General features: G+C 52.8%; 50 protein-coding genes and 1 riboswitch (1 of these 51 running past the window's edge). Of the genes, 22 read left to right on the top strand and 28 right to left on the bottom strand.

The window, feature by feature from the left end; all coding sequences use genetic code 11:
- Positions 1 to 235, bottom strand: the 5' portion of a protein-coding gene (gene hda / locus HAP95_RS06345) for a DnaA regulatory inactivator Hda (protein ID WP_215883447.1). Its footprint begins 485 nt before the window's first position; only the first 235 of its 720 coding nucleotides appear in the window; the start codon lies at positions 233 to 235; its stop codon lies off the left edge, out of view.
- A 256-nt stretch (positions 236 to 491) separates the two neighbouring features.
- Between hda and HAP95_RS06340 the strand changes: the two genes are divergently transcribed.
- From HAP95_RS06340 to purN, 3 genes are all read left to right on the top strand, one after another.
- Positions 492 to 1,109, top strand: coding sequence for a superoxide dismutase (locus tag HAP95_RS06340; protein ID WP_075322685.1), 618 nt, complete (start codon positions 492 to 494; stop codon positions 1,107 to 1,109).
- A 131-nt stretch (positions 1,110 to 1,240) separates the two neighbouring features.
- Positions 1,241 to 2,278: a phosphoribosylformylglycinamidine cyclo-ligase gene (gene purM / locus HAP95_RS06335; RefSeq protein ID WP_215883446.1), complete on the top strand. Its 1,038-nt coding sequence runs from the start codon at positions 1,241 to 1,243 to the stop codon at positions 2,276 to 2,278.
- Complete coding sequence (gene purN, locus HAP95_RS06330) at positions 2,271 to 2,942, top strand: phosphoribosylglycinamide formyltransferase (RefSeq protein ID WP_215883445.1); 672 nt, start codon at positions 2,271 to 2,273, stop codon at positions 2,940 to 2,942. Before purM ends, purN begins: the two co-directional genes overlap by 8 nt.
- 7 nt (positions 2,943 to 2,949) lie before the next feature.
- Here purN and HAP95_RS06325 read toward each other — a convergent pair whose 3' ends face one another.
- The gene (locus HAP95_RS06325; RefSeq protein ID WP_215883444.1) at positions 2,950 to 3,618 is read right to left on the bottom strand and encodes an SIMPL domain-containing protein; all 669 of its coding nucleotides are present in this window, start codon (positions 3,616 to 3,618) and stop codon (positions 2,950 to 2,952) included.
- A 166-nt stretch (positions 3,619 to 3,784) separates the two neighbouring features.
- Here HAP95_RS06325 and ppsA point away from each other — a divergent pair, with 166 nt between their 5' ends.
- From ppsA to HAP95_RS06310, 3 genes are all read left to right on the top strand, one after another.
- Positions 3,785 to 6,190 carry a phosphoenolpyruvate synthase gene (ppsA, locus tag HAP95_RS06320; RefSeq protein WP_215883443.1) on the top strand — a complete coding sequence of 802 codons (2,406 nt, stop codon included), beginning with the start codon at positions 3,785 to 3,787 and terminating at the stop codon, positions 6,188 to 6,190.
- The gene (gene gpmI / locus HAP95_RS06315; RefSeq protein WP_215883442.1) at positions 6,187 to 7,710 is read left to right on the top strand and encodes a 2,3-bisphosphoglycerate-independent phosphoglycerate mutase; all 1,524 of its coding nucleotides are present in this window, start codon (positions 6,187 to 6,189) and stop codon (positions 7,708 to 7,710) included. The genes ppsA and gpmI overlap by 4 nt, the downstream gene beginning before the upstream one ends.
- A 74-nt stretch (positions 7,711 to 7,784) precedes the next feature.
- Positions 7,785 to 9,248, top strand: a complete 1,464-nt coding sequence (locus tag HAP95_RS06310) for an MFS transporter (RefSeq protein ID WP_368356561.1) — start codon at positions 7,785 to 7,787, stop codon at positions 9,246 to 9,248.
- A 76-nt stretch (positions 9,249 to 9,324) separates the two neighbouring features.
- Here the strand turns inward: HAP95_RS06310 and HAP95_RS06305 are convergent, their stop codons facing one another.
- Together HAP95_RS06305 and HAP95_RS06300 are read right to left on the bottom strand one after the other, a co-directional pair.
- Positions 9,325 to 9,714, bottom strand: a complete 390-nt coding sequence (locus tag HAP95_RS06305; RefSeq protein ID WP_215883440.1) for a hypothetical protein — start codon at positions 9,712 to 9,714, stop codon at positions 9,325 to 9,327.
- 4 nt (positions 9,715 to 9,718) lie between these two features.
- Positions 9,719 to 10,141: a DUF423 domain-containing protein gene (locus HAP95_RS06300; RefSeq protein ID WP_215883439.1), complete on the bottom strand. Its 423-nt coding sequence runs from the start codon at positions 10,139 to 10,141 to the stop codon at positions 9,719 to 9,721.
- 179 nt (positions 10,142 to 10,320) lie between these two features.
- Here HAP95_RS06300 and HAP95_RS06295 point away from each other — a divergent pair, with 179 nt between their 5' ends.
- Complete coding sequence (locus HAP95_RS06295; protein ID WP_215883438.1) at positions 10,321 to 11,364, top strand: complex I NDUFA9 subunit family protein; 1,044 nt, start codon at positions 10,321 to 10,323, stop codon at positions 11,362 to 11,364.
- A 127-nt stretch (positions 11,365 to 11,491) separates the two neighbouring features.
- Here the strand turns inward: HAP95_RS06295 and HAP95_RS06290 are convergent, their stop codons facing one another.
- The 4 genes from HAP95_RS06290 to HAP95_RS06275 are packed head-to-tail and all read right to left on the bottom strand — an operon-like array spanning position 11,492 to position 16,016.
- A complete protein-coding gene (locus HAP95_RS06290) occupies positions 11,492 to 11,911 on the bottom strand; it encodes a tetratricopeptide repeat protein (protein ID WP_215883437.1) in 420 nt (139 codons plus the stop codon).
- A gap of 4 nt (positions 11,912 to 11,915) precedes the next feature.
- On the bottom strand, positions 11,916 to 14,000 hold the full coding sequence (gene mdoH, locus HAP95_RS06285) for a glucans biosynthesis glucosyltransferase MdoH (RefSeq protein ID WP_226832608.1): 2,085 nt from the start codon (positions 13,998 to 14,000) through the stop codon (positions 11,916 to 11,918).
- Position 14,001: 1 nt separating this feature from the next.
- Positions 14,002 to 14,505, bottom strand: coding sequence for a hypothetical protein (locus tag HAP95_RS06280; RefSeq protein ID WP_215883436.1), 504 nt, complete (start codon positions 14,503 to 14,505; stop codon positions 14,002 to 14,004).
- Positions 14,506 to 14,510: 5 nt separating this feature from the next.
- Complete coding sequence (locus HAP95_RS06275; protein WP_226832607.1) at positions 14,511 to 16,016, bottom strand: OpgD/OpgG family glucan biosynthesis protein; 1,506 nt, start codon at positions 16,014 to 16,016, stop codon at positions 14,511 to 14,513.
- Between the two features lie 386 nt (positions 16,017 to 16,402).
- On the opposite strand from HAP95_RS06275, the gene HAP95_RS06270 reads away from it, so the two are divergent.
- Complete coding sequence (locus HAP95_RS06270; protein ID WP_215883434.1) at positions 16,403 to 17,830, top strand: dihydrolipoyl dehydrogenase family protein; 1,428 nt, start codon at positions 16,403 to 16,405, stop codon at positions 17,828 to 17,830.
- A 20-nt stretch (positions 17,831 to 17,850) separates the two neighbouring features.
- Here HAP95_RS06270 and HAP95_RS06265 read toward each other — a convergent pair whose 3' ends face one another.
- From HAP95_RS06265 to HAP95_RS06255, 3 genes are read right to left on the bottom strand one after another with little or no spacing between them, the layout of a single operon-like run.
- On the bottom strand, positions 17,851 to 18,327 hold the full coding sequence (locus tag HAP95_RS06265; protein WP_215883433.1) for a DUF4149 domain-containing protein: 477 nt from the start codon (positions 18,325 to 18,327) through the stop codon (positions 17,851 to 17,853).
- A complete protein-coding gene (locus HAP95_RS06260; protein ID WP_215883432.1) occupies positions 18,324 to 19,007 on the bottom strand; it encodes an alpha/beta hydrolase in 684 nt (227 codons plus the stop codon). The genes HAP95_RS06265 and HAP95_RS06260 overlap by 4 nt, the downstream gene beginning before the upstream one ends.
- Entirely contained in the window at positions 18,994 to 20,325 is a 1,332-nt protein-coding gene (locus HAP95_RS06255) for a sigma-54 interaction domain-containing protein (protein WP_215883431.1), read from the bottom strand. Before HAP95_RS06255 ends, HAP95_RS06260 begins: the two co-directional genes overlap by 14 nt.
- Positions 20,326 to 20,580: 255 nt before the next feature.
- Between HAP95_RS06255 and HAP95_RS06250 the strand changes: the two genes are divergently transcribed.
- From HAP95_RS06250 to HAP95_RS06235, 4 genes are read left to right on the top strand one after another with little or no spacing between them, the layout of a single operon-like run.
- The gene (locus HAP95_RS06250) at positions 20,581 to 21,306 is read left to right on the top strand and encodes an MBL fold metallo-hydrolase (protein ID WP_215883430.1); all 726 of its coding nucleotides are present in this window, start codon (positions 20,581 to 20,583) and stop codon (positions 21,304 to 21,306) included.
- Between the two features lie 10 nt (positions 21,307 to 21,316).
- A complete protein-coding gene (locus tag HAP95_RS06245; protein WP_215883429.1) occupies positions 21,317 to 22,951 on the top strand; it encodes a cytochrome ubiquinol oxidase subunit I in 1,635 nt (544 codons plus the stop codon).
- A 12-nt stretch (positions 22,952 to 22,963) separates the two neighbouring features.
- The gene (cydB, locus tag HAP95_RS06240) at positions 22,964 to 24,097 is read left to right on the top strand and encodes a cytochrome d ubiquinol oxidase subunit II (RefSeq protein WP_215883428.1); all 1,134 of its coding nucleotides are present in this window, start codon (positions 22,964 to 22,966) and stop codon (positions 24,095 to 24,097) included.
- A 15-nt stretch (positions 24,098 to 24,112) separates the two neighbouring features.
- On the top strand, positions 24,113 to 24,316 hold the full coding sequence (locus HAP95_RS06235) for a cytochrome bd oxidase small subunit, CydX/CbdX family (protein ID WP_215883427.1): 204 nt from the start codon (positions 24,113 to 24,115) through the stop codon (positions 24,314 to 24,316).
- Between the two features lie 352 nt (positions 24,317 to 24,668).
- Here the strand turns inward: HAP95_RS06235 and thiC are convergent, their stop codons facing one another.
- A complete protein-coding gene (gene thiC / locus HAP95_RS06230; protein WP_215883426.1) occupies positions 24,669 to 26,555 on the bottom strand; it encodes a phosphomethylpyrimidine synthase ThiC in 1,887 nt (628 codons plus the stop codon).
- A gap of 67 nt (positions 26,556 to 26,622) precedes the next feature.
- Positions 26,623 to 26,719, bottom strand: a riboswitch (TPP riboswitch).
- Positions 26,720 to 26,852: 133 nt separating this feature from the next.
- Between thiC and HAP95_RS06225 the strand changes: the two genes are divergently transcribed.
- Positions 26,853 to 28,478, top strand: coding sequence for an ABC-F family ATPase (locus HAP95_RS06225; protein ID WP_215883425.1), 1,626 nt, complete (start codon positions 26,853 to 26,855; stop codon positions 28,476 to 28,478).
- Here HAP95_RS06225 and HAP95_RS06220 read toward each other — a convergent pair.
- On the bottom strand, positions 28,441 to 28,740 hold the full coding sequence (locus HAP95_RS06220; protein ID WP_215883424.1) for a hypothetical protein: 300 nt from the start codon (positions 28,738 to 28,740) through the stop codon (positions 28,441 to 28,443). The genes HAP95_RS06225 and HAP95_RS06220 overlap by 38 nt on opposite strands.
- Entirely contained in the window at positions 28,724 to 30,175 is a 1,452-nt protein-coding gene (locus tag HAP95_RS06215) for a phosphomannomutase (RefSeq protein ID WP_215883423.1), read from the bottom strand. Before HAP95_RS06215 ends, HAP95_RS06220 begins: the two co-directional genes overlap by 17 nt.
- A 156-nt stretch (positions 30,176 to 30,331) precedes the next feature.
- Between HAP95_RS06215 and HAP95_RS06210 the strand changes: the two genes are divergently transcribed.
- The 3 genes from HAP95_RS06210 to HAP95_RS06200 all read left to right on the top strand — a co-directional run bounded on the left by HAP95_RS06210 (position 30,332) and on the right by HAP95_RS06200 (position 36,066).
- Positions 30,332 to 33,667, top strand: a complete 3,336-nt coding sequence (locus HAP95_RS06210) for a DEAD/DEAH box helicase (protein WP_215883422.1) — start codon at positions 30,332 to 30,334, stop codon at positions 33,665 to 33,667.
- 78 nt (positions 33,668 to 33,745) lie between these two features.
- A complete protein-coding gene (locus tag HAP95_RS06205) occupies positions 33,746 to 34,117 on the top strand; it encodes a hypothetical protein (RefSeq protein ID WP_024894265.1) in 372 nt (123 codons plus the stop codon).
- Positions 34,114 to 36,066 (top strand): lytic transglycosylase domain-containing protein, encoded by a 1,953-nt coding sequence (locus HAP95_RS06200; RefSeq protein WP_215883421.1) that lies wholly within the window; start codon positions 34,114 to 34,116, stop codon positions 36,064 to 36,066. The genes HAP95_RS06205 and HAP95_RS06200 overlap by 4 nt, the downstream gene beginning before the upstream one ends.
- Before the next feature lie 9 nt (positions 36,067 to 36,075).
- On the opposite strand, the gene HAP95_RS06195 is transcribed toward HAP95_RS06200, so the two are convergent.
- From HAP95_RS06195 to HAP95_RS06180, 4 genes are all read right to left on the bottom strand, one after another.
- Positions 36,076 to 38,679, bottom strand: a complete 2,604-nt coding sequence (locus HAP95_RS06195) for a bifunctional diguanylate cyclase/phosphodiesterase (RefSeq protein WP_226832611.1) — start codon at positions 38,677 to 38,679, stop codon at positions 36,076 to 36,078.
- Between the two features lie 214 nt (positions 38,680 to 38,893).
- Positions 38,894 to 39,508 (bottom strand): ferritin-like domain-containing protein, encoded by a 615-nt coding sequence (locus HAP95_RS06190; RefSeq protein ID WP_215883420.1) that lies wholly within the window; start codon positions 39,506 to 39,508, stop codon positions 38,894 to 38,896.
- Positions 39,509 to 39,603: 95 nt separating this feature from the next.
- On the bottom strand, positions 39,604 to 40,305 hold the full coding sequence (locus HAP95_RS06185) for an anti-sigma factor (RefSeq protein ID WP_215883419.1): 702 nt from the start codon (positions 40,303 to 40,305) through the stop codon (positions 39,604 to 39,606).
- A complete protein-coding gene (locus HAP95_RS06180; RefSeq protein WP_215883418.1) occupies positions 40,292 to 40,843 on the bottom strand; it encodes a sigma-70 family RNA polymerase sigma factor in 552 nt (183 codons plus the stop codon). The genes HAP95_RS06185 and HAP95_RS06180 overlap by 14 nt, the downstream gene beginning before the upstream one ends.
- Before the next feature lie 161 nt (positions 40,844 to 41,004).
- Here HAP95_RS06180 and HAP95_RS06175 point away from each other — a divergent pair, with 161 nt between their 5' ends.
- Positions 41,005 to 41,565, top strand: coding sequence for a hypothetical protein (locus tag HAP95_RS06175; protein ID WP_215883417.1), 561 nt, complete (start codon positions 41,005 to 41,007; stop codon positions 41,563 to 41,565).
- Here the strand turns inward: HAP95_RS06175 and alaS are convergent.
- From alaS to HAP95_RS06135, 8 genes are all read right to left on the bottom strand, one after another.
- Complete coding sequence (alaS, locus tag HAP95_RS06170) at positions 41,562 to 44,195, bottom strand: alanine--tRNA ligase (protein WP_215883416.1); 2,634 nt, start codon at positions 44,193 to 44,195, stop codon at positions 41,562 to 41,564. The genes HAP95_RS06175 and alaS overlap by 4 nt on opposite strands.
- Before the next feature lie 26 nt (positions 44,196 to 44,221).
- The gene (locus HAP95_RS06165; protein WP_215883467.1) at positions 44,222 to 44,668 is read right to left on the bottom strand and encodes a regulatory protein RecX; all 447 of its coding nucleotides are present in this window, start codon (positions 44,666 to 44,668) and stop codon (positions 44,222 to 44,224) included.
- A gap of 27 nt (positions 44,669 to 44,695) precedes the next feature.
- The gene (gene recA, locus HAP95_RS06160) at positions 44,696 to 45,733 is read right to left on the bottom strand and encodes a recombinase RecA (RefSeq protein WP_215883466.1); all 1,038 of its coding nucleotides are present in this window, start codon (positions 45,731 to 45,733) and stop codon (positions 44,696 to 44,698) included.
- 168 nt (positions 45,734 to 45,901) lie between these two features.
- Entirely contained in the window at positions 45,902 to 46,747 is an 846-nt protein-coding gene (locus HAP95_RS06155) for a CinA family protein (RefSeq protein WP_215883415.1), read from the bottom strand.
- Entirely contained in the window at positions 46,744 to 47,232 is a 489-nt protein-coding gene (locus tag HAP95_RS06150) for a phosphatidylglycerophosphatase A family protein (RefSeq protein ID WP_215883414.1), read from the bottom strand. The genes HAP95_RS06155 and HAP95_RS06150 overlap by 4 nt, the downstream gene beginning before the upstream one ends.
- Positions 47,222 to 48,244, bottom strand: coding sequence for a thiamine-phosphate kinase (gene thiL, locus HAP95_RS06145; RefSeq protein ID WP_215883413.1), 1,023 nt, complete (start codon positions 48,242 to 48,244; stop codon positions 47,222 to 47,224). The genes HAP95_RS06150 and thiL overlap by 11 nt, the downstream gene beginning before the upstream one ends.
- A gap of 29 nt (positions 48,245 to 48,273) precedes the next feature.
- A complete protein-coding gene (locus HAP95_RS06140) occupies positions 48,274 to 48,528 on the bottom strand; it encodes a DUF2442 domain-containing protein (protein WP_215883412.1) in 255 nt (84 codons plus the stop codon).
- Entirely contained in the window at positions 48,512 to 48,754 is a 243-nt protein-coding gene (locus HAP95_RS06135; RefSeq protein ID WP_215883411.1) for a DUF4160 domain-containing protein, read from the bottom strand. Before HAP95_RS06135 ends, HAP95_RS06140 begins: the two co-directional genes overlap by 17 nt.
- 138 nt (positions 48,755 to 48,892) lie before the next feature.
- On the opposite strand from HAP95_RS06135, the gene gluQRS reads away from it, so the two are divergent.
- From gluQRS to hflD, 5 genes are all read left to right on the top strand, one after another.
- Complete coding sequence (gene gluQRS, locus HAP95_RS06130) at positions 48,893 to 49,792, top strand: tRNA glutamyl-Q(34) synthetase GluQRS (RefSeq protein ID WP_215883410.1); 900 nt, start codon at positions 48,893 to 48,895, stop codon at positions 49,790 to 49,792.
- Positions 49,793 to 49,868: 76 nt separating this feature from the next.
- Complete coding sequence (sfsA, locus tag HAP95_RS06125; RefSeq protein WP_215883409.1) at positions 49,869 to 50,567, top strand: DNA/RNA nuclease SfsA; 699 nt, start codon at positions 49,869 to 49,871, stop codon at positions 50,565 to 50,567.
- Between the two features lie 28 nt (positions 50,568 to 50,595).
- Positions 50,596 to 51,405, top strand: coding sequence for a type I methionyl aminopeptidase (gene map, locus HAP95_RS06120; protein ID WP_215883408.1), 810 nt, complete (start codon positions 50,596 to 50,598; stop codon positions 51,403 to 51,405).
- A gap of 2 nt (positions 51,406 to 51,407) precedes the next feature.
- Positions 51,408 to 54,005 (top strand): [protein-PII] uridylyltransferase, encoded by a 2,598-nt coding sequence (gene glnD / locus HAP95_RS06115; protein WP_215883407.1) that lies wholly within the window; start codon positions 51,408 to 51,410, stop codon positions 54,003 to 54,005.
- Between the two features lie 32 nt (positions 54,006 to 54,037).
- On the top strand, positions 54,038 to 54,697 hold the full coding sequence (gene hflD, locus HAP95_RS06110; RefSeq protein WP_215883406.1) for a high frequency lysogenization protein HflD: 660 nt from the start codon (positions 54,038 to 54,040) through the stop codon (positions 54,695 to 54,697).
- Positions 54,698 to 54,850: 153 nt separating this feature from the next.
- Here hflD and HAP95_RS06105 read toward each other — a convergent pair whose 3' ends face one another.
- Positions 54,851 to 56,989 (bottom strand): acyltransferase family protein, encoded by a 2,139-nt coding sequence (locus tag HAP95_RS06105; RefSeq protein ID WP_215883405.1) that lies wholly within the window; start codon positions 56,987 to 56,989, stop codon positions 54,851 to 54,853.
- A gap of 26 nt (positions 56,990 to 57,015) precedes the next feature.
- Positions 57,016 to 57,671 (bottom strand): SGNH/GDSL hydrolase family protein (locus HAP95_RS06100; RefSeq protein ID WP_226832606.1); only part of this gene is annotated, 656 nt, incomplete at its 5' end.

The following is a 57,671-nucleotide window of genomic DNA, read 5'->3' as shown; positions in this document are numbered from 1 at the left end:
CGGCGCATTCAATGTAAGGTACCCAACCTACACTGCTTTGGGCAGCACCCTGTAATAAATGGCTTTTACCAACGCCCCCCGGCCCGTGCAAATAAAGTCCAAACACCTGTACTGGCGGTACCAGCAGACTACGCACGGCATTCAATGCCGCAGTGTTGGGCTCTGGACAAAAATCATCCAGCGTTGCGCCGCTTCGCAACCCCAAAGGCAAGCGCATCTGGCCATTGGCGAGCATCAGCAGCGCCTGAACGACAAAAAACGTAAGCCTTCAGGGCTTACCCGGGGGAAACTATCATGGCTTGGCATGACTCCAGAAGCTAGGCAAGGGACCCTTGGCTGTCAAGCAGATTCTTATCTATCATTCTACCCTCTGAAACCGCGCGAATAGGCTGCAGCACTGTCAGACGACCAGCAGGTCGTTTGCAGCCATCCCTGCCACTGACTACAATCACAGGGATTCATTCCCAACCGACCAGCAGGAGAGTAGAGCAATGTCTGAATATAAAGTACGTGAAGAATTGAAGCCCAGCGGTCTTGACGGCATTTCCGACGCCCAGATCAACGATCACTGGGGCTTGTACACCGGCTATGTCAACCAGAGTAATGCCCTGCACAAAGAACTTGAGGAAATGCGTGCGGCTGGCAAAACTGCTTCCCTGACCTATGCCGACCGTCGTCGTCGTTTTGGTTTTGAATACAACGGCATGGTTTTGCATGAATACTACTTCGCCCAGATGAAACCCGGCGTCAGCATGGATCAGGCTCCCGGCTTCAAGGCTGCAGTCACCGAACAGTTCGGCAGCGCCGAAGCCTGGCACGAAGACCTCATGGCTGCAGCCAAAAGCCGCAGCATTGGTTGGGCGATTGCCTATTACGATGGTACTACCGGCCAGATCAACAACCATTTCGTCCAGTTGCACGAAGATGGCAACATTGGCGGCTTTGTCCCCCTGGTCATTGTGGACGTGTTTGAACATGCTTACATGGTTGACTGGAAAGCCCTGGGGCGCGGCGATTACCTGGCAGCACTGCACAAAAACATGAACTGGAGTGTCATTGAAGCACGCTTCCAGGCAGCCAAAAGCGGACAGATTTTCAAGCGCTTCTGATCGGTTACCGGGGTAACCCTGACGCCCAGTGACTTGGGACGTCGGAATGAAGAGCGGCCTGGCCGCTCTTTTTTTTTGACAGCAGCCAGCCCCCCTCATAACATGACCCGAAATTGACGGAGGAACTTGCTGTGGACAGCCCCAAACCGCTTAGTTATCGCAGTGCAGGAGTCAACATTGACGCAGGAAATGCGCTGGTTGACCGGATCAAACCCCTCGCCCGCAGTACCCACCGCCCCGGTGTGCTTGGCGGCATTGGCGGCTTTGGTGGACTTTTTGAATTGCCCACCGGTTATCGCGAACCGGTAATGGTATCCGGAACCGATGGCGTCGGCACCAAATTGTTGCTGGCCCTCGAAGCCCAACAGCATGATGGGATCGGCATCGATCTGGTGGCCATGTGTGTCAACGACATTCTGGTTTCCGGTGCTGAACCGCTCTGGTTTTTGGATTACTACGCCTGCGGACAACTGGATACTACTGTTGCCGAAGCCGTCATCACCGGTATTGCCGAAGGGTGCCGTCAGGCGGGCTGTGCCCTGCTCGGTGGCGAAACCGCCGAAATGCCCGGCATGTACCCCGGCGGTCATTATGACCTGGCGGGCTTCGCTGTCGGTATCGTCGAAAAAAGCGAAATATTGACCAGTGATGCCTGTCTGGAAGGCGACGCTCTCATTGGCATTGCCTCATCCGGCGCCCACAGTAATGGCTACTCCCTCATCCGTGAAATTCTGGTCCGCAGCGGAGCCCATGCGCATATTCAGTTGAATGGCGAAGCTCTGGTCGAACTCCTGCTGCGTCCCACCCGGATTTACGTGCAGGCTATTCAGAATCTGCGTAAAGTCGTCAGCGTCCACGCCCTCGCCCACATTACCGGCGGGGGACTCACCGAAAACCTGCCCCGCTCCCTACCCGCCCAGCTGAGCGCCCACATCAATCCCCAAAGCTGGCAAACCCCTGCGCTTTTTCAGTGGTTGCAGGAGCAAGGTCAAGTCAGCACCGAAGAAATGCGGCGGGTATTTAATCTCGGCATTGGCATGGTCGCTATCGTCCCCTGGGAATCCCGGCAAAACGCCCTTGAATCCCTGCAGGCCAGCGGTGAAGAAGCTTACGTTATTGGCCAGTTGGCCCTTCGTCAGGCTGATGAGGGGGTCGTTTTTCTTGACTAAAAAACTGGTGCTGCTGATTTCCGGGCGCGGCAGCAATTTACAAAGCATCCTGCGGGCCTGTCAGACCGGAGGAATACCCGATACGGAAATCGCCGCAGTCATCAGTAATCGGGTCGAAGCCCCCGGATTGATTGTGGCTCAGGCAGCAAGTATCCCCACCGAAGTCACAGACCATCGTGCCTTTCCCAGTCGCGCCGGATTTGATACTGCGCTGCAGCAGCAGATTGACCGATACGCTCCAGACCTGGTAGTGCTTGCCGGTTTTATGCGGCAACTGACAGATACTTTTGTGGAGCATTATCCGGGACGACTGGTGAATATTCACCCTTCCCTGCTGCCCGCCTTTCCCGGTCTGCACACCCATGCCCGCGCCATCGCTCAGGGTGTCTGCTGGCACGGTGCCAGCGTCCATTTTGTTATCCCGGAGCTGGATGCCGGCCCGGTCATCATTCAGGCTGCCGTACCAGTCCATAAGGATGACGATCCGGCCCGACTGGCCGCAAGAGTTCTCGCTGCCGAACACGAAATTTATCCCCAGGCTTTGAGCGCCGTTCTGAGCGGCTGGTGCAGCCTGGAGGAAGGCCGGGTTCGTTGGTCAAAACCTGCTCCTTCCTGCGCGGATACAGCCATCAATCCGGTTTTTACAGGACCGTCATCACCCTAAAAAACTGTCACTGTCCATTCAGACAATGCACTGAACCGGAAACCTCCACAGACATCGCCGATTCACCGGGAGCACTTGCCACTGGAGCACGAACCGCCATCATCACCACTGGCCCGGGAGAACTGCGTAACGCATTAATCTGTACAGAATTCAGCACGCTTTGCGAATAACCAAAATCCTTACAATAGTTATTCGCACGCAGCTTAAAGCGCTGAATAGCCTGATGGGCTGCTGCCGTTGCAGCGCTTTCACGGGCACTTTCGGTAGGGGCGGCCTGCATGGAAACCAGCTCCAGACGGGATTGTAAATCTCCCAGGAGCTGATCCAGCCGGGAGGATTGTGGAGTGCTGACCTGCAAAGTCTGCTGTACGGTCCAGCCATCAGGTTTACCATCCACATAATCACGTTGAGTGTGATAATTCATCGTCTGCGCCTGCACATGATCGACTTTCCCCGTCTGCTGCAAGGCCCAACGCATTTTTGCGTTCACTTTTTGCGCCAGCTCTGCAGCATTTACCCCGTTGGCACTGGCCTGCAACTGCGCAACCATGAGCGTATTAGGCACATGATAAGCTTGTTGCACGCTGAGATTTATTTCCTGAGCAGCAGTCCTCGCTGAAGCCAACAGCGAAACGGGTAATAAACCCCATAGCATCATTTTCATTGAATTTTTCATTTAGCCTCGCGCTCCATTCAGTAACTTACCCATTTTAAGAACCTTCGCTATTTCGCCGGTAATCATACCAGAGTGCCCCCGATAATAGGGAATAGCTTGTCTACAGCCATTTCCTTGACTATCTTTTATTCAGAGTCTTTACTCTGATTTATCTGGAGAGAATCCTATGACTGCGAAATACACACGTTTTTTTAATGAGATTCGCATAGAAGATGTGCCCTTGGTCGGTGGTAAAAATGCTTCTCTGGGAGAGATGTATCGCCAACTCACGCCGCAGGGAGTGAAAGTACCCAACGGCTTTGCCATTACCGGCGACGCCTATCACTATTTACTGGATCAGGCCGGTGCCTGGCCAAAGCTGCATGAAGCACTGGACGGCCTGGACCCCGATGACGTTCGGGATCTGGCCAAACGGGGTGCCAAGGCTCGTGAAATTGTCTACAGCGCGCCCCTTCCCGAAGATTTGCAAAACGAAATTTTGGCCGCTTACGCCCAATTACGTCAGGAATACGGAGATACACTGTCTCTAGCCGTGCGTTCTTCCGCTACCGCAGAAGATCTGCCTACGGCGAGTTTCGCTGGACAGCAGGACACTTATCTGAACATTTCCGGAGCGGTCGCTTTGCTGGATGCCTGTCGACGTTGCTTTGCCAGCCTGTTTACCGACCGGGCCATTCATTATCGCGTTGATCAGGGTTTTGATCATTTCAAGGTGGCTCTATCGATTGTCATCATGAAAATGGTGCGCTCCGATCTCGCCACCAGTGGCGTCATGTTTTCGCTGGACACTGAAACCGGTTTTAGAGATGCCGTATTTATTACGGCATCCTGGGGTTTGGGTGAAAATGTCGTCCAGGGAACCGTCAATCCCGATGAATATTATGTTTTCAAGCCCTCGTTCCAGAAAGGGAAAAAGGCCGTTTTGCGCAGAGTGCTCGGCAGCAAAAAAATCAAAATGATTTATACCGAGGGAGACACCCGCCATGGTACCCGCAACGTACCTACGCATCTCGATGAGCAAGAACGCTTTTGTCTGAATGATGCGGATATATTTATCCTGGCTGACTATGCCATCAAAATTGAAAATCACTACAGCCAGAAAATGGGCGAAAGCCGACCCATGGACATGGAGTGGGCAAAAGACGGTCTGGATGGTGAAATTTACATGGTTCAGGCCAGACCGGAAACCGTTGCTTCGCAAAAAAAGGGACAAATTCTGGAGGAGTATATTCTGGGTGAACGCGGGAAAATTCTGGGCAGAGGCCGCGCCGTGGGCAGCAAAATTGCTTCCGGACCCGTCCGGATTATTCGTAGCCTTGAACATCTCGCCGAGTTTCGCCCCGGTGAAATACTGGTAGCAGACACCACCACGCCAGATTGGGAACCGGTCATGAAAAATGCGGCGGCGGTCATCACCAATCGCGGCGGACGCACCTGCCACGCCGCCATCATCGCCCGTGAACTGGGTATTCCGGCGGTAGTAGGCGCAGAAACGGCTACCGAAATACTGCATGACGGTGAACCTGTCACGGTTTCCTGTGCGGAAGGCGATATGGGAAACATTTATGCGGGTCAATTGCCGTTTACCGTTCAGCATACCGATCTGGCCGCACTCCCCAGACCCAAAACCAAAATCATGATCAATCTGGGCAACCCGGAAATAGCTTTCCAGACGGCCAATCTACCCAGCGATGGTATTGGTCTGGCGCGGATGGAATTCATCATCAGCAATACCATCAAAGCGCATCCCATGGCCTTGCTGTACCCGGAAAAGGTAAAAGACCCACAGGAGCGTCTGGCCTTGGCGAAGCTCACCCAAGGCTACACGCAGCCCCAGGATTTTTTTGTGGAACGGCTATCAGAGGGAGTCGGCACCCTGGCTGCCGCTTTTTATCCCAAACCGGTAGTGGTACGCATGTCTGATTTCAAAAGCAACGAATATGCCTCATTGCTTGGGGGGCGCGGCTTCGAACCCGATGAAGACAATCCCATGCTGGGCTTTCGGGGCGCCTCCCGCTATGCACATCCAGCGTACAGAGAAGGTTTTCATCTGGAATGCCTGGCCATGAAAAGAGTGCGCGAAACCATGGGCCTGGATAATGTCATTTTGATGCTGCCTTTTGTACGCCGCGTGCAGGAAGCTGATGACGTTCTTGCGCAAATGGCAGAATTTGGCCTGAAGCGCGGCGAAAATGGCCTGAAAATTTATGCCATGTGCGAAGTTCCCAATAACGTAATTTTAATTGATGAGTTTGCCCAACGCTTTGACGGATTTTCCATTGGCAGTAATGATCTCACCCAGCTCACACTCGGGGTTGATCGGGATTCGGAGATCGTCGCGTTTGACTACGACGAGCGGGACGAAGGGGTAAAAATCATGATCCGCCTCGCTGTGGATGGCTGTAAACGGCATGGTATCCATTCTGGAATTTGTGGTCAGGCTCCTTCAGACTATCCGGAAATGGCTGAGTTTCTGGTCAATATCGGCATTGAATCTATGAGCCTCAACCCGGATTCCGTACTGAAAACCACCCTGCATATTCTGGAACTGGAAAAGCGAGAAACCTCTTGAACATTCAACCCGTGCTGTTAGTCATTTTTGATGGTTTCGGCCTGAATCCCAATCGGGCTTACAACGGCTGGGCACAGGCCCACACGCCGCATCTGGATCATTACTTTGCCAGTTTCCCCCATACCGCCCTGCAGGCATCCGGGCGGGCAGTGGGCCTGCCCGATGGACAATTTGGAAACTCGGAAGTCGGTCATTTGACACTGGGCTCAGGGCGCATACTACTTCAGGACATGGTCCGCATATCAGACAGTCTGGCTGATGGCAGCTTTGCCAACATTCAGAATTGGCAAAATATTTTACAAAATACCCGGCGCCTGCACCTGGTTGGGATGGTCTCTGATGGCGGCGTGCATTCCCATATTGACCATTTGCTGGAGATTCTACCCCTGGTGGTTCAGGCGGGTGTGGAACCGATCATCCACATGATTACGGATGGGCGGGATACAGCCCCGCAATGTGCGAATGTTTTCGTCCAGATACTGGAAAAGCGCCTGCACGAGCTGGGCAGTGGTAAAATCGCCAGCGTATGTGGTCGCTATACCGCCATGGATCGGGCCAGCCATTGGGATCGCACCCAAAAAGCCTGGGCTGCCTTACTGAAAGGTGAAGGGCTGCATTCAGCGACAGCTCAATCGGCTGTTCAGGAAGCCTGGCAACGCGGGGAAGGAGACGAATTTATTCAACCCACCGTCATTGGCAATCCGCAGGAAAACCGTATTGCCCCCAATGAATCTGTATTCTTTTTCAACTTTCGCTCTGATCGTATGCGGCAATTGAGTGCCGCCATGGCCATGCCCGAATTTGAACATTTTGATCGCGGTTCAGAAAACGCCAGAGCCGCCTTATGCATGACTTCTTATAATGACGCCTATCCCTTTCCAGTCCTGTTCCCGCCGGAAATCCCGGTAAAAGTTTTGGCGGAAATCATCAGTGACGCCGGTCTGCAACAATTCCATTGTGCAGAAACGGAAAAATATGCGCATGTCACCTATTTTTTCAACGGTGGCCGCGAAGCAGCCTTCAAGGGAGAAGATCGAGAAATCATTCCTTCTCCACAGGTAGCCACCTATGATCTCCAGCCGGAAATGAGTGCGGCCAAAGTCGCAGATCGTATTATTGCAGCGCTGGAAAGCGACCAATATCACTTTGTCATTGTCAATTTTGCCAATGGTGACATGGTCGGTCATACCGCTAAAATCCCGGCCATTCTCCGCGCGGTAGAAACCCTCGATCTACAATTTCATCGGGTCACACAGGCAGCTCGTCAGCACGGTTTCAAAATCATCCTGACGGCTGATCACGGAAATTGCGATGAAATGGTCGATCCAGTGAGCGGTGAACCCCATACCCAGCACACTGTCTATCCCGTACCCATGCTCCTGATTGGTCATGGAGGCGCAAAGTTGGGAATTGGCCGGGGTACCGCTGATATTGCGCCAACCATTCTCGATCTTATGGGACTTTCCCAGCCCTCTGAAATGACGGGGAGAAGTCTGATTCTCCGGGACAAGCTGCGTTGAATCCAGATCCAACAGCCGACATCCACGCAAGCACGGCCAATACGGTTAGATTAAAAAAACCCGCTGTACCACTTGTGGACACTGCGCACGCTATTCATCTTGATCATGCCGCAATGACCGACATACTCGACAAAAGCCCGATGTTACCCATCCACTATCGGATTTGGGCCTTGTCTACGGGAGGCACCCTTTTAAGTGGGGTTTCCATGTTTTTGCTGGGTGTCACCCTGCCGCTGGTAATTCCCCGCTTTCACATGCCGGCTACCAGTGTCGGCATGGTAGCTGCCATGCTCATGGGAGGAACCGTCATTGGTGCCCTGTTGGGAGGACATATCGCCGATCGTTGGGGCCGCAAACCGGTCATGATCAGTGATATGATTCTGCTGATTATTGCCGCCTCATTAGCGGCATTTGCACCCAATGCCACCATTCTGACCCAGGCAGAACTGTTGCTGGGCATCGGCATAGGCATGGATTTTCCGGTCGCCAGCAGCTATCTGGCAGAGTTTATGCCCCAGGGACGCCGGGGCAGAATGATGGCCGCGTCCATCGCTATCCAGTCCGTCGGCATGTTGGCGGGCGTCGCCTTGGCTATTCTCCTGCTTCAGAATGCTAAAACTGGCGATGATACCTGGCGTTGGTTACTGGCCGCAGAAATTCTGGTGGTGCTTCCCTATCTGATCGGACGTCTGGGTCTGCCGGAAAGTGTACGCTGGTGTATGGGCCATGGCCGCAATGCTCAGGCCGCAAAAATTCTTGCCCGCTTTGCCCCGGATAAAAAAAGCCAATTACTGCAGATTGCCCAACGCCTGGGTAGAAAACATCATCATGTTGCCAAAATTTTGCCTGGTCATCATTTGGGTGTCGCCACGTTATTTGCGCCGGAATATCGTCGGCGGACCCTGCTGGTCACCCTCCCCTGGTTTTTTATGGACATTGCCACCTATGGAATAGGTTTGTTCACCACCATTCTGCTTGGCAGCCTGCGTACCAATCTGCCCGAATTAAGCTCCACATTGGGGAAAGATCTCAGCAACGCGCTGGATAGTGGCAAGGTAGACCTGTTCCTGTTGCTGGGTTCATTGCTGTCGCTCTGGGCAGTGCCCAAACTGGGGCGCATTCATATGCAACTTATCGGTTTTGTGGGCATGATTACCGGAATGGGACTACTGCTCAGTGCTGCACAGCAGCATACGGGGAATGAAATCAGCCAATATTACCTGATCCTCGCTGGCTTCATGCTTTTCAATTTGTTCATGACCATGGGTCCTAATGCCACCACCTTTATTTTACCCACAGAAATGTATCCTACTCAGATACGCGCGTTCGGGTCCGGATTTGCCGCTGCAGTCGCCAAAATAGGTGCCACCATCAGCGTATTTTTACTACCACTCATTCAGGCAAACTGGGGGCTTTCAGCCGTGTTGATGCTCATGATTCTGGTGAGTTTGCTTGGTCTGGGAATGACCTGGACCTTCCGGGTCCAGGGCCATGGTAAAACCCTCGAAGAACATCATGGCCCGGAAGTGCCACAGTAGCTTCATGCACCCAAACCTGAATACGGCAGTTGGTCTGGGAGCTTTGCAGCGACTTTGGCCGGCGCCCTGCTGATTCCTATTCCCGTCGCATTTCCACCCGGCGTTGCCAGGCCAGAATGGCGTCAACGACTTCCTGATCAAAGTCACGGCTTTCATGTTCCTTGATCAATTTGCGGACCCATTCGACCTGGCTACTGATTTCAAAGGTTTTCCATATGTCTGCAAAATACGGATCATTTTCGAGGTAACAGTTTTCCTGCAGGGTACTCCGTTTTATTTTCAGCGGCTTAGCCAATTCCGATTGACAAATAACCAGTTTGGAGCGAATTTCAGTGACTGTATATTTTTGAACCCCTTGAATGGTGCCGCTATAAGGCACATGTTCGACGACCCAGAACACGTCACCGATTTCAGCGTCCGCAAAATCCAGTTGTTTATGATAAGCGTCATTTTTGGCAATAAGCATTACGTTACTCCTTCACTTGCCTGGATGCCTGCCAGAGACCAATGGCAAGAAGCAACCAGGCGACAATCCATGCTGTGCCCCCCAAAGGAGCAAAAATGGCCCAGAATGACTGACCAGTCATTACCAGCAAATAAAGCGCTCCGCAGAAAAAAAGCACACCCAGGGCCATCAACAGCGCCGCAGCACAAAGCAGCCGTCTTTTACCCCATAATCGAATCAAAATACCCAGCAGAACCAAACCTAGCGCATTATAAATCTGAAAACGCACGGCAATATCGTACACATGCAAACTCTGCTTGCTCACCTGCCCAGCGACCAGATGGTCACCCGCCGCTCCGGCAATAATAGCCAAACCCACCAACAAAGCACCTAACGCGGAAATTTGTCCTCCCCGGCGCGCAGCGTTTTTATTACTACATTCCGCCATTCCTTTCTCCTCGATTTTGTACGTCGCAGTTTCCGGGTATTTCCGGCTCAACGGTCACATTCAGCCAGATCTGTTTCTCTTATAGCCTACCTTCATGCCCTGATTCAAACTTTCTGCAGCATCTGGGCAGGCTGGCTGTGCTATGCTCTGGCTAATAATTTGCGGAGGACTATAAGCTCATGGCAACACATAAAATCTGTATTCTTGGTGGCACGGGTTTTGTCGGCCGACATCTGGCGGAGCGCCTCAGTCAGGATGGGCACCAGATTCGGATTCTGACCCGCAATCGGGAGCGTAACCGCGAAAACCTGCTGGTTCTGCCACAGGTAGAGGTTGTTGAATGTAATGTGCATGAACCCATTGCGCTGGAGCAGCAACTAAAAGGTCGGGATGTAGTCATCAATCTGGTGGGCATCCTCAACGAAAACCGTCCGGGGCGCAGCGATTATCCGCCCGAACGCCATGGTGATTTTGAAAAAAACCATATTGAGCTTCCCCGTCTGGTCGCCAATCTTTGTGGACATCTGGGCATTCCCCGGCTCCTGCATATGAGCGCCCTTGGTGCCAACCCCATTGCCCCCAGTGCCTACCTGCGATCCAAAGGTATCGGTGAAGAAATCATCCGTCAGTCTGGCGAAAATAGCGCCAAAAACGGCTATTTCAATTATCTGAATGGTCCAAAATTACTCTGGGGTCGTGGCCTTAAAGTGACTTCATTTCGCCCTTCGATCATATTTGGTGAAGGGGACAGCTTCTTTAATCGCTTTGCTCAACTGCTGCGCAATATTCCATTCTTTTTACCCATGGCCGGCACTGAGGCGAAAATGCAGCCGGTGTGGATTGAAGATGTAGTGAGTGCATTTGTGCAGTCCATAGACGACGAAAAAACGTATGGCAAGGCTTATGATCTCTGCGGTCCCAAGGTCTATACCCTGGGCGAGTTAATTGCTTATACCCAAAGCCTGATTGGCACACATCGCAAGGTGATTGCGCTCTGTCCTTTATTGGGCAACCTGCAAGCGGGACTGATGGAAAAACTGCCAGGCAAGGTGCTGACACGCGACAATTTGAAATCATTGTCCGTAGATAATATTTCCAGCAAAAAGGATTTGCAGGAAGTATTTAATATTCAGCCAACAGCCATTGAAAGTATTGTGCCGACTTATCTGGGCGGCAAAGGTCAGCATACCGAACGCTTATCAGCAATCCGTAACCGCCGCTAAAACTGCAGCAAATAACCCTTCCCTGGCGGGTTCGTATGCTTCCTGACGGGTAATAGACCTTGTCAGGGGCAACTAGGCGATCAGCTTAAGCCACTAAAAGGCTTTAGGTAGATTTGCCGTTTTCAGCTTAGTGGGTAGCGGCGCCCTGGTCGCCCTGCCCAAAGTTTTCAATGAGCTCCTCAGCGAGTTCAGTGGGGACTTCGCCGAGAATCGCCGTCATCCCGGCCTGGGCACGCGTATCTCCCTGAGCTGCGGCGAGGCTGAATAACTCGTAAGCGCAGGATAAATCCTTACGCAAGCCCTGCCCCTGGTAAAACAGCAAGCCCAGATTGAATTGTGCCGGTGCATCATTCTGATCTGCCGCCGCACTGTACCAGCGCGCGGCTTCCTGGTAATCCTGAGGGACCTCAGACCCTTCGGCGTATTTCACGCCCATATTGAACTGGGCTACGGGATCTCCTGCCTGGGCACGGGCGCGGAGATCATCCAGATCATTGCGGATTCCAGCCAGAGCCATGAGATCAAGGGTTTCACCATTTTTTGCCATGGGGTTATTGTCCTGCCTGATTGATCAAGTCTTGATCGTCACTCTCCACACCCCAGGCCGTCAAGCGTTCCCGGTCATTCATGGACCAGACGGCCCGGTGTAGAGACAGCATGGAGTTGCGATCACTCAAGAGGATATTGCGCTCGCGATTGCTGAGTTGCTGCGGGCCTTCTTCCAGAGCCTTATGGCAAAGATTGGCGGCACGAGGCCATAATCCGGTGCGATTGCGCTGCAAGGCGCTGTGAATGGCATTAAAACGAGGATCTACCACAACCTGCACAAAAGCATCACCCTCAATGTGTGGGAGATAGGCCACACTGTCACTATCCAGCGCCTGTAATTCTTCCGGAACGATGACCTCCTCGGGAATCACAAACAGGCGCTGCTGGCGTGCCCAGCGTCCCAGTCCAGGGCGACTGGTCCATGCGCCCAAAGGCACAGCGGCAACCAGGCCACCCAAAATTGGAACCAACCAGACAAAATGCCAGAATCCCAAAAAGGGGTACAGAGCGACTGCCAGCACCAAACCCAGTGCCGAACACCAGCCAAAAAAACGCAGGGCTACTGACCAGCTGGTTTCCTGGTCACCACGCACCTGAGATCCCCAACGTACGCCCTTCCCCATGAGGGTTTGAATGACAAACTGACTATGAAAAGCCATCCGGATAGGGGCCATCAAAACCGAAAACAAACTCTCGACCAGCATGCTCAGAATAAGATGAAACAATCCTCCAAATTGCTGACGGCGACCAGGCTGACGGGCCACCCAGAGAACCGCCATCCACTTGGGCGAAAGCAGTAAAACAGCCGTCACTCCAAACAACCAGAACGGCAAGGGATCAATGCCACTTCCCCAATGAAATGGTGTCACCGTATCATCATTCCCTCCACCAGCCCAATGCAGTGAACCCAACGCGCCAAGAATCAAAAACAGTCCCCAGAGCGGTGCCGCCAGAAAAGACATGGCCCCGTTGATGAACAGGAAACGGTGGGCAGAACGCAAGCCCTCCCCGGCCAATAAACGCAGATGTTGCAGATTGCCCTGCGCCCAGCGCCTATCCCGTTTCAAATCATCTATCAGGGTGGGGGGGACTTCTTCATAACTACCGGACAGACTGGGTACAAACCACACTTCCCAGCCATTTCTGGCCATCAGGGCCGCTTCGACAAAATCATGACTGAGTAAGGGCCCACCCAGAGGGGGCCGACCGGGTAGTACGGGCAAGGCGCAATATTCGGTGAACGGTGCAGTTCGTAAAATGGCATTATGACCAATGTAATGCCCGTCACCCAACTGCCAGAAACGCAATCCTGCGCTAAAAATCGGGCCATACAGATGCTGCGCAAATTGTTGCAGGCGGGCATACAAGGTTTCCCGATTGACGGCCACCGGCTGGGTCTGAATGATACCCACATGCGGATTACCTTCCATCATTTCCAGCATGCGATAGAGGGTTTCACCGTTCATGACACTATCAGCATCCAGCACTACCATATATTCGTAAGCGCGACCCCAGCGTCTGCAAAAATCAGCGACATTGCCACTTTTGGCCTTATTGTTAACCGGACGTCGTCGATAATGAATTTTGCCAAAAGCATCCAAAGACTCACAAAGCGCCGACCAGACCAGTTCTTCCCGTAACCAGACATCAGGATTGCGGGTATCACTGAGCAGAAAAAATTCAAAATGGGCCAAGGCACCAGCCCGCTGCAAGGATTTGAAAGTGGCCTGTAGGCCAGCAGCCACCCGCTCCACTTCTTCATTATAAATGGGCATGAGGATCGCCACTTTATTCTGTGGGAGGGGCTCAGCCAGGCGGAGTTCGGGACTACCGGGGGCGGTATCAGTGCGCCCGCTCATCAGCAGGATAAAGCCAACCAGCGCCGTCCAGAAGCCTGCAGAAATCCAGGCAAACAACATGGAAAATATGATGAGAGTAGGAATTTCCAGCCAGAGCGGTAAGCGATCGGCAAGAACCTGATCCAGCATCAGGCCCGCACTACAGGCCGGCAAAATAATAAAGGCACTTAACCAGTAACGTCGGTAGCGGCTGATGGTTTCCCACTGCCGGGCCATAGCCCGTGCCAATTCAGACTTCTCCGGTCAAAATACGGCGGCTCGTCAATACCTTGCTGCGGCTAAACAATGCCTGCCACAGGCGCGATGCAGCAGCCAGCCAGGAACGATTCATGGGAAGAGAGGCCATGTTGCTGCGCTGAATAGCAGGCGCTACCTGCTGCTGTAACCAACGGCATGACCGGGCATCCTGTGCCGCATTTGCGGTCATGCGCAGGGAAAGATCCAGGCGGGCATCCAGTTCATCGCCATTACCCAGAGTCGCCAGTGCCTGATGCAGGCTCGCAAAAGCCCGGGCATAAAGCGCATCCTGATGGGTTTCCACGCCTTGCAACTGGCTGATCACCTGACCACGTATCCATAAACGCTGGGCATCAGTTAACGCCAGGCGCGCCATATACCGCTCCATACGAACAAGAACGGGTGCGCTATTTGCGACGACCAGGGCCTCTGCTGTACAACCTGCCAGCCACTCACCCGCAGGATTGACGCTGTAGCTTGATTCATCTTTAAACATTACACCTACTCCTTTGCCGCATGAAGAAGATAAGTCCAGGTATTGGTCATAACCTGCTTATCGAGGGTTAAATAACAACGCACATTACTGGGTGAAGCCGTTTGCGGATGTATGACCGCAATCACCCGCCAAAAATGATCCTTAGCCTCCCATTCCAGCTTTTGGCTCAAAATCTGAGCCCCATTTTCAGCTGCGAGATGGGCTTTAATAGGCATATTCCCGGGCAATTTCGTCAGTGCACCACCGCCAAAATCAATAACGACGGTACGCGCTCCGGCGGTTTTCGGGTCATCGCCAAGATAGGTTCCGACTGGATGTGCCAAAGGAATCAGGCCATGGTTATCCAGAAAGAAACGCAAGTTGTAGGCAAAATGCAGGGGCGTTTTCGGGGCGGGTTCCTGATCAGGAACCCAGAAAACATCAATATTGTCCATGTCCCGGTTATTGGTGGGCAGCTCAACAAGGCGTACCTGCCCCTTCCCCCAGTCGCCTACCGGTTGCACCCAAACACTGGGACGGCGCTGGTATTGGGTTTCGATACCCTGATAAGCAGAAAAATCACGATCTTCCTGAATCAGACCGAAGCCTACCGGGTGATCCATGTTGTAGGTCGTAGTCTGAATCTGCAGGGGATTATCAATCGGGCGGGTCAACCATTCGCCATTACCATTGGCCATGACCAGATCGCTGGAATCATGCTGTGCGGGATGCCAGTCCCCGGCGGTGATACCACGACCATGACCGTGCCAGTACATGCTGGTCAAAGGCGCGAGTTCAAGCACCTGAACGGGTTTACGCAAATATATGGTGGCCTGCACCTGTACAGTCGTACTGTCACCGGTCTGGATGGTGAAGCGATAAGCACCTGTGGCTACTGGACTGTCCATAAGCGCATAAACCACCATATCCTGCGCACCGGCCTGTGGCTTTTCCAACCAGATCTCTTTGAAATAAGGAAATATTTCCCCAGATGGTTGGGCCGTATCAATACCCAGACCGCGTGCTGAAGTACCATAAACGGCATGTTTACCCACCGCACGAAAGTACGTTGCGCCCAGAAAGGAAATAAATTCGTTATAGTTCGGCGGAGTGTTCAGGGGCGCCAACAAGCGGAATCCGGCATAACCCAGGTCACTCGGCAGATCAGCGGGTACCTTTAAATGACCAAAACTGAAGTCCCCGAGATTAAAGGGGATGGGACGCACCTTGCCATTGATCACTTCGCGAATGACTTCAGGCTGATGAAACCAGGAACCGGGCAGATAAAATTGTGCCTGAAAAGGCGTATTCTCGTTCTGCCACAAAGGCGTTGTGTCCTGAATCTGGCTGTACTGTTCAGGACTTAGATTTTTGAGAAAGGAAGGAATCGGCAAAGGCTTGGGATTATAATGCGCATCTACCAGTGCCTGGGCCTTGGACTCTACGGTCTGCATGTTAAAATCATCCGCCGACGCCGCAATGCTGAAGGCCCAGCCTGTCAGGCTGAGCAGAATGGCAGAAGCAAGCTTCAAGGAGGAATGATTCCGATATAAATAGTTCATGACGATGGTTAAGCAATTCTCGTACCAAAATATTAACTATTTGTTTAAATTATATTTTTTTTAAATAACCTGATTTTTTTGTCGCTTCTGCCCGACGCGCTAAACCGAAGTTAACCATAAAAAATGCTATGGAAAATGCTGTCATTCATCAATAATTTTGCGGATAAAATGTAACGTACTGAAAGTATTAATTTATCGCAATTTCCTGTTAAACTGATACAACTCTGCGCGACGGCAAACCGGAACCATAACAAAAATCATCTCGTCGCCGAAAAACAACAGGGAATTTTATCACTGTAAAATGCTTCATAAACTACTTTTGAAATATTTTTCAACCGAATGATAAGGATGGACTTATGAGTAATTATCAAGTAGACATCACCATTATTGGCAGCGGACCGGGCGGCTATCGTGCTGCGGTTTTAGCGGCTTTACGTGGCCAAAAAGTAGCGATTATAGAAAGTGCCACCTGGGGCGGAACCTGCCTCAATCGTGGCTGTGTTCCCAAAAAAGACTGGCACGAAACCGCTAAATGGATTGAACAAAGTCGGCATTTTGCCAAACGCGGCGTTATTGGCACAAAACTGAAGGGAGACATGGCTCAAGCCTGGGAACACCAGCACCAGGTAGTCGAGTCCGTACGCAAAAGTTATGTGGATTACCTCAAACGTCTGGGGGTGCAACTGTTGGAAGGAACCGGCAGCTTTGTAGATGCCCAGCATATTAGCATTGACAGCTCAACTGGCAGCAGCCAGATCCAAACCCAGTACACAATTATCGCAACAGGATCCACCCCTACCCTTCCCGAGGGCATCCAGACCATTTCTGGGAAAGTGCTCACCAGCGACATGCTTTATGACGACGGGGCTCCGGCAGGCAAGCGCGTTATATTGATTGGCGGCGGTGTAATCGGCACCGAGTTTGCCTATATTTTCGATCAGTTGGATAAAGAAGTGCAGTGGCTGGTGAACTCCGCCTCACTGGCCCATACCCAATATTCACCACAGGCCAAGGATACCCTGAAAGCCGCCCTCAAAGCCCTGGATATTCAGGCCGTCGAGCATTTTCGCGTAGCACGCATTGCCGAGGATGGTCAGGGCGTAACGGTTTTTGCAGAAGACGGGCAATCCGTACAGGGCGACTGGGTACTGCTGGCCACCGGGCGTCAGGCTTTTACCCAGGGCTTGGGTCTGGAAAATACGGCTGTGGAACTTGATGAAAAAGGCTTTGTACAGACAGATGAACACCTGGAAACAGCAGAACCGGGCATTTTTGCCCTGGGGGATGTAGTGGGCCCTATCATGAACGCCAACCAGGCCCTGAGCGACGCCCAAATCATCATTCACAACCTGCTCAGTGAAGAAAAACAGGAGCGGAATCCGGCCTGGGTACCAGAACTGGTTTATTCGGCAGTCGAACTGGCGCGCATTGGTCTGGATGATGACACGGCGGAAGATGAAGGCTATGAACCGGCCGTAGGATTCGCAGCGTTTGAGACCTCTCCAAGAGCAATGGGTCAGGATGACACGGCAGGTTTCGTACGGCTGCTCGCTGATATGGATAGTGGTGAGTTACTGGGCGGCGAAATTGTCGGCCGGGATGCTGGAGAGCTGATTCATCTGCTCGCCAATAGTGGCAATCGCGAAGAAGCGCTGCGCCGCATTGCCGAAATTCGTGTCAACCATCCATCCCGAGCCGAAGAACTGGTTAATGCGACCGAAACACTGGCAGCCCGCTGGGGATTGGAAGCACAGATTTTCGGGTCTGCGGAGTCATCTGATTAGGTTTCAAAAATCGGTCATTATCACCAGGGCGTGCCAAACACGCCCCATATACCCACCAGGATGACAATGAAGGACAGCACAAGATTGGTGCTAGCCAGCATCCTGACTTGACCCAAGGCCTTGGAACCCGCCTGCCAGTCCTGATCGCGCACTGCCCGGCGCAGTCGTTTGAGGGGTGCAAAATAGGTATGCAGAACTATCATCACCATGATCGTGCCCAAAACTACCATGACCCATTCGGGGATGGTAAGAGCGGCAAATCCTCCGTAGAACACGAACACCATGCTGTAACCGGTCAGCAGTAACAGGAAAGCCGCGAGCAACATCCAGAAAAAGAAACGGCGCAGCAATACATGCATTAATGCAATACGCGTGCTGTTCTGAGTGATTTCTTTTTTCAGGGTCGGGGCCAGCACCATCGTCACAAAAAACAGGCCGCCAATCCAGACAATCACCGAGAGAATATGTACAAACTGCTCAATCCAGAGGGTATTCATGATTTTTTTAAATTTCCTTGCATGACCATGCGGTCCAAAAATTTCCGTGCTTCCACGAGCTCTTCCGCACAAATACTATGATCCATGGGATAAATATGGGTACTAAGGGCGTACCCTCGGGATTCCATGATGTCCCGGGCAATTTCCATATATTCCAGAGGCAGAACGGCATCGGAATGACCATGCCCCCAGAAAATCGGAGTCACCTGAGTGGCCTGCGGAAGCGTCTGGCGAAGCGGTAAATAGGCGCTCAGAGCCAGCACGGCTGCCGCCGGGCACGCGTGATGAAACGCTAAATAAAGGGCCATCGCCCCGCCCTGGGAAAACCCGCCCAGGATCAAGGGATGATTACCCGCCTGCTGCTGTTCATGATCGATCAGTGCAGCGAGGCGTGTCGCCATTTGTTCCATACCCGCTGCATCTTCGCCAGAATCCCGACCCAGCCCATAAATATCATACCAGGCCCGCATTGGACGCCCGCCATTGAGGGTTACCGGACGTACTGGTGCATCAGGGAGAACCCAGCGAAACTGCTTTTCTGGATCCACAAAGTCTGCGAGGGGAGCAAGGTCTTCTTTGGATGCACCCAGGCCATGCATCAACATAATGCAGGGAGCAACTTGCTGCGCTGCAGGTCGAACCCACAAGCCTTCCGGCCAGATGTTTTCATTCAAGACCATGTGCCTCCTTCAAGGCATCCAGTTTGCGATAAAGAGTGCGCTCACTGACACCCAGTCGGACGGCCAAACTGCGTCGATCACCGCCAAAAGTACTCCGCGCCCAGCGTAAATACTGGGCCTCAAGATCCGCCAAGGGGACAATGGCATCCACGCCGGAAATTTTTTCATGCTTGTCCTGTTTGGGTGGCATGCCTTGCTGTTGCAGGGCCGGTGGCAGATGCTGGGGGAGTATCCAATGTTCATCGGCCAACAGCGCCGCACGTTCGAGAATATTGCGCAACTCCCGGATGTTGCCCGGAAAAGCGTACTGACCCAGCAACTGTAAGGTATCGGCGTGCAGTTGCAACCCCTTGGCTACCGGGATGCGCTGAAGAATGGCTGCAGCCAGCAAGGGAACATCATCCAGACGATCCCGCAACGCCGGCAAAGCGATGGGGAATGTGTTGATGCGATAATAAAGGTCCTGACGAAAGCGCTCCTCCGCCACCATTTTTTCCAGATGACGGTGCGTTGCTGAAATCAGTCGAAACCGGGAACGAATCGGTTCAACCCCCCCTACCCTGCGAAACGTGCCGGTTTCCAGAAGTCGCAGCAATTTCACCTGCAGGTTAAGGGGAATGTCACCCACTTCGTCCAGAAACAAAGTACCCCCGGTGGCCGCTTCCACCAAACCAGTTTTTCGGGAATGCGCACCCGTAAATGCACCTTTTTCATGACCAAACAATTCGCTTTCAAAAAGCGTTTCCGGTAAGCCGGAGCAATCGACGGTGATGAAGGGCCCGTGACTGAGGTGACTGGCCTGGTGTACCGCCGCTGCAGCCAGTTCCTTGCCAGTTCCCGATTCGCCCAGCAAGAGGACCGCCGCATCTCCGGGACCCACCCGTCGAATCAAGCGCACCACCTCTCGCCAGGCTTCCGATTGGCCGACCATAGCTGGTGTCGCATGAGTTGCGTCTGCGGGGATGGTATTGAGCAATTCGAGAAAATAAACCACTTCGGCGCGCTCATTACGAATGGGGTACAAATCAATTTGGGTATTACCCGAGGTATGGGTATGGACCACATGTTGATCCTCTCCCGTTTGCTGGCAGGTATCCAGAGGACAGTGATTGCCACTTTGCTGGCAGGAAAAACCAGCCTCGGCCATGATTTCCGCACAACGTCGACCCTGAAGGGGTTTGCCATCGCCAAAAGCGCGCCGGTAGGCCTGATTGGCAGCCAACACCGTATAATCCCCGCACAAAAGCACAGCCGGAGTACTAAAACAATCCAGTAATGAAGTCATTTCCGGTCGCAATTGTTTCAGTAAATCAGTCATACCCCCCCGCTGCACTATCTACGCACTGACAATTGTAGCAGTCTCTGCCAGATCGTCTATGTCATTTTTGACAGTTTACCGGTGTGTGGCTGCAGGGCCAATGCCTCTTCAGAAAAACATGCCGCTCAAGAAAACAAGTAACACATTGAAATAATAATATTTTTTAATTAAAAAAGATATCTGCATACAACCTCCTGAAAATGGCACGGAGTTTGCTGATGCTCTGACGTCCGGTGGCAACTGACGGTGGAGCAGATGATTTTTAGACAACTATGTTATTCCCAAAAAGGCGCACTCAGTTATTTGCTGGGTGATCCTGTCACTCGGGAAGCCGTCATTATAGATCCGATGCCTGCGCTACTGGAAAGTTTTGCATTATTTATTCAGGAACGGGGCCTCATCCTGACGTACATATTGCAGACCCACCATGATGCCGAACAAATGAGTGCGGCAGAACAGCTGAAGACGGCCACCGGGGCGCGGGTGCTGGCCCACGAAAGCAATACGCATAGTCAAATTGATCTGCGTTTGCGCCATGGCGATAGCCTTTATTTTGGCGAAGAAAGTTTGCAGGTTTTGCATACCCCCGGACAAAGTCCCTGCGCACTGACTTACCATTGGGAGGATCGCCTGTTTACTGGAAAAACCTTATTGGTCAACAGCACCCTGCCCTGCTCCAGCACAGATGATGCGCAAGTACTGTATCAAAGCATTACCCAACGGTTAATGACATTTCCAGGGGAAACCCTGGTCTACCCCGGTCTCGAAACCGAGGGACGACGCCTGACCAGCATTGAAGAAATCCGCCGCAAAGACAACTGGTTTCATAATCAACGTGGACATCGGGAAATTTTTCAAAAGTACTCTCGCCTGTTCACCAATAGCAGCAAAAAAACCAGTAACGCAGTAAAAAAACTCGGAACACCTGATGAAGAGGTGCACCGTTACACGCCGGACCGGAACAACCCGGTTTCTTTGTAGGAGGAAGTTCATGGATATGCTAATTAATCCCACAGTGGTCGAGTTGTCGCGCCTGCAATTTGCGCTGACAGCCTTGTATCACTTTCTGTTTGTACCCCTGACTCTGGGCCTGTCATTTCTGCTGGCCACCATGGAGTCGGTTTATGTCATCACGGGGAAGCCCATCTATAAGGAAATGACCCAGTTCTGGGGCAAGCTTTTCGCTATCAATTTTGCATTGGGTGTGGCCACGGGTCTGACGATGGAATTTGAGTTTGGTACAAACTGGTCCATGTACTCCCATTTCGTAGGGGATATTTTTGGTACGCCTCTGGCTATTGAAGGCTTGATGGCGTTTTTCATGGAATCCACCTTTGTGGGGGTCATGTTTTTTGGCTGGGACCGGATCAGTGCCAAAGCCCATCTGGTCGTTACCTATCTGGTAGCGCTGGGTTCCAACCTTTCCGCATTATGGATTCTGATAGCCAATGGCTTCATGCAGGACCCCAGGGGGGGAACCTTTGATCCCAACACCATGCGCCTCGAATTCAGCAGCTTTGTCCAACTGATTTTCAATGAAGACGCTCAGGCGAAATTTGTCCACACCTCCATTGCGGGTTTTGTAACCGGTTCCATGTTTGTCATGGGGATCAGCGCCTTCTATTTGCTCACCAACAAACGCAAGGATATTGCCCTGCGTTCATTTCGTATTGCTGCCGTTTTCGGAGTGATTTCCACCATTGGTGTGGTGACTCTGGGTGACGCGCTCGGCTTCATTGACGCCAAGGCCCAACCCATGAAAGTGGCGGCCATGGAAGCCATCTGGAATACGGACTACAACACCGCTTCTGCACCCTGGAATCTGATCGCCTTCCCGGATAAGGCTGCAGGTAAAAATCTTTTTGAAATTGGTATTCCCTATGTGTTGACGCCTCTGCTGACCCACTCGGAAGACACGGTCATCCCCGGTATTCATCAGTTGGTAGATGAAGCCAAGCCCAAGGTAGTCAGTGGCATCAAGGCCATGATTGCCCTGAAAGAATATAATCATGACCACAGTAACGTGCAGGCTTTGGCGACCTTCAAACAATATCAGGCAGACATGGGCTATGGCTTTCTGGCCATGCAATACGCTCCTGATCAGGATCTGAAAAAGGTGGATGCCAGCAACCTCGCCAGCGTCGTGGATAAAACTGCCCACGAGACCGTCCCCAATGTCTGGGTAGAGTTTTGGGCATTCCGTATCATGGTGGCTTTCGGCTTTATCATGCTCGCCATTTTTGCCTTTGCCGCCTATTTCAGCCTCAAGAACGAAATCGAAAAGCATCCCTTGCTCCTGAAAGTCGCATTGTGGAGTATTCCATTACCCTGGTTTGCCTGTGAATTTGGCTGGATTACGGCAGAAAATGGTCGGCAACCCTGGACGGTTTATAATATGTTGCCCACCTTTGTGTCGGCTTCCAGTCACAGCGTCGGCTACATGATTTTCTCCCTGATCGGTTTTGTACTGCTCTACAGCTCGTTCATCGCTGCAGAAATGTACCTGATGTTCAAATACGCGCGTCTTGGCCCACAATCCAGCCATCATGGTCATGACAATGCTCCTGCCGGGGGTGGTATGGCCGGGCAGCCCGCTTTTGCCAAGCCCAGCCTAGCCAAGAAATAAGGAGTCAACATAATGGATCTCTATATTGGACTTAAAGTATTGTGGTGGGTGCTACTGGGCGTTCTGCTCATGGGCCTTGCCATCATGGTGGGCATGGATATGGGTGTCGGCACCCTGTTGCGCTTCGTCGGCAAAAATGATGGCGAGCGCCGTCAGGCCCTGAATGTGGTGGGTCCCCATTGGGACGGTAATCAGGTCTGGTTTATTCTGGGCGGCGGGGCTATTTTCGCGGCCTGGCCGACCCTGTACGCCACTTCTTTTTCAGTTTTTTACATTGTCATGATCCTGCTGCTGTTCAGCATGATTTTACGTCCGGTGGCATTTGAATATCGCTCTAAAGTGGCAGCCAGCAAATGGCGGGAGTCCTGGGACTGGGTTTTTCTGGTCTCCGGCTTTTTGCCCATGTTTATCTACGGGGCAGCTATCGGTAATATTCTCGAAGGTGTCGGCTTTCACTTCGGTTGGGATGGCCAGTATTACCAGACGGAGTCATTCATCTGGTATTTGCTGAACCCCTTTGCCATTCTTAGCGGCTTATTGGCGGTCAGCATGTCGGTATATCAGGGCGGGGCCATGTTGATGCTGCGCGGTACCGATCCTATTGCTTCCCGCGCCCGGAATTACGCCAGCACTGCTGGAATCATTGCCATTGTACTGTTTATCATTGGTGGCTTCATGATTTCCGGCATGACGGGGTATACCCTCATCAGCGGGGATCCGGGAATGCCCGCCAACGCCGTCAGTGGCCAAGTGGTGCATGCGGTTTCTGGCGCCTGGCTGGATAATTATGCGGCCCATCCTATTTTATGGATTATCCCCTTGCTCGCTATCGCTGGCATGTTGCTCGGTGCATTGATGTTGCGCGCCAACAAACCCATCCTCGGCTGGTGGCTGGGAGCCGTTGCCTGGATTGGTATTTTAGGTACGGTTGCCGCTTCCATGTTCCCGTTCCTGATGCCTTCGTCTGAAAATCTCAACCAGAGTCTGACTATTTGGAATGCTTCGGGAAGTCGTTATAACCTGATCTGGATGACCATTTTCACCGCCATTTTCGTACCTACGATTTTGGCTTATACCACCTGGTGTTTTCGGGTCATGCGCGGCAAGGTCAACCCGCCAAACCCCGCCGATGACCATGCTTATTAAGGGAGCAACCCAGTCATGAAAAATCTTTTCACTTTTGTCGGGATGGCCCTCATCATGGCGTTATCCCTGTTTCTGGCGGTCATTACTGGTGACTATGGTCCCTGGTATTTCGCCTGGTTGGTGGGTACGACCATGATTGTGCTGATCGCCGTCGCCGGTGCTGTCATGTATGAAAAACAGGATGCGGAAAATCAGGACAAAACCGGACGCTCACATTAAAGGAGTAAGACCATGCATCTGGAAGATTATATTTTCTTTTTACCCATTGTGTATTTTTTCATCACCGTTATTGCGTATTTTTATACACGCAAGCGGTTCTGAGTCCAGCCAGTGACTGGGACGTTGTCCCAGTCAAAAAAACAGATCATCACCTAAAAACGGCAGTTGCCGTGGGTGCTTTGCAGCGACTTTTGGTCCGAGCCGTTGTTGTTCTTGGTGAAATCCTGCGCCCGTCAGGAGAGCTGTCTGAGCCCAAAGGGCGAGTTCTCTCCTGACAGCAGGATGAGCCTTAGAACAACAGGCAAGGGACAATGGAGCAAAAAGCACCCACGGCAACTGCCGTTTTTATTATTCAACGCAAATAAATGTTTTTACCCAAACGCCGGAAGTCCTCGGCTTTTTCCTGCAACCCCTGGGCGCGCGCTGCCTCCAGATCTTCTGCGCCTTGATTCTGGGCGTATTCCTGCAAATCCTGGGAGATTTTCATGGAGCAGAAATGCGGTCCACACATGGAACAGAAATGTGCGGCCTTGGCCCCTTCCTGGGGAAGGGTTTCATCGTGATATTCCCGGGCTTTTTCCGGGTCCAGACCCAGGTGAAACTGGTCTTCCCAACGAAATTCAAAGCGCGCCTTGGACAAGGCATTATCCCGCATCTGAGCACCCGGATGGCCCTTGGCAAGATCCGCCGCATGAGCAGCGATCTTGTAGGTAATAGCCCCTTCCCGAACATCATTTTTATCGGGCAAACCCAGATGCTCCTTGGGGGTCACATAGCAGAGCATGGCGGTACCATACCAACCGATCTGTGCTGCACCGATGGCACTGGTGATATGGTCATAGCCTGGAGCAATATCCGTGGTCAAGGGTCCCAAAGTATAAAACGGGGCTTCAAAACAGTGCTGCAACTCTTCGTCCATATTGGCGCGTATCATCTGCATGGGAACATGGCCGGGACCTTCGATCATCACCTGCACGTCATGCTTCCAGGCAATCTGGGTGAGTTCACCCAAGGTATGCAACTCAGCAAACTGCGCTTCATCGTTGGCATCTGCCAGACAACCGGGACGCAAGCCATCACCCAGTGAAAAGCTGACATCATAAGCTTTCATGATTTCACAGATTTCTTCGAAATGGGTGTAGAGGAAACTCTCCTGATGATGCGCCAGACACCATTTGGCCATGATGGAACCACCCCGGGAAACAATACCCGTAAGCCGCCGCGCAGTCAGGGGCACATAGCGCAGCAATACTCCGGCATGAATGGTGAAGTAATCCACGCCCTGTTCGGCTTGTTCAATCAGCGTATCGCGGTATAAGTCCCAGGTTAGATCTTCGGCTTTGCCGTCGACTTTTTCGAGGGCCTGATAAATGGGTACCGTACCAATGGGAACCGGGCTGTTGCGAATAATCCATTCACGGGTTTCATGAATATGCTTTCCGGTGGATAAATCCATCACAGTGTCGGCGCCCCAGCGGATGGACCAGACCATTTTTTCGACCTCTTCGGAAATGGAAGAAGTGACCGCTGAATTACCGATGTTCGCATTGATCTTGACCAGAAAATTGCGGCCGATGATCATCGGTTCCAGTTCGGGATGGTTGATATTGGCAGGGATGATGGCACGACCCCGGGCAATCTCCTCGCGGACGAATTCCGGGGTGACCACATCCGGAATCTGCGCCCCGAAGGATTCGCCACGATGCGCGCGAAACAGTTCGGGATGGGTGGCGCGCAATTTTTCCAGGCCCTGATTTTCACGAATGGCCACATATTCCATTTCCGGAGTGATGATTCCACGTCGTGCATAATGCATTTGGGAGACATTTGCGCCTTCTGCGGCCCGCCGGATTTCGCGGCGCTGTTGAAAACGCAAATCTGCAGTCCTGGCGTCAGCGAGGCGGGCCCGACCATAAGCCGAACTGGGTTCAGGACGATGCTCCAGAGGCGTCTCCATGGCAGTCCACTGCCAACGGGTAGCAGGGAGACCCGCATGAATATCAATAGGGGTGTCAGGATCGGTGAAGGGACCACTGCAGTCATACACGGGAATATTCGGATTATGCTCCACCGAACCATCGCGGTTGCGGGAGTCGGTCTGCTGGATTTCACGCAGGGGAATGCGTAATTCAGGATACATTTCACCGCTGAGGTACGCCTTGCGGGAACCCGGTATGGATCCCGTGGTGACCGTGGCTTCCTGCATGTTATGGGTGATATCGGTGGGACGTGTCGCCATTGTGCTTCCTCCAAACTCCAGTGCATTGCGAAAAACATGATCGGGGCACGGAAGAAGGACGCAGACAGTTGATCCTGGAGCGCTTCCCTACGCCGGCATGACCCGGATCAGGTTCCAAGGGTTCCTCTCAGCCTGCCCCCTGGCAGACGCCCCCAGCGATGTTCAATGTGAGAAGTTAAGGGATAGGCTTGATTGCTGTCAAGTTGATCCTTTGTTCAGTATGTCCACAAGCAAGGACACTTATTCCCATTCAGTGCTATCATCGCGCCCATTCATTATCGCGTATTGGAGTGTGCCGTGCTCAGTACCCATCAACTGACCATGCAGTTTGGTTCAAAGCCCTTGTTCGAGAACGTGTCCGTGGATTTCGGGGACGGCAACCGCTACGGCCTGATTGGTGCCAATGGCAGCGGCAAGACCACCCTCATGAAAATCCTGGGCGGCGATCTGGAACCCAGCGCCGGGGATGTCAGTCTGAGCAGCGGCGAACGACTGGGCAAATTGCGTCAGGACCAGTTTGCCTTTGAAGAATACTCGGTACTGGATACGGTCATGATGGGACACGCAGAATTCTGGAAGGTGAAACTGGAGCGCGATCGCCTCTATTCCCTGACGGAAATGAATGAAGAAGATGGCATGGCGGTAGCCCACATTGAAAGTGATTTTGCCGAACTGGGTGGTTACTCCGCAGAAGCCCGAGCCGGGGAACTGCTCATTGGCGTGGGCATTCCTCTGGAGCAGCATGACGGCCTGATGTCGGGAGTGGCGCCAGGCTGGAAACTGCGCGTGCTTTTGGCCCAGGCCTTATTTGCCGATCCTGACATCCTCCTCCTGGATGAACCTACCAACAATCTGGATATACATACCATTCAGTGGCTGGAAGAATTGCTGAGCACCATCAACAGCACCATCATCATCATTTCTCATGACCGGCATTTTTTAAATAGTGTTTGCACCCACATGGCCGACCTGGATTACGGCGAACTGCGTGTTTATCCCGGTAATTATGATGAGTACATGCGCGCATCGACGCTGGTCAAGGATCAATTACTGGCCGATAACGACAAGAAAAAAGAAAAAATGGCAGAACTGCAAAGTTTTGTCAGTCGGTTTTCGGCAAATGCCTCCAAAGCCAAACAGGCAACTTCCCGCGCCCGTCAGCTTGAAAAAATCCAGTTGGAAGAAGTCAAACCTTCCAGCCGCCAGAATCCCTATCTGGTTTTTCAGCAGGAACGCAAGTTGTATCGATATGCCCTGGATGCCAAGGATGTCTCCAAATCTTTTGGAGAATTGCGCCTTTTTCAGAAGCTGCGACTGCATATTGAAGCCGGTGAACGTATTGCGATTATTGGTGCCAATGGTCTGGGAAAAACGACTTTATTGCGCTGCCTGATGAGTGAAATTGAACCGGATGCCGGGGTAATCAAGTGGGCGGAAAATGTGAAGATCGGGTATTTTGCCCAGGATTATGCGCCGGAATTTGCGGAAGATCTGACCCTTTTCGACTGGATGTGCCAATGGCGCAGCGAAAAAGATGATGATCAGGCCATTCGTGGGGTCCTCGGCCGTCTGCTCTTCGGTCAGGATCAGGTCGGGCGCTCCGTCAAGGTGCTGTCGGGTGGCGAAAAAGGCCGGATGTTATTCGGCAAGCTTACCCTGCAAAAACCTAATGTCCTGATTCTGGATGAACCCACCAACCATTTGGACATGGAATCCATCGAATCCCTGAACAACGGGCTGGAAAAATTCGATGGAACCCTGATTTTTGTCAGCCATGATCGCGAGTTTGTCTCTTCCCTGGCGACCCGCATTATTGAATTCACCGCTCAGGGCATTGAAGATTTTAAAGGCAGTTATGAGGATTATCTGCTCAGCCAGATCAGCGTCAGCGACGCCGGGAAAAAGAGCGCCAAAAACCGATAAGCAGGAGGAGGACACCCAGCACAAGAATTCCTGCGATCCATTTCCAGCGCACCATGTTCAAAATATTGGCCAGATGCAGGAGGCTCCCGGCTTGCGCATCTACCCCATGATGAACCGCCAGCACCGCTACGGCGTTGGTTTTGAAAACCACCCCCAGATATCGCAGCACCATCAGGAGCAGGTCGAGAATGATCAGACCTATTCCTGCATATATCCACCATGCTCGGGAAAGGCGCGGCAACAAATTAATGCCGCCAGCCATGCATAATCTGCAAAGTAGCCCGCAACATGCGCTCGGCCTCCTCAGGCGAATCCGCTTCGGTGTAACACCGCAATTCCGGCGCATTTCCCGAAGGCCTCAGGTGAATGATGGTGCCATTTTCAAGAGTTACACGAACCCCGTCGGTGTGATCCAGACTGCCTGCCGGGCCTGCCACTTTTCCAAAAGTTTGGCTGAATGCTATCAGATTCAGGACATCGTCGGTTCCCCTGAAAGCATCCAGATGCTGCTGGCTCAACCTGGTAGGAAAATCCTGCAGCCGGTCACTGGCGGTAAAACGCGGGGGTAAATGGTCCATCAGTGCTGCAAGTCTGTTCCCTTGCTGTTTTGCCGCTGTCAAAACGGTGAGCATGGGTAGGATTGCATCCCGGGTTGGGAGCGGCTGCAAGCTTTGTCCATGCCGCTGCAGGGGACTGCCCAGCAAGAATCCGCCGTTGGCTTCATAACCCACTACGGGCCCCTCACCCGCAGCCAGAGCAGCCTGCATGGCTTCAATGACATAAGGAGAACCAATGCGGGTACGGTGAATCCGGGCAAATAATCCCGATAACTCCAGCGCCGTATTACTGCTGACCGGAGTCACGACACTGTGCGCACCCAAAGCTTGGGCTGTAAGCACACCCAGCACATCGCCGCGCCACCAGCGACCCGTGGTGTCGGCAATCATGGGGCGATCAGCGTCTCCATCTGTCGTCAGTAAGGCATCCAGTTGATGCTCGGCCACGGCCTGTTGGGCAAACTTGGTATCTTCAGGGCGCAACGCTTCCGTATCCAAAGAAACAAATTCTGCAGAACGGCCCAGTGGCAATACTTCCGCGCCCATAGCGACCAAAATATCGACCAGCAGATCCCGGGCCACTCCGGAATGCTGATACACGCCGAGCCGCAAGCCTGACAGACTTTCCTTGCCAAAAAAATCCAGATAACGATTCTGGTAGCTTTGCAGATAACGCGGGTCGGCATCAGGCAACAGCGGCAGGTGCAGCAGGGCACCCTGTTTTGTAAATAAATCCGATGCAACTTGCATGTCCTGGGCGAGAATACCGGCTTCGTCGGCCTTCATCAGTTCGCCGTGCGGACGATTGAATTTGATACCGTTACGATCAAAAGGAATATGGCTGCCGGTTACCATCAGCGCAGGGACTCCCACCGAGATTCCGGCAAAAGCCAGTGCCGGCGAGGGCAGATAACCGGCAAATTGAGGCTTGCCCTCCTCTGCTAGCACTGCAGCCCAACTGGCAGCCAATATGCGCGGGGTGCTGGGTCTTAAATCGCCGCCGAGAATCACTTTCTCGCCGCTCTGATATTCGCCGATGTCGCGGAGATAACGAAGAAATGCCCGCACATGGGTAAAAACCAGCTGATCGGTTAAATCGCTGACCAGGCCTCTTAACCCACTGGTTCCAAATGCTGCCATATTCCTACTCCTCCGATCCTATTCTGGGTTTACGCCATGATAACCAGATAAATTCCAAAAAGGCAGTTGGTATGGATAATTTGCGCACTTTCCCAGAGGGCTACAGGCTGTGTATGATTGGCGATTAGTATTCACCATGGATATCCAAGCAAAGCAATGCCCAACAATGACGACTGGATGAACTGGCATCGCAGCAACCAAGCGCTACCCAGTCTGGACACCTATGACTACGACATGCTCCGCCAGTGGCTGGGCGACCTGGAAATCCGCAAAGCTCAGCCTTATCGGCAGGCGGTCAGTCATCTCGAACGACCAACCGACACGGAGCTCAGTGCATGGGTGCAAGGTAGCATCCGCAATCCTTATCATGTGGATATTCATCTCAGTCAGGGACAGCTCATCAGTTTGTGCACCTGCCCCGTTGGGAGCCGCTGCAAACATGTCGCCGCCGTGTTACTGGCTTATCTGGCCCAACGTGGTAACCCACAGCCGGTCAACAGCCCCAGGCCTCATGTGATGCAATGGCTGGGTGAACTGCGCTCACATCTGAATCCGCCACCACGCAGAATCCCCACCACCACCTATCGACTCCACTGGATTCTGGAAATTCGTGGACATCAGCAACGTGTGCCCACCTTGCATTGTCTCAAAGCGCGCCTGAATAAACAGGGTATTTGCAGCGAACTCACGCCCTGGAGCAATTTTGAAGCGGCCCTACGCCGTCCACCCGGTTTTCTGGATGAAACGGATCAGATGGTCATCCGCCGTCTGCTTATTGAAGATGTTTACGCCCCCCGAAGCGGATATTTTGCTCTGGGCCCACGCCATGGTGGCGCCGCTTTGGGCATGTTGGCTGCCAGTGAACGCCTGTTCCTGAATAAACCCGGTTCCTCACCATTGCGGATGGGGGATATTCGTGCGGGTAAATTACTCTGGAAAACGCTCAAGGGTACGGAACAACATCCTATTCTGGAAACCGAACCACCCACCCAGACCTTGCTGACCCTGGACGTTCCCTGGTATCTGGATGCGGAAAATCTTGAAATCGGCCCGATTGACATTCCCATCAAACCCTCCCTGGTAAAGGATCTTCTCCAGGCACCACCCCTCAACATTCAGGAGGCTGCATTATTAAGAAATATTCTGGAAGAATCGGCCCCCGACCTGCCTGCTCCAGTGGCCGATCCGGTGAAGGATCTTCGGCTCATTGCCGAGCCACTCCAGCCGTCTCTATGGTGCGATACCCTGGCGTTAATGGGGATGCAAGCCTACCGGGATTATCCCGGCCAATGGAGTCCTAACTGCCGTTTTGATTACGGACAGCCCAGTTTTATCTATGGGCCCGCGCATATTGCCATTGATGATGACAGCGAAACACAAACTCTCGCCAATGGCGAAACCGTGCATGTCCAACGTGATCGAAAAGCAGAAAGGAAGGCGCTGAAAATTTTGGCTGATACCGGCATGAAAATCGCCAAAGCCAGTCTATTCCATAGTCTCTCCTTGCTACCACAGCCCATTTATGGACTGGCCAGCGAGAAAGACTGGAATACCTTCATGAATGAAGGCGTGGAGGCTTTGCGCGGCGCCGGTTGGGAAGTCCACTGGCCAGAGGGCTTCCGCCATCATTTTTTGCATATTGATGCCTGGGATATGCAGGTGGACGGGGAAGAAGAAGGCTGGCTCGGCCTTGATGTCGGCATTGTGGTAGAAGGCGAAAGACTGGCGCTGGCTCCACTTTTGGGTACGCTGTTTGCCCGCGACCCACGCTGGTTGAGTCCCGGAGGCTTAACCCGTATCCCCGATGAGGAAGCCATCCATTTGCATACCCCGTCGGGGGTTCCCATTCAAACCGCTGCCCACCGCCTCAAACCACTGGTAGGTACCCTTATTGACTTGTTCAGCCTCGGCGCTTCGGGTCCCATGCGTGTTTCCGCCTATGACGTCACGCGACTGGCCGAAATTACCGATAGTCAGCAATGGCGAAGTGAGGGCATGGATGCTATTCGGCGACTGAGTAAACGCCTCCCGCAAAGTGGCGAAATACCCCCTGTAGAGCCTCCCCGGGGTTTTGCCTTGCCGCTGCGCCCCTATCAGCAGGAAGGTTTGGCCTGGCTGCAATTTCTCCGCGAGCACAACCTGGGTGGTATTCTTGCAGATGACATGGGGCTCGGCAAAACCGCGCAGACCCTCGCGCACTTGTTGCTGGAAAAAGAAAACGGTCGCCTGCAGAATCCTGCTCTGATTATTATGCCGACTTCGCTGATTCATAACTGGCGGGAAGAAGCAGAACGCTTCGCCCCCGAGTTGAGGGTGCTATCGCTCCATGGCAAGGAGCGACTGGATCAATTTTCAGAAATACCCCGTCATGATCTGATACTGACCACTTACCCTCTGGTCTGGCGGGATATCGAACTACTCAAGAACCAGCAATTTCATTTGCTGATTCTCGATGAAGCGCAGATGGTTAAAAATGCCCAAAGTCGCGCTGCCGAGGCTATTCGGGAAATACCCACCGCCCATCGCCTGGCACTCACTGGAACCCCTCTGGAAAACCATCTGGGGGAGCTCTGGGCACAGTTTGATTTTCTCCTGCCCGGTTTTATGGGTGATTTGCGCACGTTTCAAAAAATCTGGCGGGGTCCCATCGAGCGCCATGGTGATGTTGAGCGCCTGAATCTATTGGCCAAACGCGTCCGCCCCTTTATTCTGCGGCGCAAAAAAGAAGAAGTAGCACAAGAGCTTCCGGAAAAAACCATCATTATTCGTTCGGTGGATATTGAAGGGGCGCAACGTGATCTGTATGAAACCGTACGCAGCGCCATGGACGAAAGAATTCGCCAGGAAATTGCCGCCAAGGGCTTTCAGCGCAGTCAGATTGTGATACTCGACGCCATGCTCAAATTGCGTCAGGTATGCTGCGATCCGCGACTATTGAAAAGTGAAAAGGCCCGCAAGGTTCAGGAAAGTGCCAAACTCGCCATGCTGATGGAGATGATCCCCGAACTCCTTGCTGAAGGTCGCCAGATTTTATTGTTCTCCCAATTTACGGAAATGCTGGCCTTGATCAGTGTACGTCTGGATAAAATACATATTCCCTATGTGCAACTCACGGGGAGCACCCAGGACCGGAAAACACCCATTGACCGCTTTCAAAAAGGTGAGGTCCCGTTGTTTCTGATCAGCCTCAAGGCCGGCGGCGTTGGCCTGAATCTCACTGCAGCCGATACGGTCATCCATTATGATCCGTGGTGGAATCCCGCCGCCGAAAACCAGGCTACGGACCGCGCTCATCGCATTGGTCAGCAGCGTCGCGTATTTGTCTACAAAATGATTGTAGCGGGCAGTATTGAAGAAAAAATTCTGGCGCTGCAGGAGAGGAAAGCCATATTAGCTTCCGGGGTGCTCGATAAGGCGCGCACGGACAAGCTGCAATTTGGTCCGGATGATCTGGCTTCCCTGCTCGCCCCGCTTCCAGAAAGTCGGCGCTGATGGCACTATACTGGGGTGCATGTAGATTATTTCCGGGACATTCATGCTGAATGGTCTCTAACAAAGCAGGAAAAAAGCATGAAACAGCAAGAAGAACAGCGTCGCGACCGCTTCATCATCAGTGGGGCCCTGCATGGGGTGACCGACTCGGCATTGGCAGAACTCAAAGTCTTTGAAGAAATGGGCGGGCATGTAGAAGTGCTACCGGAGAAACACCTCGTCCTGATCCAGTATGATGGTCGCTGTGGAGCAGAAGCAGAGGCTAAAATGGTGCAGATTTTGAAAAAAGCCGGTGAAAATTGTGATTCCCATGGAGTTATCTGCCACGGCAAAGATCACTGCGAACCCCTGAATTTGCATGTTGGACCTCTGGCGAAAGATCATCCGCAACGTTCACACTCCCTGGCAAAACACCTCGGCCGATGGCTTCACCTCAAAAAACAATCGTGAATAAAAAATTATGGCTGTGGGCAATCTGCATTTTTGCCGTAGCGGGCAGTGCTTATGCAGACAATATTCCCCTTAGTTCAGCGCAGGAATCCTTGTTGCAGACGGCCGCAGAGGCTTTTTCTCAAGGTAATTACAGGCCGGCTGCAGCGGCCCTTCCCGAGCTGGAAAATACATATATGGGTTCCTGGGTAGGCTACTGGTCTTTACAACCCCGCCTTAATACCTTGTCCCAACAGCAGTATCTCCAGTATTCCACACACTTTCCCCAAGGCGTCGCTCACCATTTGCTGCGTCGGCAATGGTTGATCCAACTGGCGCATCGTCAGGACTGGAATAACTTCACCAGCGTCTATCAATCCGGGCAAAAGCCGGATCTCATCCAGTTACGCTGTGACGCCCTGCGTGATCCCGACTTACAAAATGAAAATGTTGTTTCTCCCTTTTTTTTGTGGAGCAGCGCACCGGCTAATAATCATTCGTGTAATGCCATGGCCCGCGACAGCCTGCAGCAAGGTCTGATTACCCAGGATCAACTCTGGCAGCGACTGCAGCAGATGTTTGAAGCATCCGCTTTTTCTGCAGCGCGCCACTTTGCGCCTTACCTGAATGGTCAGGCTGGAACTCAGCTGGCTGCCACCATTGATCATCCCGATAACTGGATACAAACACATATCCAGCAAAACGGCACGGGATTATGGCCTGAGATGCAAACCCGCCTTCTTGAACTCGCCTTGTTGCGTCTGGCAACTATTCATCCACTGCAGACTGTACAATTTGTGCAGCAAATCCATACGCTGAACGCGGCACAAAAAGCGCGGGTATTGTATCACTGCGCTTTTCAGGCAACCCAGACTTTTCGTCCCGAATCCGGTCGCTGGTATCAGTTGGCCTATTACACCGACCCACAGTTTCATCCTCAGCCGGAAATGCTGGCCTGGATGGTACGGACCGCTATTCGGGTGGGGCGCTGGACCATGGTGAACGATGCCGTCACCCTCATGAATCCTCCGCAAAGCCAGCAGCGGCAGTGGCAATTCTGGAAGGCCATAGCCATGCTGCAACTGGGGCATACGGTGCAGGCGAAAACAGAACTCGGCGCTCTCGCTTCCCCCTGGACCTATTATGGGCAGTTAGCCATGGCAGCGTTGGGACAATCTCTGGACCTGAATAATAATACCGCCGCTGAACCAGAAGATGTTGCCTTACCCGTCCTACAAGAAAACGCTTCTGAGCGAGCGGCCATCAAGCTCTATCAACTGGGCTTGTATTATGATGCCTTGAGTGAATGGGATCATGACCTGAGTACCCTCTCCACTCCCAGCCAGATCAAGGCGGCAGCCCGCATGGCCTTTCAGCAACAGGCCTGGTTACTGGGTATTCATGCCAGCAGCCTGATCCCTCATGGCGGTGACTGGCGTCAGGGCTATGTCCTCCCCTATGCTCAGGAAATCACCGGTGCCGCCAACCAGACGGGATTGCGCCGGGCTTTTCTGGCAGGCCTCATTCGTCAGGAATCGGGGTTTGCTTTTGGAATTCGTTCGGATGTTGGCGCGCAAGGACTGATGCAGGTCATGCCCGCCACTGCTGAATGGTTGCAATCACACGTTCCCGCCGCCGCCAATGCCGATCTGCACAGCATTCAGGGGAATCTGGTGCTGGGTTCCAATTATCTCAGCCTGCAACAGCAAAGTTTTGGCGGATCAGAGTTACTCGCGGCAGCCGCCTACAATGCTGGTCCGGGAGCACCCAAGCGCTGGCTGAGTCGTTGGGATGGTCCCACCCAGGGGCCTTGGGCAGGACCCATTTTTACTGCCAACATTCCTTACCGCCAAACACGGCATTATGTCCAGAGCGTACTGACCAATACGATTATTTATGCAGCCATACTGGATCACCAGGCTCAGAACATCTGGCCGCAATGGCAGTTAAAACCGACCAAGCCTGGCTGACAGCACCCATCAATCAGCGCAGAAAATGGGTTTATAATTCTTTACCCAATTCGAGATTTTCTCGGCTGGCATAGGCTCTGCTATAGCAAAACCCTGTAATACATTCACGCCGAGGTCTGCGAGCTTGCGCGCATGTCCCAGGCTTTCTACACCTTCGGCCACAATTTCCAGGCCCAATGCCTGCGCAGTGGAAGTAACCCCGGCAACAATGGCTAAATCTTTGTTATCAACAAGAATGTCGCGCACAAAACTCTGATCAATTTTAATGGTTTGTGCTGGCAATCTCTGAAGATAGGTTAAAGACGCATTTCCAGTGCCGAAATCATCCAGGGCAATATGAATTCCCAAAGCATTAATCGCCTGCAAGGTACTAATGGCTGAGGGAAAATCAAGCATCGGCGCACTTTCTGTTACTTCCAGTTCAATCAGCTCCCGAGGAAAATCTGGATACCGGGCTAAAATAGCATGAATATCCTGCATAAATTCGGAGTCCAGAAGATGCCGGGCACTAATATTGATACCGACCCGCAGGGAAAAACCTTGATTAAGCCAAAGCATCCCTTGATGCACTGCCGTATTCAGCACAAAACGCCCGATTTTGCGCGCCAGTAAGGGGTGATCCAGTGCACTAAAAAAATGACCGGGATTGAGCAGACCTTCTGCTCTACCCGTGTCCAAACGTAACAGAGCCTCCACACCCAGTACATGCCCATGCAAAGCAACCAGCGGTTGATACCAAAGGACAAAACGATTATCCGCTAACGCCTGCTCAGCCATATGTATTCCTTCGGCGATAAGCTGCTGTTTCGCTTCTAATGCTTCATTGTAAAACACATAACCATTTCGTCCTGCGGCCTTGGCGGCGTACATCGCGAGGTCTGCCAAGCGTAATAACTGTCCTGGATTATCAGCATCCGAGGGGAAAGAAGAGATACCAATAGTTGCCGAAACCGTCACAAGGCTACCCAGAACTTCTACCGGCTCACTGATTTTCCCCAAGGCCTGCGTGAGCAAAACATCAATCTCTTTTATTTGAGAAGGCTTGTACAGGATCAAACCAAACTCATCGCCACCCAAACGCGCGATAATATTTTGCTTACCAAAAATGTGCTCCATACGTTTCGCCAGAGCACAAAGCAGCACGTCACCACTATCATGACCAAAGAGATCATTGATTTGCTTAAACCCGTCCAGATCCAAAATAGCTACAAAAAAGGGATTTACTCCCGGACTCATTTGACAGGCTGCGTCCAAATGTTGCTGAAACAAGCGTCTATTCGGCAATTGCGTGAGAGCATCATGTCCGGCCTGATGGGCAAGCTGATCGGCTAATTGCCGCCTTTGAGAAACGTCATGAAAAACCAGAACCACACCCAGTATTTGCCCAGTACGAGAACGAATAGGAGCTGCCGAGTCTTCAATAGCATATTCGTGACCATCTGCGCTGATCAGCGTGGTATGATTGGCAAGGCCGATGATTCGGCCCTCTTCAAGCACCCGATGAACGGGATTGGCAACCTTTTCTCGGGTAGTTTCATTGATGATTTTAAATACATTATCCAGTGACTCTCCACGAATCTCGGAAATATTTTTCCCCAATAAATTTTCGGCCGCTGAATTAGCGCCCGTCACGCGGGCCTCAGTATCTGTGGTAATCACCGCATCACCAATAGAGGATAAAGTAACCTCGGCCCGCTCCTTGGCTTCCCAGATGGCCGTTTCAGCATCAATGCGGAGCTTTTCCTGAAGTTCCGTGTAATGCCTAACGTAACGATAAACCAGCAATCCCAATAAAGCCAAGAAGACAATCACCAATGAAGGACCAATCATACTGCGCGCCCACATATCCCATAATGTGCTGCGCAAGGTACTGGCTCCGGCCACTAACGGATAATTCGGTACATCTTCAACCGCCCCGAGACGCCATTGGCCTACCGCTTTTGAATAACCCATATAAACGCCACCCATCGAATGCGTATGAGCAGCTACGTAGCGAGCGGCAATTCCAGTTTGGCGAATACCAAATGAGGTCTTGTCCGGTGGCGGATCACGGGCCTCCAGGTATCCATCCCGCCTTAGTAAAAACAACCCGGTATGTGCCTGCAAAGGGTAGCCCATCCAGCATTTGAAGGCTCCATCAACCAAGGGCAGCAAAACAACAATAGTTATCACCTGATGATTCTTTAATGGTACGAGACGTTTGAATGGAATATACCAGAGCTTTTTCTGGATATCCGGAAACAAAGAGCCAATATAAAAACCGCTTTTTAGAAAATAATAACGGACATTTTTCATGGCCAACGAGTGCGTACTGAGATAATCTTTGTGGGATGCTTCTGAGAGAACCCGCCCCTTGCTATCCGTCACGGTGATATTCTGTATTTCTGGCTGTGCCTGCAGATAGTTTTTTAACCGGTGAGACAAATTCAAATCTCGACCAGGCGAGATATTGCGAAGACTGTCCGCAAGCAAATCCAGGGAGGACTGAACATTAAAAACACTTTGCGAAGTACTATGGGCAAGAGCAACTGACAATATCCGTAGATTACTGATCTCCTGGGTCTTAACCCGATCCCAGGTATAAAAGCCAACCAAAACCCAGGAAAGACCCATCAGCAAAAAAAAGCTCCAAACAGAGAACCCTAATAATCTTCTGCTGTAATTTTTCGATACATCAATTTTTTTTCCGTGGTGCGGCATGGGCATAATTATGAACCATTGGAATGATTCAATACTTTTAGCCAAATTTCAGATTAATTTCAAGGCGTGTAGAAAACCTGCATCACTGTGCAAGCGATGCAGGCTGCTGCGATGTGGCTATGTAACTTTAACTGGGCATGGCGGAGATAAAAGCCGCTGGCACGGGGAATTCTCCAAGAGCACTGCGCAACACCGCAAAATGCATGGCTTCATCCCCTTCAATATTGGCTGCTGCATGGGCCAGTTCCGGATTACTGAACTCGGGTACCGTTCCCAGATAGGCCTTGGCAGCACCAACTTCCAGACCGGCAGCAAAATGCAAAACATCATTCTGGGTTTTCAGCTTATCCAGAGGAAATCCCCACTTACTGGCCAGTTCGGTCATCGGCGCTTTTAGAGAAACTTTCGGAGCAACCGGAGTCCCACCCAGCTTCTTAATAGTTTCGGCAAGAATAGCCGCATGGGCTTCATGATCTGCCTGAAATGACAGGGCTACTTTAAGCAAAGCCGGATCCAGCAGCTTGCTTTCGGCCCCGACCTGATAAGCAGCAATAGCCTGATGTTCCGCATTCAGGGCAAAGTTCAGCAAATATAAATCATGCTTCGGGCCTTTGGGCATGACAGCCGCTTCCGCCAGAGCGGGCATGGTTAAACTACTGACCGCAGCCAGTCCCAGCCCAAACAATGCACTTTTTTTGAAAAAATCCCGACGATCCAAACCTTGATTTTCCATTTCTTTCATGACGTTCTCCTGAGCACGTGACAGCAATATTGCCATCCTCAAACTAAATACGCATTCGCTCCATACTTGGATGCAATATGATGATTATTGCAGACTCAACTACTTAAATGCGTCGATAGAATGTCTGCCTTATATAATACGGTCGTAGTCGGCTGGCCCGTTGGCGAACCACCTTCTGGCTCCATAGTCACCGCAATCAGGGCAACCGAACGCATATCCAGATGGTCTGGAGTCACCAGTATCGGTGTGCGCCCTGGATGGGTCGGCAACAACCCCATGGATATGGGCTTTTTGCCCGGAATAATGGCCCAGAGCTGCAAGGATTTATCGGCAGGCAAAGACATTTTGCGCATGGTCACCAAGGCCATGTGATGATCATTGGCTCGCAGCATCCACACGGCCTGACCCGATGTATTGTTCAGCACCGCCATATAGGGCATACGCGGCGGTGCTGGCCAGAGAAGCAGAAGAACCAGTGCCAGCGCCAGGCCGGCCGACATGGCGCGCCAAAGCCCCAGCTTCTGCCACCAGGAAACAGGACGGCCTGCAACGGCAGTAGAGGAGCGTGACGGCAACTCTGCTGCAACCCCCTGCCAGACTGAACGCGGAGGAGCAATGGGTTGCTCTTGCAAACTGTAGGGCATCAAGGTGTCTTCCCACTCTGCCACCCGGGTTGCCAGCCACGGGCGAGAGCGGAGCATGTGGGCAAAACGCAGCCGTGCCCGCCCGCGCAAGGTCCCCAGTACGTAGGAACCCGCGAGCAGGTCCGCAAGCTTTGGCCACTTATTCAGATTCATGATGCAAACAGTCTCTCAAGCTTAAAAGTCCCCGACGAATCCAGCTTTTGACCGTACCCAAAGCTTCACCAGCAAAACGCGCCACTTCGTCGTAACTGGCTGCGCGATAAAAAGCCTGGGAAATAGCCTGCCTTTGATCACTGGGAAGTTGTTCCAGACAATCCAATAAAAGTTGCTTTTCCGAAACCATCCGGGGGTCAGCAGATAATTCCTGTTCTCCCCACTGCTCCCAGTTTTCGTCTTCCCAACCTGGCTGATCTTTGGGAAGTCGTCTTAATTCATCAATAGCCTGATAGCGGACAATAGCCGCTGCCCAAGCCATGGGAGCGCCTCGGCCTGCCTGGTATTCTCCCGCTTTTAACCAGATTTTCACAAACGCATCCTGTAAACAATCGGCAGCACGGCCCTGCTCTCTTAAAATACGCAAAGCAACGGGAAACAGATGCGCAGCCGTAGCATCGTAAAAATCACGGAAGGCTTGCTGATCAGCAAGCGCCACTTTCTGCAAAAGTTTTTCCAGTTCGGCGACTTCAGGCACCGGTTATCACCGTAACCTGATAAACAAAAATTTACATTTTACATCTCGATTCATGGGACAACACACCTTAATCTGTATTTCACAGGCGAAAGCATAGCGCAAAAAACTTTCTCCTGTAACATGTAGTCGCATTTGAATATTTTTCGGAGAGGATGATAATCATGAAAAAATTGTGGATAAAAAGTCTTTTGACCAGCACCGTGCTGGCGGGACTGGGATTGAGTAGTGCCGCCTTTGCTGGCCCCGTGGATATACAGCTCAATGTAGGAACCCAGCCAGTGTATGCTGCACCAGGGTACCCCCCAGCCATTCTCACGGCGCCGCCCTTGATGGTCTGGCTGAGCAATCTGGGTGTTTATGCGGCCTATGGTGCTTCGCAACCCATTTTTTATCAGGGTTCCAACTACTACTATTATTACGGCAACCGCTGGTGGTCGGGTCCGGGCTATCGTGGCCCATGGCGCCCCATAGCGGCTCCGCCGCCCGCATTGCGACGCTGGAATCATCGCGACTGGCAGCGCGTCCAAAGAGATGCTGGCCGCTATTCCCGAGACCCGCATTGGCGGCATTTCCGTCCGGCCCCCGGACGTCCAGAGTTCAATCGCCCGGGAGGCAGGCCCGAACATGGTCGCCCCGATAATAGTCCGGGGCAGCCAGGTTCAAAACCGAACCGTGGACATCAGCATCAGGACAACGGCCAGCCCTGGCAGCGCAACAACTAGGCCAGCTTGCTTTTGACCCAATCGCGGGCGGCCTGGAGAGCATCATCCAGTGCCGCCGGATTACCGGCACCAGCCTGGGCCATGTCGGGTCGGCCGCCACCTTTACCACCCAGCGGCAAAGCTACCACATTCACCAGATCACCGGCGTGAATACGGCCTGCCAAGCTTTTCGCAACAGCAGCGATTAGGGCCACTTTTTCTCCTTCAACCCCGGCCAGGACAATCACGGCTTCGGGAAGCTGACTGCGCAGACGATCCAGCGCATCACGCAAGGCCTTGCCATCCATACCCTCCAGACGGCTGATGAGAACCGGCACGCCAGCCACTTCCTCACTCTGGGCAGCGAGATCCGCACCCGCCCGCGCTGCTTCATCCCGCTTGATTTTCTCTAATTCTTTTTCGAGCTGACGCAAACGCTCGAGGGTCTGAGCCAGACGCTGATCCAGATCTGCTGGTGCCACTTTGAGCAAGCTGGCTGCGCTCTGCAGACGTTGTTCATCGCGCTGGATAAGCTCCAGAGCCGCCGCTCCGACTACGGCTTCAATACGACGAATACCCGCCGCTACGCCGCTTTCGCTGAGAATCTTGAAAACCCCCATATCCCCAAGCGCCTGCACATGCGTGCCACCACAGAGTTCCAGTGAAAAGTCGCCCATGCGCACCACGCGGACTTCATCGCCGTACTTTTCACCGAACAGCGCCATGGCGCCCAGAGACTGGGCTTCGGCAATGGGCAGAACCTGCGTATCGGCAGCGTAATTTTCACGAATCACCGCATTAACGCTGCGCTCTATCTCCTGCAACTGTGCGGAAGTCAAGGGTTCGGAATGACTGAAATCAAAGCGCAGTCGCTCCGGATTGACCAGCGAACCTTTCTGCTGGACATGAGAACCAAGAATATTGCGCAAAGCTGCATGGAGCAGATGGGTGGCGGAATGATGGGCAGCGGTCGCCCGTCGGGCCAGTTCATCCACACTGGCCAGCAAGGTATCTCCTGTCTGGAGACGACCCGACTGCAGCACACCCACATGCACATGCAAACTACCCATGGGTTTTTGGGTGTCATTCACCAGAAATACGGCATTTTCCGACTGCAATTCGCCGCGATCACCCGACTGTCCGCCCGATTCTCCATAAAACGGCGTCTGATCCAGAATGACGACGCCCTTGTCCCCGGCGTCAAGAAAAGCCACTTCTTCGCCATCACGCAACAAGGCCAGCACTTTTCCCTCACCCACACATTGGGTATAACCCGTAAATTGTGTGGCGGAAAAACGCATGGCGAGGTCATGATAAATCCGCTCGGTTTTGACTTCGCCACTGCCACTCCAGGCGGCGCGGGAACGATTGCGCTGCTCACTCATGGCCACTTCATAGCCTTCCATGTCCATACGCAACTTTCTTTCCCGTGCAATGTCTGCGGTTAAATCCACCGGAAAACCATAGGTATCGGCTAATCGGAAGATAATCTCACCGGGGATAGCCGCATCGGCGGGCAGTCCGGAAATGGCGTCTTCCAGCAGGCTCAGGCCACGTTCCAGGGTTTCCCGGAAACGGGTTTCCTCACGCTCCAAAGCACGTTCTACATCACGCTGTGCATGGGCCAGTTCAGGAAAGGCCGTCCCCATTTCGCGTACCAGTGGCGCAACCAGTTTATGAAAAAACACGCTTTCCATGCCCAGCTTGCGACCATGCCTGACCGCGCGCCGAATAATGCGCCGCAAAACATAACCTCTTCCTTCATTGGCCGGCAGTACACCGTCCGTAATCAGAAAACTGCAGGCACGAATATGGTCGGCGAGTACCCGCAGACTGGTATCTGTTGCGGCATCCTGACCATAGGTTTTGCCGGAAATTTCGGCCGCTGCCGCAATCAAGGGCTTGAATAGATCCGTGTCGTAATTATTGTGGACACCCTGCAGAACGGCCGCGAGACGTTCCAGACCCATGCCGGTATCCACGGAAGGTTTGGGGAGCGGGGTCAGTTTCCCACTGCTGTCGCGGTCATACTGCATGAAAACCAGATTCCAGATTTCAATATAACGATCCCCGTCTTCTTCAGGGCTACCGGGAGGGCCTCCCGGAACATCCGGGCCGTGGTCATAAAAAATTTCCGAGCAAGGACCGCAAGGACCCGTATCTCCCATACTCCAGAAATTGTCTTTCGCGCCACAACGGGAAATGCGCGCTGGATCAATACCCATTTCATTGATCCAGATCTCAGCGGCTTCGTCGTCTTCTTCATAAACCGTAATCCAGAGCTTAGCCGCCGGAAGCTCCAGTTTTTCCGTCAGAAATCGCCAGGCAAAAGCGATGACCTCGCGCTTGAAATAATCCCCGAAGGAAAAATTGCCGAGCATTTCGAAAAAGGTGTGATGGCGGGCCGTATAACCCACGTTTTCCAGGTCATTGTGTTTTCCGCCCGCCCGCATGCAGCGCTGGGAAGATACGGCGCGCTGGTAGGGACGTTGCTCCAGACCCAGGAACACGTCCTTGAAAGGAACCATACCGGCATTGGTAAACAGTAGGGTCGGATCATTGCGGGGAATCAGCGAACTGGAGGGCACAATCTGATGGCCCTGTTCCACAAAATAATCCAGAAAAGCTTGGCGAATGGCTTGCGCTTGCATCGGTCTTCCGTCATCCATAAAAAAATCTAGTCGTTAAAATCATCCGCATTTTTGCCCAAGTCCGCCAGTACGCGTCGTATCTGTTCGGGCAAAAATCCTCGTCCCGCCAAAAAACGTGCACGCCGGGCATATTCCCGGGCATCTTCTGGGGCTGTGTTACCAAAACGTTTTCGGTAAGCGGCCTGCGCCTGTACCTGCCAGTTGACGCTTTGTGCTGCCGCACCATCTTGCTCTTTAACGTCAACCCCCGCCCGCTGTAAATCCTGACGCAGGCGTAAGGGGCCATGCCCCTGTCGCAGTCGGGTTCGGGTCAGCATTTCCATGTAACGCTGGTCATCCTGATAACCGGATGATTTCAAGCTGTCGAGCACCATCTGTACCTGCAAATCATCAAAACCTGCGTGGAGCAGCTTGTCCTGCAACTCCTTACGACTGTATTCCCTGCGCGCCAGCAGGCGCAGGGCGATGGTCATGGGATCGGCAGGAGAATGGCTGGCCAATTATTCGGCTGCCGCAGGCTCCACGACATCATCCGTAAATGCCAGCGGACTACCGGCCGCAGCAGCACGGACCTGTTGCTCGATTCTGGCCGCCAGTTCCTTGTGCTCCTTCAGATACTGACGGGCATTATCCTTACCCTGACCAATACGTTCACCCTGATAGGAGTACCAGGCGCCACTTTTTTCCACAATTTCAAACTTGACGCCCAGGTCTACCAACTCCGAAAAGCGGGAAATCCCCTCGCCGTAATAAATGGCAAACTCGGCTTCGCGGAACGGCGGTGCCACTTTGTTTTTGACGACCTTGACCCGGGTATCATTCCCCATGACCTCGTCGCCTTTTTTGATGGCACCAATCCGGCGAATATCGAGGCGTACGGAAGCATAGAATTTCAGGGCATTACCCCCAGTCGTGGTTTCCGGGCTGCCATACATGACCCCGATTTTCATGCGGATCTGATTGATGAAAATGACCAGAGTATTGGTTCGGGAGATATTGGCCGTGAGCTTGCGCAGGGCCTGACTCATCAAACGAGCCTGCAGGCCAACGTGCGAGTCGCCCATATCGCCTTCAATTTCCGCCTTGGGCGTCAGGGCAGCTACCGAGTCCACCACAATCAGGTCCACGGCTCCAGAACGCACCAGCATGTCGGCAATTTCCAGTGCCTGCTCACCTGTATCCGGCTGGGAAACCAGCAGATTTTCCAGATCAACCCCAAGCTTGTGGGCATAGCCGGGATCCAGGGCATGTTCTGCATCAATAAAGGCCGCAGTGCCCCCGGCCTGCTGACAACTGGCAATGGCATGCAGGGTCAGCGTGGTTTTACCGGAAGATTCCGGTCCATAAATTTCGACCACCCGACCTCTTGGCAGCCCCCCAACACCCAAAGCCAAGTCCAGACCCAGAGAGCCGGTGGAGTAAACGGCAATGTCCTTGATGGCATCGTGATCACCCAGGCGCATCACCGCGCCTTTTCCAAACTGCTTGTCAATCTGCGACAAAGCGGCCGCAAGGGCCTTGCTGCGTTGATCATCCATCATGTTGTCCTTTTCTGAATTGAGAAGAGTATTCCACTCGGGCATAACCCGTTTTTGCAGCGGCCTGCTCCGGGCATCCGGGTATTGACCGACCCGGTTATCAAATCCACATTTTCGGGCATTCTACCTGAGCAACCGGAATGGGCAAAGACGCCCAGGATAAATCTTTCATCCACCCAGCAAACTCAGCAAACCACCCAACGCCACCGATCCGGATGCATACTGTACGTTCCAGCGATCGCCACGAAAATGGCAGGTTCGTACCTGTTGTTGGCCATTGCGCTGCCCCCAGGCAATACAGACCGTACCTACCGGCTTGCCCGACACGGCCCCGCCAGGCCCGGCGATACCTGTAATCGCCGCGCCCAAATCGGCTTCCCGCAAGAGACCATTGAGCATTTCCAGAGCCGTTTCTTCGGATACCGCTCCATAGCGCATCAGGGTTTTTGCCTGCACCCCAAGAAAGTGGCGCTTGGCGGTGTTGCTGTAGGTCACTATACCGTGCTGCAAAAGCGCCGATGATCCGGATAAAGCGGTAATCCGGGCTGCGAGGCCGCCACCGGTGCAGGATTCGGCCAGGGCTAATCGCGGCCCACCCGCTTTGGGGCAATGTTGCAGCAGCGCCCATTCTGGTGGTGCCATGGATAAATCAAAAGCTTCCGGCGTTTTTTCCTGGAGCCAGAATTCACCGGGTAAAATTTCTGTGCCCTGACTCTGATCGGTAAAGCGACTGAAACTTTGTGGACAAGGCGGCAAAAAATGCTCCGCCCAATCGCGCAGACCCTGCCAGTCGCCAGCCGGGACCAAGGCACGCTGCGGAATGACTTTCCAGGCATCGGCGTTGGCAAAAGCACCGATGCCCAGTGCCACGCCCTTTATATCAGGCAGAACTGCTGTCAGCTCGATGCGCGCACGCACTCCACTCCTTAAGGCCCAGGCTTCCAGGCGCTGAGCGTCGGGTAGCACCGCTGGTCGCATGGGTAGAAAAATATGAAGTAAATCGCCACTGTTCATAACCAGCCCATCGCTCGCAGCCCCTGTAAAATCAGCCAAGCAGGAATCGCTGCCGCCATGTCATCCAGCATAATGCCCGTTCCTCCATGAATATGTCGATCCAACCAGGAAATAGGCCAGGGTTTGAGCATATCGAAAAAACGGAACAGCAAAAAACCTGTGCCCAAGGCTACCCAACTGAACGGTATCCAGTACAGGGTCATCAACAGCCCCACCCACTCATCCCAGACAATGGCGGGTGGGTCAAGGGCACGCTTGCCGGCTGCACCCCGACGCAGGTCTTCGGCAGTCTGACCACAAAGCCAGGGGCCCACAGCGATCATAATCAAAAGGACAGCAGCGTAAATCCAGAGATTGTGCAGCACCAAAACCAGCAGCAAGTAAAGCGGAACAGCCGCAATGGTACCCATGGTTCCCGGAAGAAGGGGTGCAAGACCACTGCCGCCACCAAAGGCCAGCCAGTGATACCAGGGCCTAGAAAACATGCTGATGACCCCGTATATCCGGTAGCACCATGAGCTGCTCCTGCCAGCAAACATCTACAGGCTCAGTGGCTTGCGGGTCTGCCGGCAAAATCTGTCCCACTACCGTTATTGGCAAAGCACAGCTATGCGCGATATTCATCAATGATGGGGTCAGCGACGGTGGAGCACAGAAAATAAGTTCATAATCATCTCCTCCGGTCAGGGGCCAGCGTTGCAGACGCGACAAGTCCTGATCAATGCAATCACGCAAAGCCGGACTGAGGGGCAGATGTTCCAGATCAACCCGGGCTCGCAGCCCGGAGGCCTTAACAATATGGCTGAGATCCGCCAGAAAACCATCAGAACAATCCAGAGCGCAGGCCACCCCGGCAGCCTGTGCCGCCCGGCCAAAGTCCAGACGCGGGACCGGACGCAAGCGCCGGGCTTCCAGCGCCTCGGACTGTGCCGCCGAACAGGCAAAATCCCAGCCCGGCAGACTGCGAGCCACAAATGCCAGATCCAGGGCTGCTGCTGCATCTCCCAGTGTCCCGGTCACCCAAATCAGATCATCGGGACGGGCTGCATCGCGCCGCATGATGCCCTGCTCCGCCACGCCCAATACGGTAACAGTCAAAGTCAGCGGACCATCTGTTGCTACCGTATCGCCACCTACCAGCGCCACGCCGGAGCTTTCAGCCAGCGTACGCCAGCCCTCGGCAAATGCTTGCAACCAGTGCGAATAGCCTTCAGTACGCACTGGCAAAGCCAGACTGAGCAGGCACCAACGCGGCTGTGCACCCATGGCGGCCAGATCGCTGAGATTCACGGCCAGGGCTTTCCAGCCCAAATCAGTGGGATCCACATCAGCGAAAAAATGGCGTCCGGCAACCAGCGTATCCATACTGGTCACCAGAGACTGTCCAGCCGGATCCAGCCAGGCTGCATCATCTCCCATTCCCAGTAGTACACCCTTCCCGCCGCCACCCAGCCTGCCTTGCAACTGCTCGATGAGTGCAAACTCTCCAACCGCCATGGAATACTCCGTTTTTAAACTGTTCGCGCTTAAGCAGCGCTTTCGTGATGCCGGGTCTGATCACCAATGCCCGCAAGTAATCCCTCCACTAAAATATCTTCATCCAGTTCCGGCCAGTGCAGCCCGCTACCTCCACCACTAATTTCGTAAATCATCCGCTGCTCAGGGCTGGCCCTTAACAAACGTGGGAAATAGGCCAGCGGCACACCCAAAGTACGCCCATCCAACAAATCTACCCAGAGCATTTCCCTCTTGAAATATACAGATTTAGCTAAAGAATTCATGCCATGCCTCCTCAATTTCCTTCCGGTGACTGGCTACAATTGTGGCAAGCCAGCCCTGCTCCTGACTATTCAAACCATAACTCTCCGCAAGACACAGCTCGGGATCAAACCAGAATTTGGCAACCGCTGCACCTTTACGCACATGAATGTGTAGAGGCTCCCTTGGGTTTCCCTCATTGGAATAGAAAAAGAAGGCATATCCTTCTACGCGGAAAATCACCGGCATACCTGACTATTCATTCCTGTGTTACATTTGCTTGGATTGTACAGCAAACCGAAATAAACCATAGTCAGCAGAAATGCTTTAAACCTTTTGGGATCTGCGCGTATTCATCAAGCCATGTCCAGTCTTTCGCCCCCGACAATGCCCCAAGCACAGGCCCGGCAAAAGCCGGTCGTGGGGCGCTTTGCGCCCTCCCCCAGTGGTCCACTGCATGCCGGTTCACTGATTGCGGCCATTGGCAGCTATCTCAGCGCGCGCAGTCAGGGTGGGCTTTGGCTGCTGCGGATTGAAGATGTGGACGAGGACCGGGTGCGGCCCGGAGCTGCAGACACGATTTTGCGTCAGCTGGAAGTACTCGGCCTTGATTGGGATGGCCCAATCTGCTGGCAGTCTCAACGTCATGATTATTATCAACAAGCCTTGGACCAGTTGATAAATGAAGGTGATGCCTACCCCTGCGCCTGTACGCGTCAGGAAATCCGCCAACACGGCGGCAATTATCCCGGCACCTGCCGCCATGGACTGGCGGCGGGTCGAACAGCACGCTCCTGGCGACTGCGCGTTCCCAAACAGTTTCCCGTCTGGGAAGATCGCTTTCACGGTCCTCAGAACACGCCTCCCGAACAGGGGGATCCCGTTCTGCTCCGAGCCGATAATTATTTTGCTTATCTACTGGCTTGCGTGGTCGATGACGGTGCACAGGGCGTGAGCGAGGTCATCCGTGGTGGCGACTTACGCACGTTTACTGGAGTCCAGCGCTATTTGCAAAGCCTCCTGCACCTGCCCCGGACAGAATATGGGCACCTTCCGATACTCTGTAATGCCGATAGCAGCAAGCTTTCCAAAAGCAGTCAAAGCCCGGCCTGGACAGGAAACCCCGGACAAGGCTGGGAAACAACCCTGGGCTTGTTGGGCTGGGACACCCCCGCCGAACTCCATGGGGCATCTGCTGAACAATGGCGCAACTGGGCGCTGGCAGAGGCGCGGGGCAAGACACCATTCTGGCATCCAACGGCCACAAGCGTTACGCTGCCCTTATGAATCTTGATCCGATAGTTGTCTTGGAGGCTTTTCAGCGACTTTGGCCTGCGCCGTTAGGACGGCTGTCGGAGCAACGATGAATCTTCCGGAACTGGTCCCCGCCACCCTGATTCGTCGCTACAAACGTTTCCTGGCGGACTGCGAACTCGAAACGGGTGAGCAAATCACCGCTCATTGTCCCAACTCGGGAAGCATGCGCAGTTGCGCAGAACCCGGGCAACCCATTCTCATTTCCCGTAGCCATAACCCCAAACGCAAACTCGCCTGGACCTGGGAGCTTTACTGGAGTGGCAACAGTTGGGTGTGCATCAATACGCAGCGACCCAACCACATTGTTGCCGAAGCCATTGCCACCGGGCAGATTCCCGCCTTGCAGAATTACGGTGAGCTGCGGCGCGAGGTGCCCTATGGCAGCCATGAACGAGTGGACATCCTCTTGCAGAACCCCCAGCGTCCACCCTGCTATGTCGAAGTCAAATCCTGCACCCTGCTGGACCCGGATGGCGTCATCCGTTTTCCTGATGCGGTCAGCACCCGCGCCCTGCGCCACCTGCATGCGCTCCGCGAGGTCGTAACCAACGGCGGACGCGCAGTCATGCTTTTTTTGATTGGCCGCGAAGATGGTCAGGGTTTTGCCCCGGCCGACCGCGTAGATCCGGCTTATGGACAGGCGCTCAGGGAAGCGCGCAGCGCGGGTGTGGAAATACTGGCCTACCGAACCCGGGTCAGTCCTGATAAAATAGTCATTGATGCGGCAGAGCAGCTACTTTTTTAGCCGCTTTGAGTCGCCCCAGGAGAATCTCATGTTACAACGTCAAAAAAATCCCCCTCAGGGCAACATCAAAACCCCTGAAGAAGTCGTAAAAATGCGTACTGCCGGGCATTTGACCGCCATGGTGCTCAACATGATTCGGCCTCATGTCAAAGCCGGAATCACTACCGGAGAATTGGACCGGATTTGTCACGATTATATTGTCAATGATTTACAGGGAATTCCTGCCCCGCTGAATTATCAGCCCAGTCCGGAATATCCGCCCTTCCCCAAATCGGTCTGTATTTCCCTCAACCACGTCATCTGCCACGGTATTCCTGGCGATCGGGTGCTGAAAGATGGGGATATGCTGAACATTGATGTGACGGTCATCAAGGATGGCTACCACGGTGACAGCAGCAAAATGTTTACGGTTGGCGAAGTGCCGTTGCGCTCCAGAAGGGTGATGGAAGTTGCCCACGAGGCCATGGTGCGCGGCATTGAGCAAGTCCGACCGGGCGCCACCCTGGGCGATGTCGGCCATGCGATTCAGGTATATGCTGAAGCTCAGCATTGCTCGGTGGTGCGGGAATTTTGCGGGCACGGCATTGGCCGGGTATTTCACGATGAACCTCAGGTGCTGCACTATGGTAACCCCGGCGAAGGCGTGGAGTTGGTGGCGGGAATGACGTTTACCATTGAACCCATGATCAATGCTGGCAAACGACACATCAAGGCGTTGCCCGACGGCTGGACCATTGTCACCAAGGATCACAGTGCTTCAGCGCAATGGGAACATACCATTCTGGTCACCGACGACAGCTACGAGGTGTTGACCCAACTCCCCGGCGATCCCATCTGAACATGCCCGAATTCATGGCAGGCGAGAACCTGCCGGGCGTGCCGGAAACCCTGCGTAATGAACGGTCTGAATTACAGAACCGTTTCTCCCCGCGCCAAAGTAGTCGCTCGCTCTTGCGCCAGCACTGTGCTTTGCTGGATAAATCCTTGCGTAAAATCTGGCGTCAGGCTGCAGCGCAGCAGGAGCAGAGCATAACCAGACTCAGCCTGATTGCAGTGGGTGGTTATGGGCGCGGGGCCCTGTTTCCCGGCTCGGACCTTGACCTGCTGATTCTCACTCCACCCACGCTTTCGGAAGCTGAAGAGCAGTTCATTCATTTCTTTCTGACGGCGCTGTGGAATTTGCAAATGGAAGTGGGCTCCAGTGTTCGGTCGGTTCAGGAATGCCTGGAAAAGGCGCGAGAAGATCTCAGCATTGCCAGCACGTTTCTGGAGGCCCGTTATCTTTACGGTTCACGGAAATTATTTAATCAACTGGAAGAAACCCTCCGAGCCAATCCGCCCTGGAAACCGGAAGTTTTTTTTGCTGCCAAACTCGCCGAACAGGAAAACCGCCACGCCCGCTGTAGCGATACGGCTTTTCATCTGGAACCCAACCTGAAAGAAGGTCCTGGCGGGCTTCGCGATATTCATCAACTGCAATGGCTGACTGGTAGCATTTTTGGAGACAGCAGCCTGCTGTGCCTGCGCCAGAAAAACCTGGTCACCCCGGAAGAATATCGGCAACTTCTCCGGGCTCAGTCTTTTCTGACGCGCCTGCGCATCACCCTGCACTATGCCAGCGGCCGCCATGAAGACCGCTTGCGCCTGGAGCAGCAACGCCAACTCGCCGAGGTACTGGGTTACCAGGAGCGTCCTGGCCGCAGCCCGGTTGAACAGCTCATGCAAAAGCTTTATCGCGCTTTCGCCGACATTATGCGCATCGCTGCTATTGCTCAGGAAAATATTGCCCTTTACCTGGCTGATCAAGGCAGCCTGAGCGGAGATTCAGCACAACCGGTCCGGAACACAGTGCCTCTTCCCCAGGCAGATGATCCGCAATTATTGCAGAAAATATTACGCTTGTTTCGCGAGCTGGCCGAAAACCCGCAGATCATTTCTCTGGATGCCTTGACCCAACGCGCGCTTTATAAGTTGCGAAGTAAAATCCAGCCCCGCAATCTTGAACTAGATCCCATCGCCAGAAATGAATTCCTGGCCCTGCTGGCGCAAGCAGATGGCGCTTATGACAGCCTGAAAATCATGCATCAATGTGGCATCCTCGGGCGGCTGATTCCGGCTTTTGAACGCATTACCGGCCGCATTCAGCATGATCTGTTTCACGTATACACCGTCGATCAGCACACCCTGTTTCTGCTGCGGAATATTGGACTGCTTCATAAGCAGGAAGAAACCCGGATGTCTGTACTCAAACAGGCCTGGGCACAAGTGGATAAACCGGAACTGCTGGTTCTGGCCGGGTTATTTCATGATATTGGCAAGGGCCGGGGCGGCGATCATTCCCAAATTGGTGCACAGGAAGCACGACGTTTTGCCCGACGCCTACAGCTGTCAGCAAGAGACACAGAACTCATCATCTGGCTGGTGGAACAGCACCTGCAGATGAGTACAGTCTCCCAACGTCGTGACCTGGAAGATCCTCAGGTCATCCAGGATTTTGCCAGAATGGTCGGCGATGAACGGCATCTGGCCTACTTGCTGTTACTGACCGTAGCAGACATGCGAGCCACCAATCCGGACCTTTGGAATGACTGGAAAGGCTTGTTGCTCAGTACCCTGTATCGCGCTACGGCTATCGAATTGCAGCAGGAAGATCGCAGCCGTCAAGACCTGCCTCACATTGTCCGGGATCGTCAGGAAAACGCGTTGCAATGCCTGACGCAGGAAGAGCAAATCCGCGCCAGAGTATTCTGGCAGCATTTATCGGGGGCCTATTTTTCACGTTACAGCGAAAATGAACTGCTGTGGCACATTCAACAGATTCTTGCCCATAAAAGTCGTAAAACCCTGGTAGCAGTACGCGCCCACCAGCCTGAGGGCAGTGAAATCCTGATTTACGGACCTGACCGTCCCGGTCTTTTTCAGCAAATTACCGGTGCTCTGGATCGCCAGTCCCTCAACATCATCGACGCGCGCATTGATACCAGTGAAGATGGTCGAGCCATTGATACCTTTCTGGTCATTGACAACAGCCACGCCTTTGCGCGAACCGAACAGGCCGACCATGATCTGGCGGCGCGGCTGCGCGCCATCATCGAAGGAGAAACCGAAAGTAAACCACATTTTGGTCTGCGCCACCGCGACCCACGTCATCGCTTTTTTGCCCAGCGTCCCGCAGAAATCCGTGTGGATAACCACGCCCTTTCCCGCTATACCTTGCTGGAAGTGCGTGCGGCCGATCATCTTGGACTGCTTTATCGGGTGGGTGAGGTATTACGCACCTTACAGCTGAATATTCATGGCGCCAAAGTGTCTACATTTGGTGAACGGGTTGAAGATACCTTTTTTATTCTCAATGAAAGAGGTCGACAATTAACGGAAACCCAAAGCAAAACACTTACTGGCACGCTGGATGAAATGCTCAACGGGCAAGCACATTAAATGATTTTTTCAAATAATAAAGGCAGATTTACATGTGGGATTTTCTGATTCCCAAAGCAGAGCGCCGCCGTGATCGTACTTTGGCGCTGGCCGGAATTATCCGTAGCGCCCTGCTGGTACAGAACATTGCCCGCAGTGGTGAACAACCGGGGCTAATATTGGCCACCTGTATTCACAGCATTCTGTCCCTGGATAGTGCCAATACTCGTCAGGCACTGGGAGACATCCAGAGTTTACGGCAGGCATTGGCCCTGCTCTGCCCGCTCCTGCAACGCGGTCCGGCCAATGCCCAGGAAGCTGAACTGCTGCGCTATGCCATGGCGATGAGCAGCCTGAGTAAACGCCTGTTAAAAAATCAGAGCGCTTCCCAGCGCGTGCATGAAGGTATTCAGCAGGCCCAGCGACAAATTCAGCATTTTGGTGATCCGCTGCAGAGCAGTATCATTGCCGGTCTGGCACAAACATACACAGAAGCTATAGGCACCTTGCGCCCGCGCATTATCGTCAGCGGTGATAGCCGCTATCTAAGTGACGCTGATGATGCTGCACGTATCCGCACGCTCCTACTCAGCGGTATTCGCGCTGCCGTACTCTGGCGGCAGGCGGGTGGTCACATTCCTGGAAGCCTGCTCGAACGTCGGGGCATTTGTCAGGAAGCGGAAGAGTTGCTTTCTACGAATAATTCATGCTGAAAACGGCCGATGGCCTGTGGGCTTTGCAGCGACTTTGGCCCGCGCCTTAGAACAACAGGCAAGGGACGTTGGAGCAAAAAGCCCACAGGCCATCGGCCGTTTTCAGCATGAACCCTGCAACTCGCAGCAGCGGTCGGGTTCAGAGCATCCGAATTAATTTTGGAAACTATCGAGGCCCGAAGCATCAGTATTTTGCCTCTGTGCCGGCATCGCATTGCTAACGACGGATGCAGTAGCTGCACTGCTCAGCGGCGCAATGGTAAAGGATTTGATGCGGGTGGTAGGTAGTGGAGATTGGGTCTGGGGTTGAACCGCGACAGAGCGCGCGGGAGCAGTCGCCGGCTGCGTACTTGTTGTAATTGCTGTACTGGATTTAAGTGGCTTGGTGGCAACCAGATGCGCTAGACCTGATTGAACAGACTGCGCATGAGCAACCGGCTGAGGTTGTTGATAACCCATGGTGTACAACTTTCCAAGCATTGCATTCACCAGGGCTTGGGCGCCGTCCCAGGTCAAATGGACCTGATCAGGATCAAAGTAATTATATTGATCATGGCTGATACGATTCCAATGCAACAAATAAACATTGGGATATTGTGCCTTGGCGCGGAGATACTGTGCTTTAACTTCATTTTCCCAGACTCTGGGAACATTGGGAATAATCAGCAATATTTTGCGATTTCCGGCTTCGCGCATGACCCGATCCAGATCCTGGGTAAAGACATCGCCATTACTGCCCAGCTCCAGAACGATATAGCGAATATCTGCATTTTGAGGTTGCGTCAACTCTGCCTGCAGGACGGATGGGGCACGCGAAAATTGTCGACCCACTTTACCGTCCAGTATGGCATTGGGAACCTGATGAATCACAAAACCTGACCATCCCAGAAGAATGGAATCCGTAACAACCAATACCTGCTTATCCGGGTAAGCCGGATTCTGACGCATTTCCTGTCCGTTATAGAGATAACCGGGTTGTGGATTGGGCTGCCAGGCAAAGGAGCCAGCCGCTATAGCTGACGACCCATCCGCAGCACTGAGGGTGTTTGCCACCGGCCCCGCCAAAGCCGCAGCACCTGATTGATGGATAGACAGCAACTGCTTTTGCAACTGGGCAATTTTCAGCGCCTGATAATGCTTGTATAACAGCAGATGGAGATTTTTTTCGCGTTCATGAATAAATTGCTGATTAACCACCACTGAATCATACCAACCGGCAATGCCCAAACCCAGAATCAAAGCCACAGTAAAAGCTGTTTGCAGGGAAAAATGATGCCGCGCTTTCTTGCCAAAAGCATTCTGTATACTGACTTCAACCAAGGCATAGGTAAGCACCGACAACAACAGGATAATCAACACAGAAAGTATCACTAAAACGTAATGAGTCGCGCCATGATAAAAATAATAGAGGAAAGAAATAACTGGAACATTCCATAAATATAAGGAGTATGACATCTCTCCCAAAGCCCCGCCCAACTGCCATTTTATCTGTGCAAAGACTGTGGATCGTTCCGCAGCATAAATATAAATTGCAGTAAGCAATAATACTGGTAAAGAATATATGACATAATTCTGATAAGGAGCCAGCAGTAACAGGACAATAATACCCAGCACTGCCATGACCACCAACAAATCAAAAACGACGGGAATTTTTTTAGCCTCACGACCACTCAGAACCATGAAACCCAGAATCCCGGCAATATAGGAAAAACCATGCCAAGGTAAAACATAAGCAGCATTAAGCTGATGATGTACACCCAACCAGTATGCTCCCCCTGCCGTAACCATCAGCAATAGCAACATCAGCACAAAATAAAAATACTGGTTACGAATTATTTTACGCAGCAAAAAATGCAAAACATACAACTGCACCAATAATGAAATAAACCACATTCCAATAAAGGGGTGCGGCATCGCAAAGGTCTGAAAATAAGGTATATGATGAAATATCAGATAAAAGTTATAGACAAAAAGCGATGAATAAACAGCCGGTTCCCAACTGGTCAGATGAAAGTAATAACCAAACAGAGCAACTACCCAGGTTACCACCAGCATGGGAATGACAATACGAGAAAGGCGTCTTCTGAAGAAAGTGCGCACACTGTTCAGAAAGCCAGCATCCGGCGCATGGCGCATGGATCTCTCTATTAAGTATCCGGAAACAAAGAGAAATACATCAACACCCAGATAACCACCAGAAAACCATGCGCTGCCAAAAGTAATGGTTTCATGCACATGAAACCCAATGACGCCGACCATGGCGAGAAATTTCAGATAATCCAGATAGAGCATACCGTCATCCCGCAAAATTTTATGAATTAGTTTTTGTCTTCAGTTTTTTTAATATCACGGGCAATGGCATGTACCATGACCTGAATTCCCTGCCAATTGGGATGAACCAGGTCCGTCCAGAAATATTGCGGATGATTTTTGCTGAGCAGATCCCAACGTACCAGATGCACATTCGGGTGTGTGGCGGCGGTTTGCAGATAAAGCTGTTGTACTTCATGTTCCCAGGATCGGGGCATTTCCGGCATCACCAGAAATATTTGGCGGTGGCCAAGCATTTTGAGTAGTTGCTGCAGGTCCGCAGGATACACTTCACCATTCGTACCCAATTCGATGACGACATCACCTACCCCTTGGGTCATCCCGGTTTGTTGCATGGTCTTCCAGATGGGCAACGCGCTGGAAAACTGTCTGCCCACCCGCCCGCTGATGAGCGCATTGGGAAACACATGCGCAAAATATCCCGACCAGCCGGTCAAAATACTGTCACCAATGATAATGACACCGACTGGATAAGTTTTAGGGAAACGCAGCACCGAACGGGCATCCAATACATAGTCCGGATCGGGTGATTCGGAAAAGTCCTTATGCGCATCAATAATCGCCATCTGATCCAGATAACGTTCGGGTTTCTGCGGGGCGGGTGCCATACCCGCCGCGACGGGGGCAGGCAGAGTCTCGTGGA

Source organism: Acidithiobacillus sulfurivorans, from assembly GCF_018853815.1.
Classification (GTDB): Bacteria; Pseudomonadota; Gammaproteobacteria; order Acidithiobacillales; family Acidithiobacillaceae; genus Acidithiobacillus; species Acidithiobacillus sulfurivorans.
The sequence above is the reverse complement of the archived record's forward strand: the minus strand, read 5'-3'. Positions and strand labels throughout refer to the sequence as shown.

Coding starts and splice junctions, on each gene's coding strand:
- HAP95_RS06340 (WP_075322685.1), top strand. CDS start 492: ATGTCTGAATATAAAGTACGTGAAGAATTGAAGCCCAGCGGTCTTGAC.
- HAP95_RS06325 (WP_215883444.1), bottom strand. CDS start 3,618: ATGAAAAATTCAATGAAAATGATGCTATGGGGTTTATTACCCGTTTCG.
- ppsA (WP_215883443.1), top strand. CDS start 3,785: ATGACTGCGAAATACACACGTTTTTTTAATGAGATTCGCATAGAAGAT.
- HAP95_RS06305 (WP_215883440.1), bottom strand. CDS start 9,714: ATGCTTATTGCCAAAAATGACGCTTATCATAAACAACTGGATTTTGCG.
- HAP95_RS06300 (WP_215883439.1), bottom strand. CDS start 10,141: ATGGCGGAATGTAGTAATAAAAACGCTGCGCGCCGGGGAGGACAAATT.
- HAP95_RS06295 (WP_215883438.1), top strand. CDS start 10,321: ATGGCAACACATAAAATCTGTATTCTTGGTGGCACGGGTTTTGTCGGC.
- HAP95_RS06290 (WP_215883437.1), bottom strand. CDS start 11,911: ATGGCAAAAAATGGTGAAACCCTTGATCTCATGGCTCTGGCTGGAATC.
- HAP95_RS06280 (WP_215883436.1), bottom strand. CDS start 14,505: ATGTTTAAAGATGAATCAAGCTACAGCGTCAATCCTGCGGGTGAGTGG.
- HAP95_RS06270 (WP_215883434.1), top strand. CDS start 16,403: ATGAGTAATTATCAAGTAGACATCACCATTATTGGCAGCGGACCGGGC.
- HAP95_RS06265 (WP_215883433.1), bottom strand. CDS start 18,327: ATGAATACCCTCTGGATTGAGCAGTTTGTACATATTCTCTCGGTGATT.
- HAP95_RS06260 (WP_215883432.1), bottom strand. CDS start 19,007: ATGGTCTTGAATGAAAACATCTGGCCGGAAGGCTTGTGGGTTCGACCT.
- HAP95_RS06255 (WP_215883431.1), bottom strand. CDS start 20,325: ATGACTGATTTACTGAAACAATTGCGACCGGAAATGACTTCATTACTG.
- HAP95_RS06250 (WP_215883430.1), top strand. CDS start 20,581: ATGATTTTTAGACAACTATGTTATTCCCAAAAAGGCGCACTCAGTTAT.
- HAP95_RS06245 (WP_215883429.1), top strand. CDS start 21,317: ATGGATATGCTAATTAATCCCACAGTGGTCGAGTTGTCGCGCCTGCAA.
- cydB (WP_215883428.1), top strand. CDS start 22,964: ATGGATCTCTATATTGGACTTAAAGTATTGTGGTGGGTGCTACTGGGC.
- HAP95_RS06235 (WP_215883427.1), top strand. CDS start 24,113: ATGAAAAATCTTTTCACTTTTGTCGGGATGGCCCTCATCATGGCGTTA.
- thiC (WP_215883426.1), bottom strand. CDS start 26,555: ATGGCGACACGTCCCACCGATATCACCCATAACATGCAGGAAGCCACG.
- HAP95_RS06220 (WP_215883424.1), bottom strand. CDS start 28,740: ATGGCTGGCGGCATTAATTTGTTGCCGCGCCTTTCCCGAGCATGGTGG.
- HAP95_RS06215 (WP_215883423.1), bottom strand. CDS start 30,175: ATGGCAGCATTTGGAACCAGTGGGTTAAGAGGCCTGGTCAGCGATTTA.
- HAP95_RS06210 (WP_215883422.1), top strand. CDS start 30,332: ATGCCCAACAATGACGACTGGATGAACTGGCATCGCAGCAACCAAGCG.
- HAP95_RS06205 (WP_024894265.1), top strand. CDS start 33,746: ATGAAACAGCAAGAAGAACAGCGTCGCGACCGCTTCATCATCAGTGGG.
- HAP95_RS06195 (WP_226832611.1), bottom strand. CDS start 38,679: ATGGGTCTTTCCTGGGTTTTGGTTGGCTTTTATACCTGGGATCGGGTT.
- HAP95_RS06190 (WP_215883420.1), bottom strand. CDS start 39,508: ATGAAAGAAATGGAAAATCAAGGTTTGGATCGTCGGGATTTTTTCAAA.
- HAP95_RS06185 (WP_215883419.1), bottom strand. CDS start 40,305: ATGAATCTGAATAAGTGGCCAAAGCTTGCGGACCTGCTCGCGGGTTCC.
- HAP95_RS06175 (WP_215883417.1), top strand. CDS start 41,005: ATGAAAAAATTGTGGATAAAAAGTCTTTTGACCAGCACCGTGCTGGCG.
- alaS (WP_215883416.1), bottom strand. CDS start 44,195: ATGCAAGCGCAAGCCATTCGCCAAGCTTTTCTGGATTATTTTGTGGAA.
- HAP95_RS06165 (WP_215883467.1), bottom strand. CDS start 44,668: ATGACCATCGCCCTGCGCCTGCTGGCGCGCAGGGAATACAGTCGTAAG.
- recA (WP_215883466.1), bottom strand. CDS start 45,733: ATGGATGATCAACGCAGCAAGGCCCTTGCGGCCGCTTTGTCGCAGATT.
- HAP95_RS06155 (WP_215883415.1), bottom strand. CDS start 46,747: ATGAACAGTGGCGATTTACTTCATATTTTTCTACCCATGCGACCAGCG.
- HAP95_RS06150 (WP_215883414.1), bottom strand. CDS start 47,232: ATGTTTTCTAGGCCCTGGTATCACTGGCTGGCCTTTGGTGGCGGCAGT.
- thiL (WP_215883413.1), bottom strand. CDS start 48,244: ATGGCGGTTGGAGAGTTTGCACTCATCGAGCAGTTGCAAGGCAGGCTG.
- HAP95_RS06140 (WP_215883412.1), bottom strand. CDS start 48,528: ATGAATTCTTTAGCTAAATCTGTATATTTCAAGAGGGAAATGCTCTGG.
- HAP95_RS06135 (WP_215883411.1), bottom strand. CDS start 48,754: ATGCCGGTGATTTTCCGCGTAGAAGGATATGCCTTCTTTTTCTATTCC.
- gluQRS (WP_215883410.1), top strand. CDS start 48,893: ATGCCCCAAGCACAGGCCCGGCAAAAGCCGGTCGTGGGGCGCTTTGCG.
- sfsA (WP_215883409.1), top strand. CDS start 49,869: ATGAATCTTCCGGAACTGGTCCCCGCCACCCTGATTCGTCGCTACAAA.
- map (WP_215883408.1), top strand. CDS start 50,596: ATGTTACAACGTCAAAAAAATCCCCCTCAGGGCAACATCAAAACCCCT.
- glnD (WP_215883407.1), top strand. CDS start 51,408: ATGCCCGAATTCATGGCAGGCGAGAACCTGCCGGGCGTGCCGGAAACC.
- hflD (WP_215883406.1), top strand. CDS start 54,038: ATGTGGGATTTTCTGATTCCCAAAGCAGAGCGCCGCCGTGATCGTACT.
- HAP95_RS06105 (WP_215883405.1), bottom strand. CDS start 56,989: ATGCTCTATCTGGATTATCTGAAATTTCTCGCCATGGTCGGCGTCATT.